Source organism: Pseudomonas sp. LB1P83 (assembly GCF_054897885.1).
In genome coordinates this window covers 802,535-860,057 of sequence record NZ_CM142709.1, presented here as the reverse complement: position 1 = coordinate 860,057, position 57,523 = coordinate 802,535, and the positions used below count along the sequence as shown (strand labels likewise).

Below are 57,523 nucleotides of genomic sequence, written 5' to 3'. Positions count from 1 at the left end.
CGGGATCTTCCTGTCCATGGCGCTGACCTCATTCCTGACCGGCGTCACCGAACCCATCGAATTTGCGTTCATGTTCCTCGCGCCGTTTCTGTTTTTGCTCCATGCGCTGTTGACGGGGTTGTCGATGGCAATCACCAATGCGCTGAACATCCACCTGGGTTTCACCTTCTCCGGCGGCTTCATCGACATGGTGCTCGGCTGGGGCGAATCCACCAACGGCTGGCGGGTGGTGCCGGTGGGGTTGGCGTATGCGGTGATCTACTACGTGGTGTTTGATTTCTGCATTCGCCGCTTCAACCTCAAAACACCGGGCCGTGAAGAAGTGCCGACCGGTGACAAGGTTGTGGTCGCCGAAAATGAGCGGGCCGGGGCTTACATCAAGGCGCTCGGTGGCGCGCAGAATTTGATCACCGTCGGGGCGTGTACCACACGGTTGCGCCTGGACATGGTGGATCGCAACAAGGCAAACGACGCAGAGTTGAAAGCGTTGGGCGCGATGGCGGTCGTGCGCCCGGGCAAGGGCGGGAGTTTGCAGGTGGTGGTCGGGCCGATGGCGGACAGCATTGCCGATGATATTCGGTTGGCAATGCCGGCGTTGGGTCGTGCGCTGGTCTCCTCCCCTCCTGCTGTTATCGATGCACCGAAACCTGCCGCTATGGCGAGTTCAGAAGCGCAGCAGTGGCTGAAGGCGTTGGGCGGCGGGGACAATGTATTGCAGATGGATTGCGTGGCCATGACCCGGATCCGCCTGCAACTGGCGGATGGCAAGGCGTTGTCGGAGTTTGATTTGAAGGCGCTGGGTTGCCAGGGGGTCAGCCAGCTTGAGGGGGGTGTTTGGCACTTGCTGATTGGTGACAAGGCCGCGAGTTTGAGTGGGGCGCTGGAGGCGTTGGTCAATCGCAGTGAGGTGAGTGCGAAGGTTTAGATCCTGGCTGCCTGACAGTTCGCCATCGCGAGCAAGCTCGCTCCCACAGTGGATTGATGTACACCTGCAAGAAACTGGTCGGCTGTCAGGCCGCCTTCGCGAGCAGGCTCACTCCTACAAATGGATCGGCGTACACGCTTCGCTTTTCACCACTCAACAGGCCGAGCGTTAGCTCGCCTGCAGCTCTTGATCTGCCCGCCCCTTTCGGGAGGCTGAGTGGAGGTGTTCATCCGGGGAGTGGCGCGCAGCGCCGTTCGACGCAGTCGAACACGCTGCATGTAGGTGCAGCGAAGCCAACCGGAGGGCAGTGTCCCCGGATGGATACCGGAGCGAAGGTACGCCGAGCCTAAGCGAGGGGCCGGACGCTTGGGGCGAGCCTTTTTTTTGCTTACTTTTTTTTGGCGTTTGAAAAAAAAGTGAGTCGCCGTAAGGGCCATCCCTTTCAAGGTCTTTTAATTTTGGCGGCCTTGAGCACCCGATCCGTCGACACATGGGCATGCACTGCTTTGCCTTCTAGCCATTCTTTGGATTTGGGTACCTTCGGGCCACGTTTGCTTTTGGCGATCTGTTTGGGAGGTATGTTTCTAGCCAGCGCCAGCAAGCGCTGAGCCAGTCCTTCGGCGGGGTGTGGGATGGGTAAATGCTCTGGCGCCAAGGCAATCTGCATGCCCTCATAACCACTGCGAACCTGTATCGCCAAATGGTAAATCGACGCTTCCCAGCCCTCGGGTTGGGTCTGGCGATGGGCCTGTTCAACGCTGCGCTTAAGCACTGATAAAACGTTGTAAGCCAGCACCGCCGAAGCAAACCCCAGCAAGGCTGCCTTGGGGTTGCCCAAGGTTTCGATCTCACTTTCCAGCACCGATTCCAAGCGCTGGAACATGCCTTCGATACTCCAGCGACGACGGTACAAATCGGCGATTTGCTCAGCGCTGATGGTGTCGGGCAGGTTGCTCCAGAACAACAGCAGGGTGTCGCCTGATTCGGTGGGGCTTTGCAGGTTCAGTTCGACGCGCCGCCACTGACGTCCACCTTTCACTCCGATGGTTTGCTCGCGCACGCTTCCCGTCGCGACTTTGACAGGCTCCTGCCAGTCGCCTTCCTGAAGCAGGCGCGGATGCTTACTCGGCTCACGAATAATGAATGACGCCCCGGCATCTTCGCAGGCCTCCATGACCGGCAGCGTGCAATAGAGTCGATCAGCCATCCACAACTGGCCCGCACTGGCGTTTTCCAACAACGGCAGCACGCTGACGCGCTCACTGGCATAAGCATCTTCGCAGGGCTGAAGGTCGACGACCTGGTCCAGATCAGGGTCGTAAACCACGACCGAAAAACCAGGTCGGGCGGCGCCCCGTTCCCGGCGCAAAGCGCCCAGTCGTTTTTCGCTGGAAGGCAGATGGTTACCGTCAACGATCCGCAGTTGCCAGCCAGGCAAAATGGCTGAGCAGCCCAACTCTTCAATCGTCGGAGAAAGGCGTTGCGCACTGCCGGTTACCAAAGCACGCAGCAGCGCAGGCTCCGTGCGGCTGACCTTGTCGTAAAGCGCCGCCAAGCTGACGGGAAGATCATCCATCTGCCGAGCGGCGGCGTGCAACGAAGGTCTCAAACCCAGTGAAACAAGGGACATAAGCTCAACGATGGTCGAAAACAAAAGCTCACGCGGGTACTGCCGTTGACGGTGTTCTTCGAACACCTGATCAACCCACTCAGCCGCAATGGTCTGTTCCAACACCAATTTGGCCATGACACTGGCTGGTGCTTTTTTTTCGAACCGCGCTAAAACCTCTGCCCACATCGTTTCGTCGTCCTGACTGGAGTTTGGGCAGATTCTAAACGAAGACCTTGAAAGGGATGGCCGTAAGGGCGAAACCGCCAGCCGCCGTTACCGCAGGAATGGATATGTACACTTGAAAGAGACTGGTCGGCTGTCAGGCTGCCTTCGCGAGCAGGCTCGCTCCTACAGTTTTGAACAACGTACATCCATAAAATCGCGGCCAACAAAAAACCCGCTGAACGCTAATTCAGCGGGTTTCTCATTTCAGCAGCCGGAAGATCAGAAATCCTCCAACCGCCACACTTCATATGCCGGCGTCTCATAGGGATGACTGAGTTTCAGCGCGGCCACGACGGCCACGATCAACTCATCCGCCACCACCAGCTCAACCTTCCATTCCTCAACCTGCTCGACCTGCCCCGCCTCACCAATAAACGGCTGACTGCCATCCAAAGGCCGAAACTGGCCCAGACCCAACACCTGCCACGCGCAGTGATCATAAGCCCCGATCCGCCCACCACCGGCAGCGAATACAGCACTCTTGACCACCTCGACATGGCTGGCCGGAACAAAAAAACTGAGCTTATACACCGCTATCAGTTAACCCAGACGCGCGCGTTACGGAACATACGCATCCAAGGTGCGTCTTCGTTCCAGTCTTCCGAACGCCACGAGTTCTGCACGGCGCGGAACACGCGTTCCGGGTGCGGCATCATGATCGTTACGCGCCCGTCGCGACTGGTCAAACCGGTGATCCCGCGCGGAGAGCCGTTCGGGTTGGCCGGGTAGTTTTCGGTGACCTTGCCGTGGTTGTCGACGAAACGCATCGCCACGCAACCCGACAGATCGGCTTCCAGCAATGCTTCTTCGCTGGCGAACTCGGCATGACCTTCACCGTGAGCGATCGCGATCGGCATGCGCGAACCGGCCATGCCTTGCAGGAAGATCGAGTTCGATTCCTGGACCTGGACCATCGCCACACGCGCTTCGAACTGCTCGGAACGGTTGCGCACGAAGTGCGGCCAGAACTCGCTGCCCGGGATCAGCTCGTGCAGGTTGGACATCATCTGGCAACCGTTGCACACGCCGAGGGTGAAGCTGTCGGTGCGTTCGAAGAAACCCTGGAACGCATCGCGAGCACGGCTGTTGAACAGCGCGGACTTGGCCCAGCCTTCGCCGGCACCCAGTACGTCGCCGTAGGAGAAACCGCCGCACGCCACCAGACCTTTGAACTCGTTCAGGTCGACACGGCCGGCCAGAATGTCGCTCATGTGCACGTCGATCGCGTTGAAGCCGGCGCGGTCGAACGCGGCCGCCATTTCCACCTGACCGTTGACGCCCTGCTCACGCAGCACGGCAACCTGTGGGCGGATGCCTTTCTTGATGTAAGGCGCGGCGACGTCCTGGTTGACGTCGTAGCTCAGCTTGACACTCAGGCCCGGGTTGTCTTCTTCCAGCAGCACGTCGAACTCTTGTTCGGCGCAGTCGGCGTTATCACGCAGACGCTGGATCTGGTAGCTGGTTTCAGCCCACTGACGTTGCAGCAGACGACGCTGACCTTCGAACACGGTTTCGCCGTTGAAGGTGATGTTGATCTGGCCGTTGTTCATCGGCTGACCAACCACCGAAACGCAATCGCCCAGACCGGCCGCGCTGAACTGCGCGAGAATGTCTGGCGTGGCGTCCTGGCGAACCTGGATTACAGCGCCAAGTTCTTCGTTGAACAGGATCGCGGCGATGTCGGCGGAGGTTTCTGCCAGACCGTCGAGGTTCAGGCTCAGGCCGCAGTGACCGGCGAAAGCCATTTCCACCACGCTGGTCAGCAGACCACCGTCGGAACGGTCGTGGTACGCCAGCAGGTGACCGTCGGCATTGAGGCCCTGGATCACGGCGAAGAAAGCTTTCAGGTCTTCGGCATCATCGACGTCCGGTGCTTGCGAACCGAGCTTGCCGTGAACCTGGGCCAGGATCGAGGCGCCCATGCGGTTCTGGCCACGACCCAGATCGATCAGGATCAGGTCGGTGGTGCCCTTGTTCATGCGCAGTTCCGGGGTCAGGGTCTGACGGATGTCAGCCACTGGCGCGAAACCTGTCACGATCAGGGACATCGGCGAGGTGACGGTCTTGTCGACGCCTTCGTCGTTCCAGCGAGTGGCCATGGACATGGAGTCCTTGCCCACCGGAATGGTGATGCCCAGCTCAGGGCAGAGCTCCATGCCGACCGCTTTCACGGTGTCGTACAGACGCGCGTCTTCACCCGGGTGACCGGCAGCGGACATCCAGTTCGCTGACAGTTTGATGTCGGAGATCTTGTTGATGCGCGAAGCGGCGATGTTGGTCAGGGTTTCGCCGATGGCCATGCGGCCCGACGCCGGAGCGTCCAGCAGTGCCAGCGGAGTACGCTCACCCATGGCCATGGCTTCACCGGTGTAGACGTCAAAACTGGTGGCGGTGACGGCAACGTCGGCTACCGGGACCTGCCACGGGCCGACCATCTGATCACGGGCAACCAGGCCGGTGATGGTGCGGTCGCCGATGGTGATCAGGAAGCTTTTGCTCGCCACGGCCGGGTGATGCAGAACGCGTTCGACGCAGTCTGCAATCTCGAGGGTCGACGGATCGAAGTCGTCGCCCAGTTCGTTTTCACGAACGGCCGAACGGTGCATGCGCGGAGCCTTGCCCAGCAACACTTCCAATGGCATGTCCACCGGGCTGTTGCCGAAGTGACTGTCGGTGACCGTCAGTTGCGGCTCGGCAGTGGCTTCGCCGACCACGGCAAACGGGCAACGCTCACGTTCGCAGATCGCCTGGAAGCGTTCAAAGTCCGCAGGGCCGACTGCCAGAACGTAGCGTTCCTGGGATTCGTTACTCCAGATTTCGTGCGGGGCCATGCCCGGCTCGTCGTTTGGAATGTTGCGCAGTTCGAAGCGGCCACCACGGTTGCCGTCGTTGACCAGTTCCGGGAAGGCGTTGGACAGACCGCCCGCACCCACGTCGTGGATGAAGCTGATCGGGTTTTTGTCGCCCAACTGCCAGCAACGGTCGATGACTTCCTGGCAGCGACGTTCCATCTCAGGGTTTTCGCGCTGTACCGAAGCGAAGTCCAGGTCAGCCGAGCTGGTGCCGGTGGCCATGGAGGAAGCGGCGCCGCCACCCAAGCCGATCAACATCGCCGGGCCGCCGAGCACGATCAGCTTGGAGCCGACGGTGATCTCGCCTTTCTGTACGTGTTCGGCACGGATGTTACCCATACCGCCGGCCAGCATGATCGGCTTGTGGTAACCGCGAACTTCGTCGCCACGCGGGGTGGTGATCGACTGTTCGAAGGTCCGGAAATAACCGGTCAGGGCCGGACGACCGAATTCGTTGTTGAACGCGGCGCCGCCCAGTGGGCCTTCAATCATGATATCCAGCGCGGTGACGATGCGCTCAGGCTTGCCGTACGGCACTTCCCATGGCTGTTCGAAGCCCGGGATTTGCAGGTTGGACACGGTAAAACCGGTCAGACCAGCCTTTGGCTTGGCGCCGCGACCGGTTGCGCCTTCGTCGCGAATCTCGCCGCCACTACCGGTGGACGCGCCCGGGAACGGGGCAATCGCAGTCGGGTGGTTGTGAGTCTCGACTTTCATCAGGATGTGCACCGGTTCCTGCACCGCGCCGTACTGGCGGGTTTCAGGGTCCGGGAAGAAACGGCCGGCAACGTTACCGACGATCACCGAAGCGTTGTCCTTATAAGCCGACAAAACGCCTTCGCTGTGCATCACGTAGGTGTTCTTGATCATGCCGAACAGGCTTTTTTCCTGGCTCTGACCGTCGATGTCCCAACTGGCGTTGAAGATCTTGTGACGGCAGTGCTCGGAGTTCGCCTGGGCGAACATCATCAGTTCGATGTCGTGCGGGTTGCGCTTCAAACCAACGAAGGCGTTGACCAGGTAGTCGATCTCGTCTTCGGCCAAGGCCAGGCCCAGCTCGGTGTTGGCTTTTTCCAGCGCGGCGCGGCCGCCACCCAGTACGTCGATCGCGGTCAGCGGTTTCGGCTCTGCGTGGCTGAACAGGCCGGCGGCTTGTTCGAGGTTGCCCAATACGATCTGGGTCATGCGGTCGTGCAGCGCATCGGAGATCAACTGAGCGTCGGCGTCGCTGAACTGGCCGGCCACGTAGAACGCGATGCCGCGCTCCAGGCGCTGGATCTTGCTCAGGCCGCAGTTGCGAGCGATGTCGCTGGCTTTGCTGGACCATGGCGAGATGGTGCCGAAACGCGGCAACACCAGGAACAGACGACCGGTCGGCTCTTGTACTGGAACACTTGGACCGTACTTCAGAAGGCGCGCGAGCACCTGCTGTTCGTCGCCGGTCAGGACGCCGGTAACCTCAGCGAAGTGAGCGAATTCAGCATACAAGCCGCTGACAGCCGGGACCTTCTGGCTCAGTTGCTCAAGGAGTTTGCTGTGGCGAAAGGCAGAAAGGGCAGGAGCGCCGCGCAGGATCAACATCTTCGGGACAGCCTCGGGAAGGGGTGTGCTTTGAGGCCGTGCATTCTAGCCTAAACCGCCCGCGACATCACCCGAAACGGTGTGCGCGGCCGTACCCGAACGTCGGGCCGGGTATTTGGGCCTTCATCAGCGGTTCACCGAGGGTTATTTTTTATGTCACAAATTACCGTTCGGGCCCATTCCTGCGGGCTCCAAGCGGGTTTTCCGCTCTCTACCAGACAAGCCCTTCGCTGTCGAGATATGGCGCTCGTGGTCCTTTGCGTATACTGCGCAGATGTTTTCCCCAACGGCTTTGCGTCCGCGGTTCGCCAAATGGCTGATCGCAACCGGACTCTTCCTGATGCTCAGTGGCTGTGTTGATAAACCCAACACACTGGAGCGCATAAAGGAGGATGGTGTGCTGCGGGTGGTTACCCGAAACAGCCCTGCCACCTACTTTCAGGATCGCAACGGTGAAACCGGCTTCGAATACGAGCTGGTGAAGCGCTTCGCCGACGATCTGGGGGTGGAACTCAAGATCGAGACCGCCGACAACCTTGACGACCTGTTCAGTCAGGTGGGCAAGCCTAACGGCCCGGTGCTGGCTGCTGCCGGTCTGGTCAGCAGCGAGCAACGCAAGCAGCAGGTACGGTTTTCCCACTCCTACCTGGAAGTCACCCCACAGATCATCTACCGCAACGGCCAGTCACGGCCGACCGACGCGGGTGACCTGGTTGGCAAGAAGATCATGGTGCTCAAGGGCAGCACCCACGCCGGGCAACTGGCGGAGCTGAAAAAGAAATATCCCGGCATTGAATACGAAGAGTCCGACGCGGTTGAAGTCGTCGACCTGCTGCGCATGGTCGATGAAGGTCAGATTGATCTGACCCTGGTCGACTCAAACGAAGTGGCGATGAACCAGGTCTACTTCCCCAAGGTGCGGGTAGCCTTCGACCTCGGTGACGCCAGCAACCAGAGTTGGGCCGTGGCCTCTGGCGACGACAACAGCTTGCTCAACGAGATCAACGCCTACCTCGACAAGGTGAAGAAGAACGGCACCCTGCAACGCCTGAAAGACCGCTATTACGGGCACGTCGATGTGCTCGGCTACGTCGGCGCCTATACCTTCGCCCAACACTTGCAGCAACGGCTGCCCAAATACGAACAGCACTTCAAGGCGTACGCCAAGAAAGAGAAAGTCGATTGGCGCCTGCTGGCCGCTGTCGGCTATCAGGAATCGTTATGGCAAGCGGCCGTCACGTCGAAGACCGGCGTGCGCGGCCTGATGATGCTGACCCAGAACACGGCGCAGGCCATGGGCGTGTCCAACCGGCTCGACCCCAAGCAAAGCATCATGGGCGGCGCCAAATACCTGGCCTACATGAAGGATCAGCTGGACGAGTCGATCCAGGAGCCGGATCGCACATGGTTTGCACTGGCGGCCTACAACGTCGGCAGCGGTCACCTGGATGACGCGCGCAAACTGGCGGCGAAAGAAGGGCTGAACCCGGACAAGTGGCTGGACGTGAAGAAGATCCTGCCGCGGCTGTCTGAGAAGAAGTGGTACAGCAAGACGCGTTATGGCTACGCCCGTGGCGGCGAGCCGGTGCATTTCGTGGCGAACATCCGTCGTTACTACGACATCCTGACGTGGGTCACGCAGCCACAGCTTGAAGGCAATCAGGTGGCCGAAGGCAACCTGCATGTGCCGGGGGTCGACAAGACCAAGCCGAATCAGGAAACCCCGCAGCTTTAAATCTGTGTTGCTGTTGAGGACGCCTTCGCGGGCAAGCCTCGCTCCAGGTCAGCGACGAACACACAATTATCGTTCAACCCGGACCTGTAGGAGCGAGGCTTGCCCGCGAAGGCAGCGCCTAGGTCTTAAGCCTTCAACGCCGCAGCCAGGATCAGCGCTTTCATTTCGGACACGGCCGACTTGAAGCCCACGAACAACGCATGGGCCACCAGCGCATGGCCGATGTTCAGTTCGTTGATGCCCTTGATCGCGGCCACCGCTTCAACGTTGTGATAATGCAGGCCGTGACCGGCATTGACGATCAATCCCTGAGCCAGGCCAAACGCTACGCCATCCGCCACACGTTTGAGCTCTTCAGCCACTTCGGTCGGCGTCTCGGCATCGGCATATCGACCGGTGTGCAGCTCGATAGCCGGCGCCCCCACACGACGGGATGCTTCGATCTGCCGCTCGTCCGCATCGATGAACAGCGACACTTCGCAACCAATCTTCGCCAGGCGATCCACCGCAGCCTTGATCCGCGCTTCCTGCCCCGCTACGTCCAGCCCGCCTTCGGTGGTCAGTTCCTGACGGGTTTCCGGGACCAGGCAAATGTGCGCCGGGCGGATGCGCTCGGCGAACAGCATCATTTCTTCGGTGACGCCCATTTCGAAGTTCATGCGGGTTTGCAGCACGTCCTTGAGCAACAGCACGTCGCGCTCCTGAATGTGCCGGCGGTCTTCGCGCAGGTGCACGGTGATGCCGTCAGCGCCCGCCTCTTCCGCGTCCAGTGCTGCCTTGACCGGATCCGGGTAGCGAGTGCCCCGGGCCTGACGCAGGGTGGCAACGTGGTCGATGTTCACGCCAAGAAGAATGCGATTGCTGGTGGTCACGGAAGCGCTCCTGAAGATAGGGAAGTTCGGTGCACAGCATACGGGGTGATCAGGGCTTGCGAAACAGTTCGCGACTGACCAGCGGACGACCGCCCAGGTGAACGGCCAACGCCTGGCGCATCAGACGTTTGGCAGCGGACAATGCGCCGGGCGCGGTCCAGTCGGCGTCGGCCATGGCCAGCAGTTCGGTGCCGTTGAACAGACCGGGTTGCAGCAAGTACACCTGCTCCAGGCCGGCGTCCACTTGCAATCGGTAAAGTCCGTCCGGGGCGATGGGCTCGCCGTGGATGTCGGTGGTCAGGGCGAAACCGTAACCGAGGTCGTCGAGTAACCGCCATTCGAAAGATCGCAGCAACGGCTCCAGTGGACGACCTTCGGCCAGCGCGAGCAGCGTCGCGGCGTAGTGATCGAAAACACCTGGGTGCGGGTCTTCGGCGGGCAACAGGCGGATCAGCAGTTCGTTGAGGTAGAGGCCACTGAACAGAGCCTCACCGATGAGCCATGTAGAAGTACCCGCACTTTCCATGCGCCCGACATTCTTCAGCTCGCCACGCCCGCGAAACTCCACTTCCAGCGGCACGAAAGGCCGGGCCAATGTCCCGGCCTTGCCTCGCGCGCTACGCAAGACCGCCCGCAGCCGACCTTGCGGCGTGAGGAAGTCCACCAGCGCGCTGCTCTCGCGGTAAGCGCGGCTGTGAAGCACGAAAGCGGGTTGGCCGATGGGCTGGGACATGGAGTTCTCAATGACGGAACGCAGTTTTACAAACAACCCAAAACCAATGTGGGAGCGAGCCTGCTCGCGATGAGGGCATGACATTCAACATTGATGTTGACTGGCAGACCGCTATCGCGAGCAGGCTCGCTCCCACAGGGTTTCTTTGGTGTATCAGAAACCGAGACTTACAGGTCGCCGTAACCCAGCGAGCGCAGAGCGCGCTCATCGTCGGACCAGCCGCCTTTCACTTTCACCCACAGGTTAAGCATGATCTTGGAGTCAAACAGCAACTCCATATCCTTGCGCGCCTCGGTGCCGATGCGTTTGATCCGCTCGCCCTTGTCGCCAATGATGATCTTCTTCTGGCCGTCACGCTCGACGAGAATCAAGGCATGGATGTGCAGGGTTTTGCCCTGCTGCTTGAACTCTTCGATTTCGACGGTGATCTGGTACGGCAGCTCGGCGCCCATCTGGCGCATGATTTTCTCGCGCACCAGTTCTGCGGCGAGGAAGCGGCTGCTGCGGTCGGTGATCTGGTCTTCCGGGAAGAAGTGATCGTTCTCCGGCAGGTAGCCCGCAATCACGCGCTCCAGCGCTTCGAGGTTGTGCCCGTGCTGGGCCGAGATCGGCATGATCTGCGCGTTCGGCAGCTGTTCCTGCAACCAGCTCAGGTGCGGCATCAGTTCGGCTTTGTCTTCGATGCGATCGGTCTTGTTCAGCGCCACGATCAGCGGGCCGGTCACGTACTGGACGCGTTCGAGAACCATCTGGTCTTCATCGGTCCACTTGGTGCGGTCCACCACGAAGATCACCACGTCGACGTCTTTCAACGCCGCCGATGCGGTCTTGTTCATGTAGCGGTTCAAGGCCTTTTCGCCGCCCTTGTGCATGCCCGGGGTGTCGACGTAGATCGCCTGCACGGCGCCTTCGGTCTTGATGCCCAGCATGTTGTGGCGGGTGGTTTGCGGCTTGCGCGAGGTGATCGCCAGTTTCTGACCCAGGATGTGGTTCAGCAGCGTGGACTTACCCACGTTGGGACGGCCGACGATGGCAACATAGCCACAGCGAGTTGCAGTTGAATCAGTCATTGCCATTCTCCACACCCAGGGCAATCAGTGCTGCGGCGGCCGCTACCTGTTCGGCAATACGACGACTCACACCCTGACCTCGGCTTTTTTCATTCAGTAAGGTGATTTCACATTCGACGAAGAACGTCCGGCAATGCGGCTCACCCTGGATATCCACCACTTCGTAACGCGGCAGCTCGCAACCACGCGATTGCAGAAATTCCTGCAGGCGGGTTTTTGGATCTTTGTTGGTATCGACCAGCGTCAGGCCTTCGAACTCACCGGCCAGCCAGGCCAGCACGCGCTCGCGCGCCATGTCCATGCCGGCGTCCAGGTAGATCGCACCGATCAGCGCTTCAAGGGCATCGGCCAGAATCGACTCGCGACGGAAGCCGCCGCTTTTCAACTCACCGGAGCCCAGGCGCAGGTATTCGCCCAGGTCGAAACCGCGAGCCAGTACGGCCAGCGTCTCACCTTTCACCAGCCGTGCGCGCAAACGCGACAACTGGCCTTCGCGAGCCAGCGGGAAGCGATCGAACAGCGCCTCGCCAGCGACGAAGTTGAGGATGGCATCACCGAGGAATTCCAGGCGTTCGTTGTTGCGCCCGGCAAAGCTGCGGTGAGTCAGGGCCAGGACCATCAGTTCCTGATCCTTGAAGGTGTAGCCGAGCTGACGCTCTAGACGGCTTAAGGAGACGCTCACGGTTTACCCACGCTGAGTTCGTGGCTGGATTCCACCGCCATGGCCGTGGTGCGGCGCAGGCTTGGGACAATTAACGCTGTGTTCAAAAATTACGTCCTGAATATCAGTGTTTTCATGCGTCTGGCGCCGATTGTGGCGGTTCCAGAAATGCATTCGGCGCTGTGTTCAACAGCGCCGTGTGTGATTACTTGATCAGGCCAACCCGCGAGAAATTCGGCAGGTGACTGAGTTTGGGTTCCGGCCAGCTCATCCAGACTGCGAAGGCCTTGCCGACGATATTCTTGTCGGGAACCATGCCCAGCAGATCCTTGGGAATGCTCGGGTCATCCCAATAGCGACTGTCGTTGGAGTTGTCGCGGTTGTCGCCCATCATGAAGTAGTGCCCGGCCGGCACGGTCCACGAATGGTCCGGCGTTGCGCGGTAACGGCTCATTTCCTTGCGGATCAAGTGCTCGGCCACGCCGAGTTTTTCCTTGTAGAGCTCTGCACTGCCCAACGTGCCCGGCTCGGAGCCGACCAGTTGTTCGGCAATCGATTCGCCGTTGACAAACAGACGCTTGTCGGCGGTGTAACGAATCTGGTCACCCGGCAGGCCCACCACACGCTTGATGTAGTTGACGTTCGGATCGCTCGGGTAGCGGAACACCATCACATCGCCGCGCTGCGGATCACCGACTTCGATGACTTTCTTGTCGAGCACCGGCAGGCGGATCCCGTAAGAAAACTTGTTCACCAGAATGAAGTCGCCAACGTCCAGGGTCGGTTTCATCGAGCCGGAAGGAATCTGGAACGGTTCCACCAGGAACGAACGCAGCACCAGCACGATGAACAACACCGGGAAGAACGACTTGCCGTATTCGACCAGCAGCGGCTCTTTGTTCAGTTTCTCGACGACCACCATGTCAGCCTGGCTGACGCTCCCCTGATAGGAGTTGATGGCAGCCCGGCGCCGAGGCGCCAGGAACAGTAGATCGAGCAACGCCAACAGGCCGCAGACGAACACGGCGATGACCAGCAACAGCGGGAAATTTAGTGACATAGGACCTAACTATCCAACCTGAGCACCGCAAGGAAGGCTTCTTGTGGAATTTCCACGTTGCCGACTTGCTTCATGCGTTTTTTACCGGCCTTCTGCTTTTCAAGCAGCTTTTTCTTACGGCTTACGTCACCGCCGTAGCATTTGGCCAATACGTTCTTTCTGAGAGCCTTGACGGAGGTCCGCGCAATGATCTGCCCGCCAATGGCGGCCTGGATCGCGACGTCGAACATCTGGCGCGGAATCAGTTCTTTCATCTTCTCGGTCAACTGGCGACCTTTGTAGTGCGCGTTATCCTTGTGCACGATCAGCGCCAGGGCGTCGACCTTGTCACCGTTGATCAGCACATCCAGTTTCACCAGATTAGCTGATTGATAACGGTCGAAATGGTAATCCAGCGAAGCATAGCCGCGGCTGGTGGACTTCAGACGGTCGAAGAAGTCGAGGACCACTTCGTTCATCGGAATATCGTAGGTCACCTGGACCTGGGACCCGAGGAACAGCATGTCGTGCTGCACGCCACGCTTCTCGATGCACAGGGTAATGACGTTGCCCAGGTGCTCTTGCGGCACAAGAATGTTGGCCCGCACGATCGGTTCGCGCATGTCTTCGATCGAGGACAGGTCTGGAAGCTTCGACGGGTTGTCGACGTAAATCGTTTCACCGGTTTTCAGCAACAGCTCGAAAATAACCGTCGGCGCTGTGGTGATCAGGTCCAGGTCGTACTCGCGCTCCAGGCGCTCCTGGATGATTTCCATGTGCAGCATGCCGAGGAAGCCGCAACGGAAGCCGAAGCCCAGGGCGTCGGAGCTTTCCGGGGTGTACTGCAGGGACGAGTCGTTGAGCGTGAGCTTTTGCAGGGCTTCACGGAAATCTTCGAAGTCGTCGGAGCTGACCGGAAACAGGCCGGCGTAAACCTGCGGCTGAATGCGTTTGAAGCCTGGCAGCACGTCAACGTCTGGCGTGGAGCTCAAGGTTAGGGTGTCACCGACCGGTGCACCGTGAATGTCCTTGATGCCGGCAATGATGAAGCCCACTTCGCCGGCCTTCAGGTCAACAGTGGCGGTGTGTTTCGGGTTGAAGACACCGACGCTGTCCACCAGATGGATCTTGCCGGTGGATTTGACCAGGATCTTGTCGCCCTTGCGCACGCGACCGTGGCGCACACGTACCAGGGAAACAACGCCCAGGTAGTTGTCGAACCAGGAGTCGATGATCAACGCTTGCAGTGGATCTTCATAGTTGCCGGTCGGCGCAGGAATGGTCTTGACCAGACGCTCCAGCACTTCGTCGACGCCCAGACCGGTCTTGGCACTGCACTCGACCGCGTCGGTGGCATCGATGCCGATGATTTTTTCGATTTCTTCTTTGACGCGGTCCGGATCAGCCTGCGGCAGGTCGATCTTGTTCAGGACCGGCATGACTTCCAGGCCCTGCTCGATCGCCGTGTAGCAGTTGGCAACCGACTGCGCTTCAACGCCCTGACCGGCATCGACCACCAGCAACGCACCTTCACAGGCCGCCAGCGACCGGCTGACTTCGTAGGTGAAGTCAACGTGGCCCGGGGTGTCAATGAAGTTCAGCTGGTACTTGATGCCATCGCGGGCGGTGTAATACAAGGTGACGCTGTGGGCCTTGATGGTGATCCCGCGTTCACGTTCCAGGTCCATGGAGTCCAGCACCTGGGCTTCCATTTCGCGCTCGGCAAGGCCGCCGCACATCTGGATGAAGCGATCGGCCAGCGTCGACTTGCCATGGTCAATGTGGGCGATGATGGAGAAATTGCGGATATGACTCAAATCACTCACGGATCAACACTCAAAAAGGCTGCAGGCATAGCCCGCCGAAAAATAGCCGGGAATTGTACCTGATCCACGGCGCAAGCGTCACGTTCGCAGGTCAGACGGCACCTACAAAAACGCCCCGGTCTTGCGACAGAGGCGTTTTTTGTGACCGGCGGGGTCGGGAAAAGCCCGCGATCAGCCAGCTCGGCGCAACAGCCAGACACCGGCCAGGGCACAGACGCCGGCCGGAACCAGCACCGCAAACAGCGGCGAGAATCCGAATACCAGGCTCGAAGGCCCCAGCAAATCCTGGACGATGCGGAAGGTGAAGCCGACCAGCACGCCAGTGAACACCCGCTGACCGAGGGTCACCGAGCGCAACGGACCAAAGATGAAGGAAATCGCCATCAGTACCAGCGCTGCGGTCACCAGCGGCTGCAACACCTTGACCCAAAACGCCAGCCAGTAACGGCCATTGCTCAGCCCCTGGTCTGCCAGGTAGTGGATGTAACCCCACAGGCCGCTGATCGACAGGGTGTCAGGCGACATCACTACCGTGCTCAGCAGTTGTGGACTCAAGGCCACATCCCAACGCTCGTCGGCGGCGGTGACCACTTCGGTGCTCTTTTCATGGAACACCGTGGTGGTGACGTCGCTCAATTGCCAGTGATCCTGATCGAACTTCGCCCGCTTGGCGAAGCTGGAGGACAGCATATGACGCTCATTGTCAAAACGATAACGGGTGACGCCGTACAGCAGGCCGTTCGGTTGCACAGAGTTGACGTGAATGAACTCGTCACCCTGGCGATGCCACAAACCATGCTTGGCGCTTTGCGCATCGCCGCCGCCCTGAGCCAGGGAACGGTTGGCCTGAGCAGTGACTTCGGTGGCCGGCGCGACGTATTCGCCGATCAGCACACCCACGACCATCAGGACCAGCATGGGCTTCATGACCGCCCAGACGATCCGGCCAACCGACACACCGGCAGCGCGCATGATGGTCAGCTCACTGTGGCTGGCCAGGCTGCCAAGGCCGATCAGGCAGCCAATCAGTGCCGCCATTGGCAACATGTCGTACAAACGACGTGGCGCGGTCAGCAAGACGTAGCTCAAAACGTCCGTCAAGGTGTAGGTATCGCTGACATCACTCATCTCATCGATGAAGGCAAACAGCGTCGCCAGGCCAAGAATAATCCCCAGTACCGCCAGGATTGCGACGAATACGCTGCTACCGATGTAGCGATCCAGCTTAACCACGGGCCACCTCCAGTGCAGCGCGGCGACTCGCCATCTTCAAGCGCAACGGCTCCCAGTAGAGCAAACCCAGGCCTATGGCCAGGAAAATCGCGTGCACCCACCACAACCCCAGCACCGGTGGAATCTTGCCTTTTTCGAGGGCGCCGCGCGCGGCAATCAGGATGCTCAGGTAAGCCATATAAAGAAGAATCGCCGGCAGCAGCTTGAGGAAACGGCCCTGGCGTGGATTGACCCGCGACAGCGGCACCGCCATCAGGGTCACGATGAACACCAGCAACGGCAGGGACAGGCGCCATTGCAGCTCAGTACGCGAGCGGATGTCATCGCTGCCGATCAAGGAACGGGTGGTCATCGCATCGCGGTCGGTGACTTCGTCGCTGACGTCCGGCTTGGGCAGCAATACGCCGTATTCCTCGTATTTAATCGCCCGGTAGTCGGCCTGCCCCGGGTTACCGTCGTAGCGATAGCCGTTGTCGAGAATCAGGTAGCGGTTGCCGTCAGGGCGGATTTCCTGACGGCCCTTCTCGGCCACCAGCACGGAAATCCCGCGATCCTTCTGATCGGAGTTGGTATTTTTTTGTGAAATGAACACACCGCCCAGATTGATGCGGTCATCCGACAGCTGCTCGGTGTAGGTCACCCGGGTCCCGTCGCGCAGCGCCTGGAAGCGACCCGGCTCCAGGGTATCGAACTCGGTCAGCGCATCCTGCTTGTTCAGCAGCAGCTGGAACTGATTGGCACCTTGTGGCGCCAGACTCAGGCTCAGCCAGGCCACAACCAGCGCAACCAGCGTGGCCGGAAACAGCGTCATGGCAAGCAGACGCTGCTGGCTCATGCCGGTGGCCGACAACACAGTCATTTCGCTTTCGAGGTACAGGCGACCGTAGGCCAGCAGTATCCCGAGAAACAGGCCCAGCGGCAGGATCAGCTGCAGAAAACCCGGCAGACGAAAGCCCATGATCAGGAACAGGGAGCCCGGATCCAGCAGGCCCGAGGCCGCCTGGGCGAGGTATTTGATGAAGCGCCCGCTCATGATGATGACCAGCAGCACGGCGCTGACGGCGCTCAAGGTCAACAGGACTTCGCGGGACAGATAACGGAAGACAATCAAACCAGACACTCCAGGGTTGTCAGGCTAAGGCGGCCAAACAAGCAAACGTATCAGGCAGCCCACAGGGCGGAGCCGCCGAAAAAGTTGGCGCATTATCCTGTGATTGGGTGCGCCTGTCACTGCGCATGCTCAAGCAGGCGGGTAATGCGTTGAAGATCGTACAACCGAGGGTTGTCAGGCGCAGTGAGCGAGGTTCAAACTGCGGCCTTTGTCGCGGGCCGTGACCTGCGTCTTTCTATCTATAAGCAAGCGTCTGTGCGCCGCCGTTTTGCCCGCGCACGTTGACCATTAATTCAGGGACCCGGACATGGAACTGGTTGTAAAAAGCGTTAGCCCAGAAACGTTGAAGACCGCCACTCTGGTGGTCGCCGTCGGCGAAGGCCGCAAGCTCGGCGCCGTGGCAAAACAACTCGACGAACTGAGCGGCGGCGTCATCAGCGCGGTACTCAAGCGCGGCGACCTGGCCGGCAAAGTCGGCCAGAGCCTGTTGCTGCACAGCCTGCCGAACCTCAAGGCCGAACGCGTTCTGCTGGTCGGCGTGGGCAAGGACGAAGAGCTGGGTGACCGCCCGTTCCGTAAAATCATCGCCGGCGTCCTCAACACCCTTAAAGGCCTGGGCGGCACCGACGCCGTGCTGGCGCTGGACGAAGTCGTGGTCAAAGGCCGCGACAGCTACGGCAAGACCCGCCTGCTGGCCGAAACCCTGGTGGACGGCGAATACACCTTCGACCAGTTCAAGAGCCAGAAGGCCGAACCGCGCTCCCTGAAGAAAATCACCCTGGTGACCATCAAGGCTGCACAGGCTGAAGTCGAGCGCGCCGTGGCCCACGCCACTGCGATTGCCAACGGCATGGCGTTCACCCGCAACCTGGGCAACCTGCCGCCGAACATCTGCCACCCGACATTCCTCGGCGAACAAGCCAAGGACCTCGGTAAAGAATTCAAAAGCCTGAAAGTCGAAGTCCTTGATGAGAAGAAGATCAAGGACCTGGGCATGGGCTCGTTCTACGCCGTCGGACAGGGCAGCGCCCAGCCACCTCGCCTGATCGTCATGCAATACAACGGCGGCAAGAAATCCGAGAAGCCTTACGCCCTGGTCGGCAAAGGCATCACCTTTGACACCGGCGGCATCAGCCTGAAACCGGGCGCCGGTATGGATGAAATGAAGTACGACATGGGCGGCGCTGCCAGCGTGTTCGGCACCCTGCGCGCCGTGCTCGAGCTGAAACTGCCGATCAACCTGGTGTGCATCCTGGCGTGCGCCGAGAACATGCCGAGCGGCAATGCTTCGCGCCCTGGCGACATCGTCACCACCATGAGCGGCCAGACTGTTGAAATCCTCAACACCGACGCCGAAGGCCGTCTGGTTTTGTGCGATGCACTGACCTACTCCGAGCGCTTCAAGCCGCAAGCCGTGATCGACATCGCGACCCTGACCGGCGCTTGCGTCGTTGCCCTGGGTTCCCACACTTCCGGCCTGCTGGGCAACAACGACGAGCTGATCGGTCAACTGCTGAGCGCCGGCAAGGCTGCCGACGACCGCGCCTGGCAACTGCCGCTGTTCGATGAATACCAGGAGCAGCTGGACAGCCCGTTCGCCGACATCGCCAACATTGGCGGCCCGAAAGCCGGCACCATCACCGCAGCCTGCTTCCTGTCGCGCTTCACCAAGAACCTAAACTGGGCGCACCTGGACATCGCCGGCACCGCATGGACCAGCGGCGGCAAGGACAAGGGCGCCACTGGCCGTCCGGTTCCGTTGCTGACCCAATACCTGCTGGACCGCGCCAAAGCCTGAAACCGATGACCTCGGGCGGCGTCACTCTCGGGTGACGCCGTCCTTGGCTCAGGAACCGCAATGACCAAAGTCGACTTCTATATCCTGCCCAGCGCCGATCCGTCGGCACGGCTGGATTTCGCCTGCAAACTCACTGAAAAAGCCTGGCGCATGGGCCACCGCATCTACCTGCATTGCAGCGATGCCGCCCAACGCGAGGATCTCGATGCACGTTTGTGGGCCTTCAAGGGTGAAAGCTTCGTGCCTCACGGGCCTGCCGAAAGCGAACCTGAGGGTTTGATTGTGCTGGGGCTGGGTGATGACTGCGGTCCGCATCAGGATCTGCTGGTCAATCTCGACCTGAAAGTGCCGGTATTCGCCAAACAGTTCGCCCGCGTGGCGGAAGTGGTGGTGGAAGACCCGACGATTCGTGCGGCCGCGCGGGAGAGTTTCCGTTTCTATCGCGAACAGGGCTATCCTCTGCAAGATCACCGATTACAGCGACTCTGAGCATTCCGATGGACACTCCAAAACCGCAACAGAAGTCCGCGCACCTGCTGGATGACCTCGAGTCGATCCGCCAACTGCTCGGCGATGACAACCTGCAACCGCCGCTGCTGACCGACACGGTCGATGACGGTGATCAGGAACAGATTCCGATGTTGTTCGACACTGTCGGCAATGCGCCGCAGCCGGTCGAAACGACACCGCCACCCGCCCCTGCCGCGCAACCGTCGCCTGCTGCCAGCAAAGGCCCCGACGCCCTGCTGCACCTGGACAGCGAACTGCGCGCCGCCGCGATGTTGATCATGCAAGACGTGATCGATGATTTTGCACCGCACATTGAAACCGAGATCAAGCGTCGGCTGGATGCGCGGATGGAGCGGTTGCTCAGTCAGTACGAGTAACCCCCTTTCCTGTGGCAGCGAGCTTCTGTGGCGAGGGAGCTTGCTCCCGCTCGACTGCGAAGCAGCCGCAAAGCCTGAATACGCGGCGCACCTGCCACACCTGACTTGCTGATGTCGGGGCCGCTTCGCGCCCCAGCGGGAGCAAGCTCCCTCGCCACAAAGTCCCACACATTTGACCTGCGCGCTGTCCGCCCCTGCTCGCCCTCGGCCCCATGCCCCGCTATACTTGCCGGCTTTTCCTGAATAAATGCCAATAGGGTCCCGCCGCGCATGGATAAGACCTACCAGCCGCACGCCATTGAAACTTCCTGGTACAACACCTGGGAGTCTGAGAATTACTTCGCCCCGCAAGGCGCGGGCGAGTCCTACACCATCATGATCCCGCCGCCGAACGTCACCGGCAGCCTGCACATGGGTCACGGCTTCAACAACGCGATCATGGACGCCCTGATCCGTTTCCGCCGCATGCAGGGTCGCAACACCCTGTGGCAGCCAGGTACCGACCACGCCGGTATCGCCACGCAAATGCTGGTGGAACGCCAACTCGAAGCTCAGGGCCAGAATCGTCACGACCTGGGCCGTGAGAAATTCCTCGAGAAAGTCTGGGAGTGGAAGGATCAGTCCGGCGGCAACATCAGCCGTCAGATCCGCCGCCTCGGCTCGTCCGTCGATTGGAGCCGTGAGCGCTTCACCATGGACGACGGCCTCTCGGAAGCGGTTAAAGAAGCGTTCGTGCGTCTGCACGAAGACGGCCTGATCTACCGCGGCAAGCGTCTGGTCAACTGGGACACCAAGTTGCACACGGCGATTTCCGACCTCGAAGTGGAAAACCACGATGAGAAGGGTTTCCTGTGGAACCTGAAATACCCGCTGGCCGACGGCGTCAAGACCGCTGAAGGCAATGATTACCTGATCGTCGCGACCACTCGCCCGGAAACCATGCTCGGCGACGCCGCCGTTGCCGTGAACCCGAACGATGAACGCTACCAAGCCCTGATCGGCAAATTTGTCGAGCTGCCGCTGGTCGGCCGCCGCATCCCGATCATCGCCGACGATTACTGTGACCCAGAATTCGGCACCGGTTGCGTGAAAATCACCCCGGCCCACGATTTCAACGACTACGAAGTCGGCAAGCGCCACAACCTGCCGCTGCTGAACATCTTCGACAAGAACGCTGCCGTACTGCCAGCCTGTCAGGTGTTCAACCTGGACGGCACGCTGAATGAAAGCATCGACGGCAAGATCCCGGCCGAATACGCCGGTCTGGACCGTTTTGAAGCGCGCAAGCAAATCGTGGCTGCGTTCGATGCTGCTGGCCTCTTGGTCAGCGTCAACGATCACGCGCTGAAAGTGCCGAAAGGCGACCGTTCCGGCACGATCATCGAGCCATGGCTGACCGACCAGTGGTATGTGTCGACCAAGCCGTTGGCCGAGCCTGCGATTGCTGCCGTTGAAGACGGTCGTATCCAGTTCGTGCCCAAGCAATACGAAAACATGTACTTCTCGTGGATGCGCGACATCCAGGATTGGTGCATCAGCCGTCAGCTATGGTGGGGGCACCGGATTCCGGCCTGGTACGACGAGTCGGGCAAAGTCTACGTCGGTCGCGACGAAGCCGAAGTGCGCGCCAAGCACAACCTTGGCCCGGACGTTGCTCTGCAACAGGACAACGACGTTCTCGACACCTGGTTCAGTTCGGGCCTGTGGACATTCTCCACCCTCGGCTGGCCTGAGCAGACCGAGTTCCTGAAGAAGTTCCACTCCACCGACGTGCTGGTGACTGGCTTCGACATCATTTTCTTCTGGGTTGCCCGGATGATCATGCTCACCATGCACTTGGTGAAAAACGAAGACGGCACGCCGCAGGTTCCGTTCAAGACCGTTTACGTTCATGGTCTGGTGCGTGATGGCCAGGGCCAGAAGATGTCCAAGTCCAAGGGCAACGTCCTGGACCCGCTGGATATCATCGACGGTATCGAGCTCGAAGAGCTGGTGCAGAAACGCACCTCCGGCATGATGCAGCCGAAACTGGCGAAAAAGATCGAGAAGCAGACCCGCGACGAGTTCGCCGACGGCATCGCCAGCTATGGCACCGACGCCCTGCGTTTCACCTTCTGCTCGCTGGCCTCCACCGGTCGCGACATCAAGTTCGACATGGGCCGCGTCGAAGGCTATCGCAACTTCTGCAACAAGATCTGGAACGCCGCGCGTTATGTTCTGGACAAGGGCGAAGACTGCGGCCAGAACGGCGAGGCTTACGAACTGTCGCTGGCGGATCGCTGGATCATCTCGCAGCTGCAACGCACCGAAGCCGAAGTGACCCGTCAACTCGATCAGTTCCGTTTCGACCTGGCCGCACAAGCCTTGTATGAGTTCATCTGGAACCAGTACTGCGACTGGTACCTGGAACTGTCCAAGCCTGTGCTGTGGGACGAAAACGCCCCGGTAGAGCGTCAGCGCGGCACACGTCGCACGCTGGTTCGGGTTCTGGAAGTCGCGTTGCGCCTGGCGCATCCATTCATGCCGTTCATCACCGAAGAAATCTGGCAGCGCATCGCGCCGTTGGCCGGTATCGAAGGCAAGACGATCATGCTGCAGCCTTGGCCAGTGGCCAATGAAGAGCGCATCGATCCGGCGGCCGAGAACGACATCGAATGGCTCAAGGAACTGATGCTCGGCACGCGTAACATCCGTGGCGAGATGAACATCGGTCCGGGCAAGCCGCTGCCGATCTATCTGAAAAACGTCAGCGCCGAAGACCAGCGTCGTCTCACCGAGAACGAAGCCCTGCTGAAGAAGCTGGCTCGCCTCGAATCGATCACTGTGCTGGCTGCCGGCGAAGAAGCACCGCTGTCCGCCACCGCACTGGTCGGCGAGATGGAAGTGCTGGTGCCAATGGCTGGCCTGATCGACAAGGACGCCGAACTGGCGCGTCTGGACAAGGAAATCCTGCGTCTGCAGGGCGAAGTCCAGCGCGTGGGTGGCAAGCTGTCCAACGCCGGTTTCGTCGACAAGGCCCCGGCTGAAGTCATTGAGAAGGAACGCGCCAAACTGGCTGAAGCTGAACAGGCTTTGGGCAAGCTGGCCGAGCAGCATGCGCGGATTGCCAGTTTGTAACGGCAAATCGCAATGGAAGAGGGAGGCCCATGCGGCCTCCCTTTTTTGTGCCTGCAGCAACCTCCCAAACTCCGCAAATCCGCTTTTCGTAGGAGCGAGGCTTGCCCGCGAAGAACGATGACGCGGAATGACTGATTGACCCCGTCATCGTTCTTCGCGGGCAAGCCTCGCTCCTACAGGATCCCCGCCGGACCATCGACTGTGGGACAATACCCGCCACTTTCAGCCATACCCGAATCGACAACGCCCATGAACGCCCCCCGCACACCAAGACCTGCGCGCAAGAAGCCTGACACCGCGACCCCGGCCAAAGCCGTTGAGCCGCGTGAAAAGGCCAGCCTGCACCCGCGCAATCGCCATCAAGGTCGCTACGACTTCCCGGCGCTGATCAAAACCACGCCGGAACTGGCGAAGTTCGTGATCATCAATCCGTACGGCAAGGAAAGTATCGACTTTGCCAGCCCCGATGCGGTGCGTGTGTTCAACCGGGCGCTGCTCAAGTCGTTTTACGGCATTGCCCATTGGGACATTCCGGTCGATTACCTCTGCCCGCCTGTTCCGGGCCGCGCCGACTACGTGCACTTTCTGGCCGACCTGCTGGCCAGCGTCAACGACGGTGAAATCCCGCGCGGCGCGCCAGTCAAGGTGCTCGATATCGGCATGGGCGCCAACTGCGTCTATCCGCTGATCGGCTACAGCGACTACCGCTGGCACTTCCTCGGCTCGGAAATTGACCCGACGGCTGTGGCTGCGGCCAAAGCCATCGTGCAGTCCAACGGGCTGAACAAGGCCATTCAACTGCGCCAGCAAAGCAATCCCAAGCACATTTTGCTGGGCCTGCTTGAACCCGGCGAACGCTTTGACCTGACCATGTGCAACCCGCCGTTCCATGCTTCGATGGACGAGGCGACCAAGGGCAGCGAACGGAAATGGCGCGCTCTGGGTCGCGCCGACCCGAAACGCAAACTGCCGGTGTTGAACTTCGGCGGTCAATCGGCCGAATTGTGGTGTGAAGGTGGCGAAGCACGGTTTGTGACGCAGTTGATCGCCGAAAGTGCGCATTTCCAGCACAAAGTATTGTGGTTCAGCACGCTGGTTTCGAAGGCGTCGAACCTGCCTTCGATCCAGACGGCGCTGAAAAAGGCCGGCGTACTGGAAAGCCAGGTGGTGGAAATGTCCCAGGGCCAGAAGCAAAGTCGCTTCGTTGCGTGGACCTTCCAGACCAAATCCGAGCAGCAAGTGTGGCGCGAGCGTTGGGTTAAAAAAAGCTGAGTAACTGACCGACACAGATCAACTGTAGGAGTGAGCCTGCTCGCGATGGCGGCGTGTCAGTTAACGATGATGTCGACTGATGCACCGCCATCGCGAGCAGGCTCACTCCTACATTGACTTAAGGTGTTGCAGGTCAATCGCTGAATTTCAGACACAAAAAAGCCGTGCCCGGATTGCTCCGGAGCACGGCTTTTTTTACTGCGTCTTACTTGTTAACAGCGTCGGTCAGGCCTTTGGCCACAACCAGCTTGATAACTTTCTTGGCAGCGATTTCGATGGCAGCGCCAGTCGAAGGGTTGCGGCCGGTACGGGCTGGACGCTCGGTCACTTTCAGTTTGCCGATACCTGGCAGAGTGATTTCGCCGCCGTTTTCCAGCTGATCGGCAACGATTTGGCCCAGTTGGTCCAGAGCGTTACGCGCGGTGGTTTTTGGCGCGTCGATAGCTTCAGCGATGTCGGCGATCAGTTGGTCTTTAGTAAGAGCCATGTAGTGTTCCTTCCCTATCAAATTCATATGGATTGCAGAGTGCAGTGTCAGCCATCGAGCCCGATCTTCTGGATCTGGCACCCTCGGCCAATAACCACGGGATCGGGGTTATAGATACCGAAATCAGGGTTTGGTTCGACCTGACAAATGCTGAATGCACGCTTAACGCAGTGACTTCGCGTAAGACGGGGCAAAACTAGCACAGAGACGGGGAAATATCCGCCTCTAGCTACCCATTTGGTCAGCTTTATTGCTCTAAAACGGCAAAAAACTGCATAAGGGCCGCCGGACGGCTGCGAATTGCCCTTCGAGCCGCGCCAAAACCAGTGGTTGCGGTACACTTGGCACTTTTTTGGGGGAGCACGCCCTCCTCTCTTCAATCAGCCGAGAAGCCCATGCCGATCCGTCATTGCATCGTCCACCTGATCGACAAAAAACCCGACGGCACGCCTGCAGTTCTCCACGCCCGCGACTCGGAACTGGCCGAGTCGAGCGCCATCGAGTACATGCTTGCCGACCTCAACGAGAGCTACAACGCCAAACAAGGCAAGGCCTGGGGTTTCTTCCATGCCGAGTCCGGGGCGCATCCGTTCAGCGGCTGGCTGAAGGAATACCTCGAGGGCGGCAAGGATTTCACGGCGTTCAGCCGCGTGGCGGTGGAACACCTGCAAAAACTGATGGAAGAGTCGAACCTCTCTGTGGGCGGCCACGTGCTGTTCGCGCATTACCAGCAGGGCATGACCGATTATTTGGCGATCGCGCTGCTGCACCACAGTGAAGGCGTTGCAGTGACCGATCAGCTGGACGTGACCCCGTCCCGGCACCTGGACTTGGGCCAGTTGCACCTGGCGGCACGGATCAACGTGTCCGAGTGGCAGAACAACAAACAGTCCAAGCAGTACATTTCGTTCATCAAAGGCAAGAACGGGAAAAAGGTTTCGGAGTATTTCCGCGACTTCATCGGTTGCCAGGAAGGCGTCGACGGCCCGGGCGAAACCCGCACTCTGCTCAAGGCCTTCAGTGATTTCGTTGAAAGCGAAGATTTGCCGGAGGAGTCCGCCCGCGAGAAAACCAAAACATTGGTGGATTACGCCAGCAGCCAGGCCAAGCTCGGCGAGCCGATGGGTCTGGAAGAACTCTCGGAACTGATCGACGAAGAACGCCCGAAAGCCTTCTACGATCACATCCGCAACAAGGATTACGGCCTGTCGCCGGAGATCCCGGCGGATAAACGCACCTTGAACCAGTTCCGTCGCTTCACCGGCCGCGCCGAAGGCCTGTCCATCAGCTTCGAAGCGCACCTGCTGGGCTCGAAGATCGAATACGACGAAGAAGCCGGCACGCTGATTATCAAGGGCTTGCCCACGCAGCTGACCGATCAGCTCAAGCGACGCAACTGATGCTGAACGGCCTGCTGAAAAAATGCCTGCTGATCCTGCTGGTGGTCGTGGTTTACCAGAACTGGGGCAAGATCGAGCGGGTATTCAATCCGAGCCAGGTAGTGTCCGAGCAGACCCAGGCCAAGGCCAACGTCGTGCTCTACGCGACCGACTGGTGCGGCTACTGCAAACTGACGCGACGCTTTCTCGATCAGAAAGGCATTCCGTACAAGGAATTCGATATCGAGAAAGACGCGCAGGCCCGCAAGGCTTACGAAACGTTGGGTGGCGGCGGGATTCCAATCATCGATGTGAACGGGACGTTGATTCGCGGGTATGACCCGGATGCGATCCTCGCTGCCTTGAAATAAGTCATTGGCTCACTCAACCCCTGTGGCGAGGGAGCTTGCTCCCGCTGGGCTGCGAAGCGGCCCCCCTTATCAGCAAAAAGAAGGGGACTGCTACGCAGTCCAGCGGGAGCAAGCTCCCTCGCCACAGGTGTGTGTTGATCAGTGTTTTTCGATGCGAAATCCGAACCGCGGAAAGTGCACATGCACCACACCGCCACGCTCGTCCTCCCGACGCAGAATCAACTCTTCGCGCCCCGCAAACAGCAGCTCACCCGCCACCGGGTCAACGCCGTAATCCGTTGCCGCGATCACCACCTGCTGGCCTGCCTCAAAACCGTTCGGCTCATCAAACTGCTCATCCGGCAATGCGGCTGGTGTGGCATTGCGCGCAACCTCCAGCGCTTCCTCGGACGACATCTCGCTGAACGCGCCATGCCCGAACCCCATCACTCGCCCAAACCACGCCGACACCGCCGGATAAGCATCAACCAACGGAGCGGTCACGGGCGTGGCCTTGAGGAACCACAACGGATGGGCCATGGCAAAATCGGCAATCGACGGCTCGCCAAACAGGAAGTCGCCCTGCTCACGCTGAAGCTGCTGCTCCAGGCGAGCCATGATCGTTGGCCATTGATGCCTGGCTTGCTCGGCGGACAACTTGGTTGCGCTGCCACCACTGAACAGTTCGGCGCGATCAGCCAGAAACGCCTTGATCGCCTCTGGCGGTAAATTGCCGAATCGCACCGCTATCGATTCCGGCTGAAACACCAGGCTCACGGCATGCTGGAAGACCACCGAATCGGCCCAGGCGGCGAAGGTCGCAGCGATCATTTCCTGACCTTCCGGGAAGAACGCCGGCAAGGCTTTTTCCTGCTCCAGACGACGGGCGATCAGCGCGGTGTCGCAATAAATATCAGCGCCAATCTGCAACACCGGGGTCTTGCGATAACCGCCAGTCAAGGCCGTCAGATCAGGCTTTGGCATCACCGGCGAGATCTTCGCCGAGCGCCAGGACAGCCCCTTGAAGCCCAGCAACAGGCGGGCCTTTTCGGCGAAAAGGGACGTCGGGTAATGATGAAGAATCAACTCTGACATGCTCGGCTCCGCCGCACGGATAATGAATCCGCAGCTTAACGCGCAATCCGGGGGCAGCCTACAGATCTGCCTGATGGGCACTTATCAGTCAGGTTGATAAGCCCAAGGCAGCGCTGGCGACCAGACATTCCTTGGCGCTTTTCCTGAGTTTTTTGATCAAGCGCTCTTGTCGCAGCGCTTCGCTTTTGTCGCGGCAGACTTCTGTATAGACCAAGGCCACAGCAGGACTGGAGAGGAAGAAGCGTGCGCCCTTGCCACTCTGGTGAGTGGCGAAGCGGCGGACGGGATCGTCGCTGATCCCGCAGTACAGCGAACCATTGGCCGCGCGAACGAGGTAGACGAACCAGGGTTTGCTCACCGGCGTGTCGGCGTCGGCAGGGATTTCGCTGAGGGTAGTCACGTAACGATCAAGGCTTGTAGGAAACAAGCCGCAATCTTATCAGCGACTGGCCTGGAATGCCTTCAGCCCCTTCAACGCTTGGGCGCGAACGGCATTTCTCACCGCTGGCGACCAGCCGAGCAACAGCCCCTTGAAACCCAGCGCCTGTCGCGACCAGGACCACATATCGAAGCTGTCATGGTGCTCGCAAATCTTGCCGTCACGAAAGACGAACTGCGCCTGAATATCGTTGACCACCGTGTTGCCGGTCTGGCTGAACAGGTAGGTCGCGACCCAATGCGCGCCGCCCGTGCGTTCTTCGGCTCGAACGTTGTCGAACGTCAGGGAAAAATTCTTCGCCCGAGTCGTGAGCATGCGCCACATGTCGCCGGCATCGCGGCCGCGCAGTTCGCCGAAGGCCGGATCGCTGAACAGCACATCGTCGGTATAGCAGGCGCTCATGGCCTCGGCATCCAGCCGCTGGAAGGCTTGGTAGAACTGGGTGATCAATGCGCGGTTGGCGTCACTCATGGACAGGCTCCGAAGTTTTTACAGGATTGCCTGCACGATAGTCTGCAAATGCACGGAACACTATTGGCATTCGTGGCGGGAATACCCCGAGGTGCGCCGAAACCTAATGCACCATGCCGCTGTCACGGGCATACGCGAAGAGATCCACATCCGTGGAAATGCCCAGCCTTTGCATGGCCATACTTTTCTGTTTACTGATCGTTGAAACGCTGCGTTTGAAGTAGCTGGCGATTTCACTGACCGTCATGCCGCTGGCGAGCATTCTTACCACTTCATGTTCTTTGGCTGACAGCGAAGGGGAACACGACTGAGCCGCGGTGTCTGCCTGAGCCAGCGCCGTGCGCAAGGACTCGCTGATGAAACGCCGCCCTTCCCCCACCGATTTGATCGCCAGGGGAAGCTCCGTCGCCGAGGCATCTTTGGCGACAATCGCCATCACCCCTTGAGCGAATGCCACTCTCAGCGTCGCAACGTTGGCAAACATCGTGACCAGAATAATCGGCGTCGAAGCGTAATGACGTCGAACCGTGCTCAGCATCTTCATTCCGTCGGCCTGTTGGTTGCCCGGCATGGAGAAGTCCGTGATCAACAGATCGCAAGGCACGGTCGAGAGAAGGCTCAGCAGGCTGTCCGGACCATCGGCCTCACCCACGACCACACACGTGCGGCTGAGATCGATGAGCATCCGTAACCCGATGCGGACGACAGGATGGTCGTCAGCAATAATTACGCGCATTGTCGGATTTATCCTGTTTGGTGACTGGAATACGCGAAAAATAACGCCGTCCTATTCTGACCACAACGACCAATCTCGACCGCATAACCACTTCCCCCAACGTATCCGGGACTCTGTCCTTTCTCTGATAAAACAAAAGGAACCGCCCTACGTTTTAAAGCTACGCAGCTCACACCAAAAGACTACAGACAACTCGTCGAAAATTGAGATCTGTAGCCCGCCATGGACTTTCATGCCCCCGGCGCTCCTTTTTCGTATTAGTTGCATTCCGCCCGGCTACCCCGACCGATAGATTGCGCCCTGCCTGCACAGGGCAAACCCCCAACAATCTTTCATCAAGGAAGAGCCGAAATATGAACAAATCTTTATCCCTCCTGACGGCTGCTTTGCTGCTGACCGGCGCCTCGTCGGCGTCCGCCGCTTCCAGTACTGACCTGACCGTAACGGGCATCATTACTCCGGCGGCCTGTACCCCTGTTCTGTCCAATAACGGAGCCGTTGATTTTGGAAAAACATCGGCCAAGGATCTCAACCAGACCAGCGTCACCCATTTGGGCACGGAAAAATTACAAGTGAATGTGGGTTGCGACGCCGCAACTACCTTTGCCCTGACACTGCTGGACAATCGCTCCAGCTCCACGCACAAGCCCTATCAATATGGCCTGGGCAAGACCAGCGCCAATGAAAATCTCGGCGGGTTCACTGTGACCTACCTCGACGCCATTACCGACAGCGGCCCGAAAAAAGTCATCGTTTCATTCGATGAGGGCAAAACCTGGCGGAACAATCATCACATCCCGGTCGACCCTGACAGTTGGGCCGCAGCGGGTGACATCTCCACTGGAGGCTGGTATCCGGTTGTGACCGGTAATCTGGCCATGAACGTGGAAGTAGATGCCTACATCGTTCGTGCTGACAGCCTGACCCTGACCGACGAAGTCACACTCGACGGCTCCGCAACCCTCCAGATCAAGTACCTGTAACCCTCCGTCATCAACGAGCAATGCCCGACACACGGCGTTGCCCGCTTACTCAAAGGACGACCCATCATGGACAGATACTCCCTTGCTCTATTGACTCCTCTGCTGCTCATCTGCGCCCCCGCAGCCTTTGCCGCCAGCAGCACCGACCTGAGCGTCACCGGCCTGATCACACCCAGCGCCTGCACACCCAGCTTGTCCGGCGGCGGCATCGTCGACCACGGCAAAGTGACGGTGAAAGACCTGAGACCGGACCAGCCCACGGCCCTGGAAAACGGCACGCTGTATCTGGAGGTGAATTGCGATGCCGCCACGCCGTTTACCCTGACGACAATCGACAACCGCGAAGGCTCTTCCGCCTTCCACCCCAATAGTCACGGGCTGGGCGTCATCAACGACGACCAGAACCTGGGCAGTGTTGCGTTCGGCCTGTTCGATACGGTGGCCGATGGGGTTGCGGTGAAAACCATCATTTCCCTCAACGACGGTGCCTCCTGGCGAGTGTCCTCCTACCTGGGACACGCCGGCCGGACCGCGTTCGCGGCGTTGAACGACCTGAGTACACCGATCGCCATCAAGGATTTGCGCGCGCGGCTCACGGCGTTTACCACCATCGTTCGCGCGAACGACCTGACGCTGACCGACGAAATCCCCATCGACGGGCATGTCACCGTGCAGCTGAACTATTGATAGGCCAGTGATCCCGGCTCCATTTTTTATCGAACAATCAACGAGACACGTCATGACGATGTTTTTCAGAGTCACCCGTCATCTGTTCCATTCCGGCATCGGCGCATTCGCCCTGCTGCTGACCGCACCCGCTCAGGCCGACGGCATGGTGCCGAACACTTCTGTGGTCATCGTCAACGAGGCCGACGGCGAAGCGTCCGTGTCGGTGACCAACACCGATGCCAACCTGGCGTTGATGCACGTCACCCTCGAAGACATTGCCGAGGACAGCGAATCGCTGCTGTTCGTGACGCCACCGCTGGCGCGCGTCGAAGCGGGCAAAACCCAATTGGTGCGGTTCATTCTGCAATCGGAAAAACCCCTGCTCACTCAGCGCTTGAAGCGGGTGATCTTCGAAGGCATCCCGCAGGGCAAAGCCTCCGCCGAGGCGGGGCAGGCACGGGTCGGTGTGACGGTGCGCCAGAACTTGCCGGTGATCCTGCACCCCAAAGGACTGGCGCCCAATCGCACGCCGTGGACCGGCCTGCAATGGTCGCTGAAGGACGGTCAACTGACCGTGCGCAACGACACGCCTTATGTGGTCCGTCTGGGCCAGGAAGTGCAATTGTTGCCAGCGGCAGGCAATGCGATGCTGCCGAAAACCTACGTGCTACCCGGTGAGCACATCAGCATCAAGGTGCCCGAAGGCGCCGCCACGCAGGTGCGTTTTCAACCAGCGACGGTCTACGGCTTTGCGGTGCCGCATTACGAGGCGCCCATCCAGTCCTGAACCGTCCTGATGGCGTCATCAAGGAACGATGAGCCCCCATGTTTCAAGGCGACGGCCGCTTGGCCGTTGCCAAAGGCATGCCTGTAACCGCACATCGCAATAACCCAAGTGAACCTGATGACCACAGTATCTATTTACCGTGATGGCGAAGCCGTGCCCGTTATTCGGGCCGGCGCTCGCCCTCATCCATGGCGGCGAACCACGATGGCATTGCTGCTGAGCAACGCGCTGATGATGCTCGACGCCCACGCAGAGGTGTCGTTACCGGCGTCGTTCGACAGGGACACGTTGCTGCAGCGAGGCATTGATCCGGCGCTGGCGACGTTGCTGATGCAGGCACCGCGGTTCACGGCCGGCCGGCATCCGGTCACGCTCAGCGTCAACGGCCAGCGCCAGGGCCGGGTCAACGTCACGTTCAATCGCGAAGGGGCGTTGTGCTTTGATGGTGCGCTGCTCGATGCGGCGAACCTGCAGGTGCCTGCTCGTCTGTTGGACGAGAGCCAGTGCCACGATTTCCTCGACACCGCGCCTCAGACCATCATCGAACCGGACCCCGCGAACCTCGCCCTGTCGTTGATCGTGCCCACCGATGCGATACGCCCTGTTGCCCGGGATTTTTCCGGCTATCAAACCGGCGGCATTGCCGGTTTGCTCAACTACGACGTCACCGGTTTGCACAGTCGTTCAGGGGACAGTTCGAACCGCTACGCCTCGGCCAACACCGAACTCGGCTTCAATGCCGGCGACTGGATCGTGCGCAGCCGTCAGGTACAGACCTGGCAGGACGACATTACCCGCACCACGCACATTGCAGCCTACGCCCAGCGCACCTTCGCCAGTCAGGAAGCGGTGCTGCAGGCGGGACAGATCAACCTCTACAACCCGGTGCTTGCTGGTGCTCAGATCACCGGCGTGCAAGTGCTGAATGAGCAAGCGCTGCAGGTCGAAGGGCAAAGCGCGGTCATTGAAGGGATCGCCAACAGTCAGGCCCAGGTCGAGGTCCGCCAGAACGGTTCGCTGATCCATTCCACGGTGGTGCCCGCCGGTCCGTTCGCGCTCACCAACGTGCGGCGGCTCAACACGCGCTCCGACGTTGAGGTCACGATCAAGGAGGCCGATGGCAGCGAGCGCAGTTTTACCGTGCCCGCCGCGATGCTGGGGGTCAGTTTGCCTGCGCCCGGTTATTCGCTGGGCGCCGGCCAGGTGCGCAGTGTCGGTGACGCACAGGGTGGCGATCCCTGGGTCATCAGCGGCGGCTGGAGCGGTGCGCTCACCCCGCAAGTGTTGCTCAGCGCCGGCCTGACCGGCGCCGCCGACTACCGCGCGGCGGGCGCCAGCGTCGGCCTGTTACCCTCGCTCGCCACCCAGGTGCAAGCCACGCTGACCGGCGCGGATGCCAGCGGCAGACAAGCCAGTCAGGGACTTCAGGCTGACCTGAGCGTCTCGCATCGGTTGAGCGAACAGTGGGCAATCAATGCCGGCAGCTCCTACCGAACCCTGGGATACCGGGAACTGGAGGAGGCGGTGTTCGACACCACTTCCGACAACAGCAAGTCCCGTTACCGCGATCAGCAAAGCGTGGTCCTGTCGTGGTCGCATCCATGGCTCGGCGCCTTCAGCAGCGGCTTCAGCCGATCCAGCTCGTTCGATGGCCAAAGCAGCAGCCGCGCCCTCGCCTCCTGGGGCACCAGCCTCGTTGGTGTGTCGGTCTCGGCGACCGCCGAATGGCAGGTCAGTGGCGCGAGCCGCAATGATGACAGCGTCTACCTGAACCTCAGCATCCCGCTGGGCGAGAACCGCCGGGCGCGCACCTGGGTGCGCAGTTCTGCCGGCGAATACCGCAGCGGCGTGGGCCTGAGTGAACAAATAAACGATCAACTGGCATACAGGGTCGGCGTCGAACACGACACGCGCGACAAACAGGTGCAGTCCACGACCGGCGTTTCGCTGCTGCCGCGCTACACCCAACTTGACCTCAACTACACCCGCGCCGACGCCGAGCGCTCCAGCTATCAGGCCAGCGCCCGTGGCGGCGCCGTGCTCCACGGCGGTGGCGTGACGCTGTCACCCTACCCGGTGAGCGACACCTTCGCGCTGCTGTCGGTGGGCGACATGGGTTCGATCAAAGTGTCGACGCCCAGCGGTCCGGTGTGGACCGACTGGCAAGGTCAGGCGGTGATCCCGCAAGTGGCGGCTTACGGCAACAGCCCGGTGGAAGTCGACACAAAAACCCTGCCGCGCAACGCCGACATTCACAACGGGTTGGCGGTGATTTCGGCCGGTCGCGGTGCCGTCGACAACGTTGAATTCGGCATCACGATAACCCGTCGAGCCTTGCTCAAGGCCACTACCGCCAACGGCGCGCCGCTGCCGCGCGGTGCCGCCGTGAACACTGAGGATGGCGAGTTCGTGACCCTGGTGCAGGACGGCGGCCTGGTGTTTTTGCCCAACGTCCTCGACCGCCGCGCGCTGTGGATCAGCGCGCCCGGCCTGGAGCGCTGCGAACTGCACTTCGAACTGCCCGCGGACGCGGACACCCATGCGTACTACGAAACCGCCCCCGCCAAGTGTCGAGCCCTCTGAGGATGACTTCATGAACCTGTCACGCTATCTGCTGATGACCCTCGCTCCCTTGTCTCTGGGTGGATTGACGCCACTGGCCTCGGCGTCCGTTGACGAATGTCAGTTCAACCTGAGCCCGCCGGTGCTCGATTTCGGGCTGATGAACCGGGCGATTCGCCCCGACTCGGCACTGGAACGAAACCTCGGTGAGCGCCCGCTCAGCCTGACCTTGAGCTGTCCGCAGCCCATCGACATGAGCCTGTTCTACAGGGCCATGGCCGCGACCGCCGAACGCTTTCACTTTGCCGAGCGAGGCAGCTATCAGGTGCGTATTCGCGACGCCGTTCTCGACGGCCAGTCGGTGGAGATCGGATTGATTGCCGGGATCGGACAGCCGCCGACAGAAACGGCGTCAAACATGATCTGGCGACCGGAGCACGGGGTCGTACCAGTGCGGGCCGGCGTGCCGGTACAGGGTCGCAGTTTCTTGGCGCAACTTGAATTGACCGCCTGGGTTCAAGAGCAAGGGATGCACATGCATGACGCGGTGACCTGGGAAGCTTACGGGGTGTTCGACGCCGTCGCCGCCGGACGCTCCCGCGAGGCAACCTTGCGCGCCCGTTTCGCTCCGGCAGCCTGCGAGCCGGTGCTGTCCAACGGTGGCGTGGTCGACTTCGGCACCCTGTCGAAAAAAGACCTGCACGCAGACAAGGTCACACGCCTGCCGCCCAAATCGTTGACGCTGATGGTCGGCTGTGACGCGCCGGCTGCTTTCGCCTTGATCATGCATGACAACCGGTCAGGCTCGGCGACGCTCAACGACGAAAATTTCTACGGCCTGGGCAAGGACAGTCGCGGAAACAAGATTGGCCAGTACTCACTGAACGTGGACCCGGCCGGCGCCAATGCCGACGGCTTCGCCCGCCTCTATCGAACCGACTCCTCCACCGCCGGCACAGCCTGGAGCATCGGCAGCGCCAACCCGATCGCCATCGGCCAGACCCGTTACCTGGCGTTCACCGACAGCGCCGGCAGCAGCGCCGGCCCGGTGCTGATCCAGAACCTCAGCACCACGGTGACCGTCGACGCCGTTATCGCCCCCACCAACAGCCTCGACCTGAGCATCGCCATCGAGCTCGATGGCGCGGGGACGATCGAGATTATTTACCTGTAACACCCCACCCGATCCTGCTGGATCCGAGGCGCACTTGAGCGGCTCGGGGTAGTCAGGACACAACCCTAGAAGTGAGTAAACAATGATTAAAAAGTACTGTGCAGCACTTTCCGCCACCGCGTTGATAGGCGTGGCGCCTTATACGCTGGCGGCTTCGAGCACTGATTTAACGGTGACTGGCCTTATCACGCCAGCGGCGTGCACGCCAACTCTTTCCGGTGGAGGGATCATCGATCATGGCAAGCTTTCAGCCAAAGATCTGCATCAGGACAAACCCACGTTCCTGCCTCGCGAGACCTTGCAGCTCGCCGTGAACTGTGACGCCGCCACCGCGTTCAGGCTGTTACCGACCGATAACAAATACGGCATGGGGGATAGTACAAATTCGTTCGGCCTAAGCTCTATCAATGATAATCAGCGGATAGGCAGTTTCGACGTACGAATCATTTCACCAATAGCGGATGGTGTTGCCGTACAGCCGTTGTGGTCCCCCAACAATGGAGATTCCTGGAACACAGTCGCCTTCATGAGCCATAAAAAACTCTCGGCGTTCGGTGCTGTAGGGGGCCCGAATACGCCGATTGCCGTGAAGGATCTGCTGACAGACCTTAGGGTCGAGACCGCAATTGCCCGCGCCGACTCACTGGACCTGACCAACGACGTGGTGCTCGACGGCTCGGTCACTATCACCATCGCCTATCCATAACCCCATAGCCAACCTTGCCCGAGGTCACGCTTTGGGCAAGGACTGATTCCGCTAACTACACAAGCGAAACCTGTCCCATGAAAAAGATTCCACACGCTCTGACGATGGCGTTCATCGTCCTGACTTCGCCGCTCACCTTCGCCGCCTCATCGACGGACCTGACGGTCAAAGGCCTTATCACCCCACTCGCCTGCACGCCGATGCTGTCCAACAACGGCCTCGTCGACTACGGAAAAATATCCCGGCAGGACCTCAGCGTCGACAAACGCACACGACTGCGCGACCAGACGCTCGACCTCAACATTCAGTGCAACGCACCCGCGCGTTTTGCCCTGCTGATGCGCGACAATCGCGACGGCTCGGCCATCGTCAACAGCGAGATTTACTATGGCCTGAACCACGACCGCAGCCACAATAAAATCGGCTTGTATTCGCTCAACTTCGACCCGGCCAGCACCGTGGTGGACGACCTGACGCAGGTCTTTCGAACCGACTCCACCACGGGCGGCAAAGCGTGGAGTTCGTCGAGCAGCCAGGTCATTCCAATTGGCGCCAAAAGCTATCTCGGCTTTACCGACAGTGCGGGCAGCAACGCCGGCCCGATTGCCATCCGTACTCTGACCAGCCGGGTCACGGTCGAAACGGTCATCGCGCCCACCTCCGAGCTGGACCTGAGCGCCGAAGTGCAACTCGACGGTTCGGCGACGCTGGAGGTTGTTTATCTGTAGTCATACCTTCTCGCTGACCACCTGCACGTACAGCGAGCGCCCGGCGCCGAGGCCGGCGATGATTGCACCTAGGCCGATCACGCCGAAGATCCAGCCCAGCGCCGTCCAGCCGCCGGTCCAGTCATGCACGATTCCCACTGCGAAAGGCCCCATCGACGCCAAGGTGTAACCGAAGCCTTGGGCCATGCTCGACAGGTTGGCCGCGACATGGGAATCGCGCGAGCGCAGCACGATCAGGGTCAGCGCCAGACTGAACGTACCGCCCTGCCCCAGGCCGAGCAGAATCGCCCAACCCCACAGGCCTTCGATCGGCGCATAGAGACAGCCGAAAAGACCGCCGAGTGTCAGCAGCATGACCACCACAATCGCCAGCCGCTGATCCTTGCCGCGCGTCGCCAGCCAAGGTGCCGCCAGCGAACTGGCCAGTTGGACGATCACCGAACCCGAGAGCACAAGGCCGGCCTGAGTCGGTGTCAGCCCACGACCGATCAGGATCGACGGCAACCAGCCAAAGACGATGTACGCCAGCGATGATTGCAGGCCCATGTACAACGTGACTTGCCAGGCCAGTGGATCACGCAACAGTCCGCGAACCCGATAGGCCACGTTATGTGCGCCGTGTTTCTGGCCGACTTGCGGCAACCAGAAAATCGCCGCGACCAGCGCCGGCACCACCCAAAAACCGAGGCCCAGGGCCCAGCTCTTGTCGAAATGTTCGCTCAACGGCACCGTCGCACCCGCCGCCATCGCCGCGCCCAGGCATAGCGCCATGGTGTAGACACCCGTCATGGTCCCGGCCTGCTTCGGGAAGTCGCGCTTGACGATACCGGGTAACAAAACGCCGATCACACCGATGCTCGCGCCGGCCAGCACACTGCCGGCAAACAGGCCGATCTCACCGAACGAACTGCGCAGGATGATCCCACCGGCCAGCATCAGCAAAATCCCCAACACCACGCGCTCGGCGCCAAAACGTCGCGCCAGCAAGGGCGCCAGCGGAGCGAATAAGCCCAGGCAAAGCACTGGCAACGTCGTCAGCAACCCGGCCTGGGCCGCCGACAAACCGAGGGTCTTCGAGATTTCGCTGAGCATTGGCGCCATGCTCGACAGCGCCGGACGCAGGTTCAGCGCCACCAGAATCAAACCCAGCAGCAACAGCCACGGACGACGCAGGATCGGGTGACTTTGCTGGACCTCTTCGTCATCGGCCTCGGCGTCAATCAGCAGCTCTTCGAGTTCTGCTGTGCGCTTGGGTTGAGTGATGTTGTGGCTGGACATGGTTTTCTCGGTTTCAAGGTTCATTGATCAACTGCCTCGACAGGGCTTTGGCCCGTTCCGGGTCACGTTGCTCGACGGCATCAAGCAGTTCGATATGAAGATCGAACACTTCTTGGCGTCGGGGGGTGATGTTCAAGGTCTGGCGCAATTGCGCGCCGACGATGCTGGAGAAATAGCGATACAGCTCGCTGAGGGTCGGGTTGTGCGCGGCGTCCACCAAACGGCGGTGGAACACCAGATCGCAGGCGATGTAGCTGTCGAGATCACCGTGGTAGTGACTGCCGCTGACGCCCAATGCTTCACGCAATGCCACCAGGTCCTCGTCCGTTCTGCGCAGGGCAGCAAGGCCGATGGCTTCGACTTCAAGGATGTGCCGGGTCTCCCGGGCCTGCTCATGGGAGCAGCGCGACAAGGCTTTCATGGTGTCCAGCGGATCGATCACCGCCCGCAAGTAACTGCCGTCGCCCTGACGGATTTCGATCAGCCCGGAAAACGCTAGTACGCGCATGGCTTCACGCACGGTGTTGCGGCTGATGCCCAACTCGGCGGACAGCTCGGGTTCGGTGGGCAAGCGTTGGCCGACCTGCCATGCGCCGTTGTTGATGCGCTGGCGCAGTTGATCCAGCGCCTGATCGACCAAGGAACGTTTAACGAGTGGAGAAATGTCTGACATAGGATTCGCCCTTTCATCCAATCATAGGATGAATTTTCTGACATATTAGTCAGCTTCATGTAGGACGGCAACCGCCTATTGTCAGGTAGAGGGGAATGGAGCGGGATTTTCGATTGGTCAAAATTACCCTTTAAGGGTAATTTCAGGGACAGGGTTTTGGTTTCTTATGGAAAAGAGCACACCCCATTACGACTTGGCGGTGATCAAAGCGGATGTCAGGCGACTTGGGGGCAAAGCATTCACCAGCACGGCTAAAAACGACGGCAGGGTACTTGGCTTAACCCTGGTGGAGATGCGGGAGATCATTTTCGAGCTCCAGGGAAAGATGCTGTTCAAGTCGATGACCACCTATGACGATCATCGCGTCTGGCAAGACGTTTACCACATCAACTCATACGGTCTGGAGATTTATATCAAGGTGACGTATCGCCCCAGCGGTGGCCCACCCGTAATCTCCTTCAAGGAGAAATCCCAATGAAAACCCAGCAGTGTTTTAGCTGTGGAGCCCGGGAAGGAATGCGACATTTCGAGGGTCGCGGCGAAACCATGAGCGTCAATGGTATGGAGCGCCGCGTAGATGATTTATCTGGCTGGGAATGCCAGATGTGTGGCGAGGTCGAGTTAGACGACAGTTGTTCAGGCCGTCATTCAGATGCGGGCGACGAACTGGTTATCGCAGCAAGGCGGATGATCGGCGACGAGATGAAGCGAATCCGTCGCAAACTGCATCTGACGCAAAAAGAAACCGTGCAAATTCTGTCCGGTGGCGGGCACAACGCGTTTTCCCGTTACGAGCGTGGCGAAGTACTTCCTCCGAAAACATTGGTACTGCTGATGCGCCTGCTTGACCGCTATCCGCATTTGCTCGCAGATGTGAAGTCACTGGGTGAAGGGGCGGATTTGAGGGGGTTCAAGCATACAGACCACAAAGAGCACGAAACCCTAACTGTTTCCTGAGCGTAAAAAACAAACCCGGCGTGAGGCCGGGTTTGTTTTACCAGTCATCCTGGTATCAATGCAGGATCTGGCTCAAGAACAGCTTCGTCCGCTCATTCTGCGGGTTATCGAAGAAGTCGTTCGGCGCAGCCTGCTCGACGATTTCGCCCTTGTCCATGAAGATCACGCGATTGGCCACGGTGCGGGCGAAGCCCATTTCGTGGGTCACGCAGAGCATGGTCATGCCGTCTTCGGCGAGGCCGATCATCGTGTCCAAAACCTCTTTCACCATCTCTGGGTCGAGTGCCGAAGTCGGTTCATCGAACAGCATGATTTTCGGTTTCATGCACAGGGCGCGGGCAATCGCCACACGCTGTTGCTGACCACCGGACAGTTGCCCCGGGAATTTATGCGCCTGCTCCGGAATGCGTACGCGCTCCAGATAATGCATGGCGATTTCTTCGGCCTGGCGCTTGGGCATCTTGCGCACCCACATCGGCGCCAGGGTGCAGTTCTGCAGGATGGTCAGGTGCGGGAACAGGTTGAAGTGCTGGAATACCATGCCGACTTCACGGCGGACCGATTCGATCTGCTTTAGGTCGTTTGTCAGCTCCACGCCATCGACCACAATGCGACCCTGCTGGTGTTCTTCCAGACGGTTGAGGCAACGAATGGTCGTCGACTTGCCGGAACCCGACGGGCCGCACAGGACGATTCGCTCGCCCTGCTTGACGTTCAGGTTGATGTCTTTCAGCACGTGGAACTGGCCGTACCACTTGTTCACGCCCTGCATCTGAATAATGCCTTCAGGGCTCACAGGCTTTTTGATTGCTTCGCTCATTACAGAACTCCTAACGCTTGTGGCCAGTGTCGAGCTTGCGTTCCAGATGCATGGAATAGCGCGACATACCAAAACAGAAAATCCAGAACACCAGGGCCGCGAACACATAGCCTTCAGTGGCCATGCCCAACCATTTCGGGTCGGCGGCGGCTTGTTTGACGCTGTTGAGCAGGTCGAACAGGCCGATGATGATCACCAGGCTTGTGTCCTTGAACAGCGCAATGAAGGTGTTGACGATGCCGGGGATTACCAGCTTCAGGGCTTGCGGCAGAATCACCAGGCCCATGCTGCGCCAGTAACCGAGGCCCATCGCTGCAGCCGCTTCGTACTGACCCTTGGGAATCGCTTGCAGACCGCCACGCACCACTTCGGCCACGTAAGCCGACTGGAACAGGATCACGCCGATCAGCGCCCGCAGCAGTTTGTCGAAGTTCATGCCTTCAGGCAGGAACAACGGCAGCATCACCGAGGACATGAACAGCACCGTGATCAACGGCACGCCGCGCCAGAATTCGATGAAGGTCACGCAGACCACTCGAATCGCCGGCATGTTCGAGCGACGGCCCAGCGCCAGCACGATACCCAGCGGCAACGCACCGGCAATACCGACGGTGGCGATTACCAGGGTCAGCATCAAGCCACCCCATTGGCTGGTCGCCACCTGGGTCAGGCCGAAAACGCCGCCATGCAACAGGCACCAGGCAATGATCGGGTACAGCACCAGGAAGCTCAGGCCATACACCGCTTTACGGTGAAAGCGCGAGATGAACAACGGTGCCACTCCGATGACCGCCAGCCACACGGTCAGGTCCACGCGCCAGCGCAGATCCACCGGGTAGTAGCCGTACATGAACTGGCCGAAGCGCTGCTGGATGAACACCCAGCAGGCGCCCTCCTTGGTGCAGTCGGCCTGGCTGGTGCCGACCCAGTTGGCATCGAGGATCGCCCAGCTCAGGATCGGCGGCACCACCAGGTAGATCAGATAGAACGCGAACAGGGTCAGCAGGGTGTTGAGCCAGCTGGAGAACATGTTGGCGCGCATCCACGCCACGACACCGATGCTGCTGCTCGGTGGAGGCATGTCAGGTTTGAATGTATGAGTACTCATGCGCTTTTCCTTACCGCTCGATCAGCGCAATGCGCTTGTTGTACCAGTTCATCAGCAGGGAAATGCTGATACTGATCGCCAGGTACACGCTCATGGTGATGGCAATCACCTCGATCGCCTGCCCGGTCTGGTTCAGCACCGTACCGGCAAACAACGACACCATCTCCGGATAACCAATACCGGCCGCCAGCGAGGAGTTTTTCGCCAGGTTCAGGTATTGGCTGGTCAGCGGAGGAATGATCACGCGCAGGGCTTGCGGGATGATCACCTTGCGCAGGGTCGGTCCGTTGCGCAGGCCCAACGAGTGCGCCGCTTCGGTCTGACCGTGGCTGACCGACTTGATGCCCGAACGCACGATCTCGGCGATGAACGCCGCGGTATACACGGTCAGGGCCAGGGTCAGCGCCAGCAGTTCCGGGATCAGCACCCAGCCGCCGACGAAGTTGAAGCCTTGCAGCTTCGGCATTTCCCAGTGCACCGGCGCGCCGAAGATCAGTGCGCACAGCGCCGGGATCACCAGGATCAGCGCCAGGCCGGTCCAGAACTTGTGGAACGGTACGCCGGTCGCTTCGAATCGTTTATTAGCCCAGCGGCACATCAGCACGATGGCGACGATGGCCACGACGACGCCGACCACAAACGGCCAGAAACCGTCCGCCGTCAACGCTGCCGGCATGTTCAGGCCGCGGCTGCTGACGAAGAAGGTGTCGCCGAAGTTATGGCTGTTGCGTGGACCTGGCATGGTCAGGAACACCGCGAAGTACCAGAACAGGATTTGCAGCAGCGGCGGAATGTTGCGGAAGACTTCCACATAAACAGTCGCCAGCTTGGCAATGATCCAGTTCTTCGACAGTCGTGACACACCGACGATGAACCCGAGGATCGTCGCCAGGATCACGCCGATGAAGGTCACCAGCAGCGTGTTGAGCAAGCCGATGACAAACACCCGGGCATAGCTGTCCGATTCGGTGTAGTCGATCAGGTGTTGAGCGATGCCGAAACCGGCACTGCGCTCCAGAAAACTGAAACCGGAGGTAATGCCCCGGTGTTGAAGGTTGGTCTGCGTGTTATCGAACAGGTACCAGCCCATCGAGACCACCGCCACAATGGTGATGATCTGAAATAGCCACGCACGCACTTTCGGATCGCTGAGGCTGAGCCTCTGCTTTGGTGCGCCGATTGAATTTTGCATGAAGTGCCCCGGAAATAATGGAACAGAACATCACCCGGTGGTTGGCCCACCGGGTGATAGAACCATCAGCGCACTGGTGGTGCGTATTGAATGCCGCCGTTGTTCCACAGAGCGTTCAGCCCGCGGTCGATGGCCAGTGGAGTGCCCTTGCCGAGGTTTTTCTCGAACACTTCACCGTAGTTACCTACTTGCTTGACGATCTGCACGACCCAGTCTTTCTTCACTTTCAGGTCTTTGCCGTATTCACCGTCAGCGCCCAGCAGACGAGCAACGTCCGGGTTCTTGGTGGCTTTGGCTTCAGCTTCAACGTTTTTCTGGGTGATGCCCATTTCTTCAGCGTTGACCATCGCGAACAGGGTCCACTTGACGATGCTGAACCACTCTTCGTCGCCTTTACGCACGACCGGGCCCAGAGGCTCCTTGGAGATGGTTTCCGGCAGAACGACGTAGTCGGTCGGCGTCGCCAGCTTGCTGCGTTGTGCGTAGAGCTGGGATTTGTCGGAGGTCAGCACGTCGCAACGACCGGATTCCAGCGACTTGGCGCTTTCATCGGAGGTGTCGAAAGTGATCGGGGTGTATTTCAGACCGTTACCGCGGAAGTAGTCGGAAACGTTCAGCTCAGTGGTGGTACCGGCTTGAATGCAGATGGTCGCGCCGTCGAGCTCTTTAGCGCTTTTCACGCCCAGCTTGTTGTTCACCAGGAAGCCGATGCCGTCGTAGTAAGTCACGCCGGCAAACACCAGGCCCATGCCCGAATCGCGGGAACTGGTCCAGGTAGTGTTACGCGACAGCACGTCGATTTCGCCGGACTGCAGCGCGGTGAAGCGCTCTTTGGCGTTCAGCTGGCTGAATTTGACCTTGGTCGCGTCGCCGAATACAGCAGCGGCCACAGCGCGGCAGACGTCAGCATCGATACCGATGATCTTGCCAGTGGAGTCTGGAACCGAGAAGCCCGGCAGACCGTCACTCACACCGCACTGTACGAAACCTTTCTTCTGCACTGCATCCAGGGTTGCACCCGCCTGAGCGAACCCGCTGACACCGAGTACTGCGGCTGCAGTCACGATGGCCAGGGTGGATTTCAACATCTTCATTCAAACCTCCAGTTTTGCTTTTGTTGTGTCGGAGCTTGAGTCCTGTCGCACCCTTATGAGGCGTAGTCGACCCGTGTTGGCTTTTTTTGGGGTCAACCGACGTAGGACCTGCGCTATGAGTCTAGTAGGAGAAAATCCAAATCATGGACCACTCACTTCTCACCAATCGGCCGAACGGGCTGTAGCCCTTTCACGTTCGCGAAGCCCGTAGCGGCCACTGGCGAACATCCATCACCGGATTCTTTGCTATCCCACCAACCACAATGGCCTGATAGTGTTACCGACAGGCGTGGGATTTTCAGTACAGGCTTTCCTATAGCAAAGCCCGTACCAGACCGCTCGCCGAAGCTGTTCGGCGACAGGTCAATAGCAAAACTTGTACCCTTGCGACATCTTCTTAACGGATCAACATGACGCGCACTCACCTCTCGCACTGAATGAGAGCGCACGCACAAAATTGGAGCAGCCATGACCGAGCCCTTGATTCTTCAACCCGTCAAGCCCGCAGACGCCTGCGTTATATGGCTGCACGGCCTGGGCGCTGATCGCTACGACTTCCTGCCCGTGGCCGAAGCCTTGCAGGAGAGCCTGCTGACCACCCGCTTCGTTCTTCCCCAGGCACCGACCCGCGCCGTCACCATCAACGGCGGCTACGAAATGCCGAGCTGGTACGACATATTGGCCATGAGCCCCGCGCGCGCAATCAGTCGTGAGCAGCTGGAGACGTCGGCGCAAAGAGTTTTTGATTTGATCGAAGAACAGAAGGCCAGCGGAATAGACCCCTCGCGAATCTTTCTGGCAGGTTTTTCCCAGGGTGGCGCCGTCGTGTTGCACACCGCGTTTTTGAAATGGCAGGGGCCGCTGGGTGGCGTACTTGCCCTCTCTACATATGCACCGACCTTCAGCGATGAACTGGAGCTTTCCGCCAGTCAGCAGCGCATTCCCGTGTTGTCTTTGCACGGCCAGTACGATGACGTCGTTCAAAACGCCATGGGCCGGTCCGCCTACGAGTATTTAAAGCAGCATGGTGTCACCGTGACATGGCAGGAATACCCAATGGGCCACGAAGTGTTACCCGAGGAAATTCGTGACATCGGCGTCTGGCTGGCCGAGCGTTTACGCTAAAAGCTACCCATTGATCCATCCCCCTACGCCGCGCCCGATTCTTGCATTACACTGGCCGGCGTATATTCCTTAACCAATCGATGAGATGACCGTGCTCAAAGCACTCAAAAAAATGTTCGGTAAAAGCGAGACTGAGCAGCTCGCGCCAGTTCCCAGCGCTCCGTCTCACATCCCCAGCCACCGCACCGACGGTAATCAGTCTGGCCGGACCGCAACCGTAGCGGCACCGAAACACACGCCCGCGACCACACCGGCCGCCCAACCTGTCGAGATTGTTGTCGCCGAGCCGCCGCGCAGCGAAACGCCGAAACCGGCAAAACCGCGCCGCGAACCGAAACCGAAAGCGCCGGTCATTCCCTGGAAACTCGAAGACTTTGCCGTCGAACCTCAGGAAGGCAAAACCCGTTTCCACGATTTCAAACTCGCCCCGGAACTGATGCACGCCATCCAGGACCTGGGCTTCCCGTACTGCACGCCGATCCAGGCGCAAGTGCTGGGCTTCACGCTGGCGGGCAAAGACGCCATCGGTCGCGCCCAGACCGGCACCGGCAAAACCGCTGCATTCCTGATTTCGATCATCACGCAACTGCTGGAAACCCCGCCACCCAAGGAACGCTACATGGGTGAACCGCGTGCACTGATCATCGCGCCGACCCGCGAACTGGTGGTGCAGATCGCCAAGGACGCCGCCGACCTGACCAAGTACACCGGCCTCAACGTCATGACGTTTGTCGGCGGCATGGACTTCGACAAGCAGCTCAAGCACCTCGAAGCCCGTCACTGCGACATTCTCGTGGCTACCCCGGGCCGCCTGCTCGACTTCAACCAGCGCGGCGACGTGCATCTGGACATGGTCGAAGTCATGGTGCTGGACGAAGCCGACCGGATGCTCGACATGGGTTTCATCCCGCAAGTGCGTCAGATCATTCGCCAGACGCCGCCGAAGAACGAACGTCAGACGCTGCTGTTCTCCGCGACTTTCACCGAAGACGTGATGAACCTCGCCAAGCAATGGACCACCGACCCGTCGATCGTCGAGATCGAATCGCAGAACGTGGCCAGCGAAAACGTCGAGCAACACATCTACGCCGTTGCCGGTGCCGACAAATACAAACTGCTCTACAACCTGGTCAACGATAACGGTTGGGAGCGGGTGATGGTCTTCGCCAACCGCAAGGATGAAGTGCGGCGCATCGAAGAACGCCTGGTGCGTGACGGCGTCAACGCCGCGCAGCTGTCCGGCGATGTGCCGCAGCACAAACGCATCAAGACCCTGGAAGGTTTCCGCGAAGGCAAGATCCGCGTGCTGGTCGCCACCGATGTGGCCGGTCGCGGCATCCACATTGACGGCATCAGCCACGTGATCAACTTCACCTTGCCGGAAATCCCGGACGATTACGTGCACCGCATCGGTCGTACCGGTCGTGCCGGCGCAGATGGCGTGTCCATCAGCTTCGCCGGTGAAGATGACTCCTACCAGCTACCGTCTATCGAGGCGTTGCTGGGTCGGAAAATCAGCTGTGAAACGCCGCCGACGCATCTACTGCGGGCGGTTGAGCGTAAGCGCCCGTAACTCGGACCTTACTGAAAAAGGCGCAGCCGGCAACGGACTGCGCTTTTTTTTCGTTTCGATGTTGCCCGAGACAACTAAATGTCCATAATGGACAAATTAGTTTACTTTCAGCGCCCGGAGCCGACCATGTCCAGTACGCCTTACGTGATCACCCAACCCCAGGCCCGCGAACTGCTGGCGCAGGTCGACGTGCCGCAGATCCTGCGCAAGCTGTTCATCGACCTGGCCGCCGGGCAAGCGCTACAACCGGCGCAGCAGCTGGTGGAATTCCCTCAGGGCGCCGGTGACTTCATCAACTACCTGGGTGTGCTGGCCGAAGACGGCGTCTACGGCGTCAAGACTTCGCCTTACATTGTGCGTGAGCAAGGCCCGTTGGTGACCGCCTGGACGTTGTTGATGTCGATGCAGACCGGCCAACCGTTGCTGCTGTGCGATGCCAGCGAACTGACCACCGCACGCACGGCCGCGACCACCGCCGTCGCCGTCGATGCCCTCGCCCCGTTGAAAGCGCAGCGCCTGGCGATCATCGGCAGCGGCAAGGTGGCTCAGGCACACCTGCATTACGTTAAAGGTCTGCGTGACTGGCAGAGCATCAGCCTCTACTCGCCGAGCCTGAGCGATAAAAATCCTGAAACCCTGGCCCAGCTCAAAAGCCTCGATCCACGCCTGACCATCGCCGACAGCCGCGAAGTGGCGATTCACGACGCCGACGTGATCATGCTCTGCACTTCGTCCGCAGGCCCGGTGATTGATCCATCAATCTTGAGCAAACCGGCGCTGATCACCTCCATCAGCACCAACGCCCCGCGCGCCCATGAAGTACCACCACAGAGCCTCACTGACATGCAGGTGTTCTGTGACTATCGTCTGACCACTCCGGGGTCGGCGGGCGAAATGCTGATTGCCGGTGAGCAACATGGCTGGGACAAGAACGCCATCGTTGGCGACCTGCCGGATCTGCTCAGCGGCAAGGTGCAGCGCCCTGACTACAACCGTCACGTGTTCTTCCGTTCGATCGGCCTGGGCCTGGAAGACATCGCACTGGCCAATGCCATCTACCGCCTACAGCACTAACACCACAAACCCTGTAGGAGCGAGGCTTGCCCGCGAAGAACGATGACGCGGTGTATCTGACCGACCGCGGCGATCCTTTCGCGGGCAAGCCTCGCTCCTACCAGAGCACTCGATTTGCGCACTACAGGAGACGTTCATGAGCCAGGCAGATTTCATCATCATCGGCGGCGGGATTGCCGGCGCTTCCACCGGTTTCTGGCTGTCGCAGCACGCCCGGGTGATCGTGCTCGAACGCGAATCCCATCCGGCCTATCACTCCACCGGGCGCTCCGCCGCCCTGTATACCGCGGCCTATGGCACACCGCAGGTTCGTGCGCTGACCCAAGCCAGCCGCGACTTCTTCGACGCGCCACCAACCGGTTTTTGCGAACACCCGTTGCTGACCCCGCGCGGCGAGATGACCGTGGACTTCACCGGCGACCCGACCGAGCTGAACAATCAATACCTCAGCGCCAAGGCCACGGTGTCGGAGATGCAACTGCTCAGCGCCGACGAAGCCTGTGCACGCCTGCCGATCCTGCGCCGGGAAAAAGTCCATGGCGCGATCTACGACCCGACCGCCAGCGACATTGACACCGATGCCCTGCACCAGGGTTACCTGCGCGGCATCCGTCGTAATAAAAGCGAAGTCCATACCGACAGCGAAGTGTTGAGCCTGACCCGCACTGCCGAAGGCTTGTGGCAGGTGCAAACCAACGGTCAGACCTTCAGCGCACCGATCATCATCAATGCGGCAGGCGCCTGGGCCGACAAGATCGGCGAGCTGGCCGGCGCCAAGCCGCTGGGCCTGCAACCGAAGCGTCGTGCGGCGTTCATTTTTGCCGGCCCCGAGGGCGTGGACATCCACCATTGGCCGATGCTGGTCAGCCTCGACGAATCCTTCTACATGAAGCCCGACGCGGGGATGTTCCTCGGCTCGCCGGCCAACGCCGATCCGGTCGAACCCCACGACGTGCAGCCCGAAGAGCTGGACATTGCGATGGGCATCTACCAGATCGAAGAAGCCACCACCCTGACCATCCGCCGTCCGACCCGCACCTGGGCCGGTTTGCGTAGCTTCGTCGCCGACGGAGACCTGATCTGCGGCTTCGATCAACAGGTGCCAGGGCTGTTCTGGGTCGCGGCGCAAGGCGGCTACGGCATCCAGACATCACCCGCCATGGGCCAAGCCGGCGCGGCGCTGGTACGCGGTGAAGCCTTGCCCGAACAGCTCAGCCGCTTCGGCCTGGACGCCGAGATGCTCTCCCCTGCCCGCCTGGGCTGATTTTCGTCCTCAGGTGACGTGTCGACACGATTGCGGCAAACTTCCAGCGCCCTTTTTGCAGGGCGCTGACGCTGCCTGGAGCTCCACTGAATGAACGCACCTGAAAAAGACCCGGCTGTGGATAACGCCTCTCTGGACAACTACCGCGCGATCGCCGATGCGATCGCAACGCTGTTCTTCCCCCATGCCGAAGTGGTGCTGCATGACCTGCGCACGCAAAAAGTCGATTACATCGCCAACAACCTGTCCAAGCGGGAAATAGGTGACGACTCGGCGCTGGAGGACATGCTCAGCGACGATGTCAGCGAACGGAACATCGGGCCGTACGAAAAGCTCAATTGGGATGGCCAGAAGATTCGCAGTCTGAGCAGTGTCTTGCGCGACAGCGACGGCCACCCGCTGGCCGTGCTGTGCATCAACCTGAACATTTCGCTGTTCGAAAATGCCAAGGCTGCGCTGGATCTGTTCCTGTCGCCGAGCAAGTTGATTCCGCAGCCGGACTCACTGTTTCGCGATGACTGGCAGGAACGGATCAATACCTTTCTGCACGCCTGGCTGCGCGAACGTCAGCTGAGCCTGAACCTGCTGACGCGCGATCACAAACGCGAACTGGTGCTGGCGCTGCACGCCGAAGGGGCTTTCAAAGGCAAAAGCGCATCAAACTATGTGGCCAATGTGCTGAACATGGGGCGGGCGACGGTTTACAAGCATTTGAAGGAATTGAAGGGCTGAACCTTCAGAGATGTACGGACTATTCAGACCCCTTCGCGGGCAAGCCTCGCTCCTACAGTTTCAGTGTTGTTCATAAGATGGATGAACGACGTGAAAACCTGTAGGAGCGAGGCTTGCCCGCGAAGGCGATTGATCAATCGCCGTAGATGTCGGACTTGAAATACTTATCCGAAATCTTCTGATACTCGCCACTCGCACGAATACCGTCGATGGCCGTGTTCAGTTCAGCGACCAACTCGCTGTTGCCCTTGCGCACCGCAATCCCGGCGCCCTCGCCCACGTACTTCGGATCCTTGAGCTCCGGCCCGGTAAAGGCATAGCCCTTGCCACGCGGCATCGCCAGGAAGTCACTCAGCGGAATGGTGTCGGCAAAAATGGCGTCGAGGCGACCGGCTGCCAGGTCCATGTAGATCTCTTCGTTGTTGCCGTAGCGCTTGACGTTGATGCCCTTCGGTTCAAAAACCTCGGTGGCGTAACGGTCGGTGGTGGTTGCGCGCTGCACACCGACTGTCTTGCCTTTAAGGCTGGCGTACTGGTCATCCACGGCCGCGCCTTCCTTCATCACCAGACGCGATGAGGTGAAGTAGTACTTGTGGGTGAAGTCGACCGACTTCTTGCGGTCTTCGTTGATGGTCATGGACGACAGCGCCATGTCGATTTTCTTCACTTTCAGGGAAGGAATCAGACCGTCGAATTCGCCTTCGACCCACACACACTTGACCTTCATCTGCGCGCACAGGGCATTACCGATGTCGTAGTCGAAACCGACGATCTCGCCTTTGTCGGTCTTGGACGCGAAGGGCGGATAAGCGGCTTCGATACCGATGCGCAGGGTTTTGTCGGCGGCGAACAACGTGCTACACGCCAACAAGCTCAGCGCCAGACCGGTGATGAGGGGGAATTTCTTCATGTTCGTTCTCTCGCGGGTTGTTGTTGGTTTGGCAAGACAGATGAAGAGCAGAAACGGGAGAAGCCTTTTTTGTACTTATAATTCCATACTGGACTTTTATGTACAAACCGTCAATTGGGGGAAATGGAGAAGTGCCGGCCGGTGGTCGGGAGGTGGGTCATTGGGATTTTTGTTGTTACTGATGGCCTCTTCGCGGGCAAGCCTCGCTCCTACAGGTTTTGTGTTGTTCACATAATCTGTGTACGACACAAAACCTGTGGGAGCGGCGGTGCGACGATTCGACTTGCCCGCGAAGGCGTACTTCCAGACACCGCAGGAATTACTGCTTCCAGCGATTCGCCGCCGCATGATCACTGTCACGTCCTTCGACCCAGCGCGCACCGTCACGGGTGTTTTCCTTCTTCCAGAACGGCGCACGGGTTTTCAGGTAGTCCATGACAAAGGCGCAGGCGTCGAACGCCGCTTGGCGGTGGGCGCTGGCGGCGCCGACGAAGACGATCGGTTCGCCCGGTTCCAGGGCGCCGATCCGGTGCAGCACTTCAAGCTTGAGCAGCGGCCAGCGCTGTTCAGCCTCAAGGGCAATTTTGCCGAGGGCTTTTTCGGTCATGCCCGGATAGTGCTCGAGAAACATCCCGGCCACATCAAGCCCGTCATTAAAGTCGCGCACGTAGCCGACGAAACTCACCACCGCGCCGACGCCGACATTGGCGGCGTGCATGGCATTGACTTCAGCGCCCGGATCGAACGCCGTGGACTGCACGCGAATCGCCATGATCAGCCTCCGGTCACGGTCGGAAAGAACGCCACTTCGTCACCGTCAGTCACCGGTTCGTCGAGCTGGCAGAGGTCCTCGTTGCGAGCGCACATCAGGTTCTGCTCGCGCAGCACATCGGCACCGTCCCGTTGAGCCAGCAGCGCACGCACATCGTCGACCGTGGCGAAATCGCCTTCAACCCTGACCGAATCCACGCCAAGCGCTTCGCGGTAACGAGCAAAAAACTTCACGGTGACGTTCATGGCTGATCTGCCTGGAAATGGCCGCTCTTGCCGCCGAGTTTTTCCAGCAACCGTACGCTTTCGATGGTCATTCCACGGTCCACGGCCTTGCACATGTCATAGATGGTCAGCGCGGCAACACTGGCGGCCGTCAGGGCTTCCATCTCGACGCCGGTCTGTCCGGACAGCTTGCAGCGCGCGACGATGCGCACGGTGTCGTCGCCTTCGGCACTGAGTTCAACCTTGACGCCGGTGAGCATCAGCGGATGGCACAAAGGAATCAGATCGCTGGTTTTCTTCGCCGCCTGAATGCCGGCGATGCGCGCCACGGCGAACACATCACCTTTGGGGTGACCGCCGCTGACGATCATCTGCAGGGTTTCGGGCAGCATGCGCACCAGCGCTTGGGCCGTCGCTTCACGGAACGTCACGGCTTTTTCGGTGACGTCGACCATGTTGGCGCGACCTTGGGAATCGAGATGAGTCAGCACAGGGTTACTCCTGATCAGGAACGTCGATTGTAAACCTGCGAGTCAATTTTCCGCACGTTTGATTGCAATGTCCTTGTAGGAGCGAGGCTTGCCCGCGAAGGCGGTGTGTCAGGCATGTTGATGTTGGCTGTGCTGCCGTCTTCGCGGGCAAGCCTCGCTCCCACAAGGGTTTTGTGTTGGGCACAAAAAAACCGGGCGGCTTTTGGGGCCGCCCGGTTCTGGTGACGTGGTTACAAATGCGATTCGGCGTATTCGGCCAGAATCGAACGTGGCACCCCTTGCAGGGTGATGTGTACACCGTTCGGGAAGTCTTTGAAGCGTTCGGTCAGGTACGTCAGTCCGGAGCTGGTCGCGGACAGGTAAGGGGTGTCGATCTGCGCCAGGTTACCCAGGCACACCACTTTGGAACCGGCGCCGGCACGGGTGATGATGGTTTTCATCTGGTGCGGAGTCAGGTTCTGGCATTCATCGATCAAAATCAGACTCTGCTGGAAGCTGCGTCCTCGAATGTAATTGAGGGATTTGAACTGCAACGGCACTTTGCTGAGGATGTAATCGACGCTGCCATGGGTGTTTTCGTCATCCATGTGCAAGGCTTCGAGGTTGTCGGTGATAGCGCCCAGCCAGGGCTCCATTTTTTCCGCTTCGGTGCCGGGCAGGAAGCCGATTTCCTGGTCCAGGCCCTGCACGCTGCGCGTCGCGATGATCCTGCGGTAGCGCTTGCTGACCATGGTCTGCTCGATCGCCGCTGCCAGGGCCAGGATGGTTTTGCCGGAGCCGGCAGCACCCGTCAGGTTGACCAGGTGGATATCCGGGTCAAGCAACGCGTACAGCGCCAGGCTCTGATAGATGTCACGCGGTTTCAGACCCCAGGCTTCCTGGTGCAGCAGCGGCTCCTGGTGCAGGTCGAGTATCAGCAAACGGTCTTCTTCAATCTCCTTGATCCAGCCGACAAAGCCCTGTTCGTCGATGATGAACTCGTTGATATGCACGGCCGGCAGGTTGTCGATCAACTGCACCTGGTGCCAGGTGCGACCGTGGTCCTGACGGGTTTCGACATTCTTCACGCGATCCCAGAAGGAGCCGTCCATGTTGTGATAACCGTTGGGCAGCAGCGATACGTCATCGACCAATTGGTCGGTGCTGTAGTCCTCGGCCGCAATCCCGCACGCCCGGGCCTTGAGGCGCATGTTGATGTCTTTGGTGACCAGCACGACGGGCAGCTTTGGTTCGCGCGCGTGCAAGTCGATCAACTGGTTGATGATGATGTTGTCGTTCAGGTGTTCGGGAAGAATGATGTTCGGTTCAGCACGTTTGCTCATCAGAATTGACAGCAAACCCTTGGGCCCACTTTTGCCACGCTGGATCGGCACACCAAGCTCGACGTCTTCGGGGCTGGCATCGCCCAGCGTCTTGTCGATCAGGCGAATCGCCTGACGGCATTCCGCAGCCACGCTGTGATGCCCGCTCTTGAGCTTGTCCAGCTCCTCAAGCACGGTCATCGGGATGGCAACGTGGTGTTCTTCGAAGTTAAGCAGGGCGTTTGGATCGTGAATCAATACGTTGGTATCGAGTACATAAAGGATTGGCTGGTTGGAGGAAGAACTACGTCCGTGATCATCCATACTCGGTCACCTTTGTGGGAGCCATTCGACGCAATACCTTGGCGGTGCTGCGCCTCGAAGTGACTACCGAATTCACCTGTGATGATTCAAGTGAACTGCTCACAAAATGGGTCTTGGGAGACGCCACCTGTCTGCAGGTTTCGGCGGTCTGTCTTCGTAATACTCCAAAACCCATGACAGAAAAAAGTACTTTGACGTTTTTTTGAAGTTTATTTTTCAGAGTGACCAATAGCACTAGGCGGATGGCCATCACCCCGTTAAAGTCGGAAGTCCGCCTGCATCGAAATCTTCGCGAAATTCACCCCGCCGCGCCCTCCTCCCCAATGATTCCGGGCTTTTTACGGTTTCAGCGAAACGCGTCCTGACAGTCCTCCCAACCGATCCCGCTTTGCGCCGTTTGCGTAATGAGCCAAGGCATCGCCGTTTTCACTGCATCCTGCTTCACATTGAAGTTAATCACCCCGTGTCGCCATAGAAGCATCAGCGTCAACACGCGTTGCGCGCTCGGGTTGCCCTTGAGTTTGCCGGCGCCGTCCTGGGCATCGATGTCCCACAACGCCACCTGCAAACCTTGAGCCTTGAAGAAGCCTTCGGCATCCGAGCGACGCTGGCCATCGGGCGGACGGAACAGCGGCACGTAATTCTCCGGCAGCTTGCTTTTCACCAGCTCGACGCTACGTCGCACCGAATCCTGCCAGTCCTGCCAGTGGCTGTGAGAACGAAACTCCCAACCTTGCACGCCGATGCACTGCGCTGAATAGGTCGCTTGCAGACTGGCCACCGATCGCTCGGCCAGACGCGCCTGGATGTCTTTGCCAAGCACGAAGAACGTGCCGCTCATGCTCGACTTGCGCAGGTACTCCGTCACCCACCCTGTGTTGTCCGGCGTGACATTGGCGGCGCTGTCGAAGGTCAGCAAAAACAGCCGGTCATGCATCTCGTCGCCGTTGCGTTCATAGTCGCCAAAACGATCGACTTCGCTGCTGGTCTGCGGAAACAGTGCCGCCTTGCGCAGTTGCTCGTCGAGATACTGGGCGTGGAACAACCGGCTCGGCTCCGACCACTTTATGTAGTAGCTGTCGTCGCTGACCTGAAACTTGGCCGCTTGCTGGCGCAGGGTGCCCAGGTCCTCGACGAGGAAACAGAAGGACGCATCCTGATCACAGCTCTGCTGGGCGAAGTTGTAGTTGGCGAGCAGACGCTGCCACATGCGCTGGCGCAGGCTGTTGACGGCCTCCAGATTGATGGTTCGCAGGCCCAGGCGTTGCGCCAGGCTCGCTTCATCCAGCGACTCGCTGGCCAGCAGCACGCGCCCGAACATGAGGATTTCGGCACGTGATGCGACGTCGAACAGCGTCGGGCTGCTGAGCTGTTCCGGCCAGGTGCTGCGATCAAGCGTCGCCACATCGCCCGGTGCCGCCATGGCACCGAAGCTCAAGAGCCAGGCCGATAATAGAAAAACGATACGCAATGGGATGTCTCCATAACAAAACCCGCGCGGCACTATAGCTGATCCAGCCCACATTCCCGCAGCAACACTGAACCCTGTAGGAGCGAGGCTTGCCCGCGAAGGCGGTATGTCAGATGGCATCAACGGTAACTGACACACCGCTTTCGCGGGCAAGCCTCGCTCCTACAGGGTTTGTGCAAAACCACCGATCACCTATGGACTTGATAGCTGGAGTCAACCGGCCCAACCCCCTAGAATCGCCCCCACGATTAAAGGAGACGACTTCATGCTGATGGTGATTTCCCCCGCCAAGACCCTCGACTACGAAACACCGCCGGCGACCCAGCGCTTCACCCAGCCGCAATACCTCGACCATTCCCAGGAGCTGATCATGCAACTGCGCGACCTGACGCCAGCGCAGATCAGTGAGTTGATGCACGTCTCCGACAAGATCGGCGGCCTCAATGCCGCGCGTTTCGGCAGCTGGACGCCCGCGTTCACACCGGAAAACGCCAAGCAGGCGTTGCTCGCGTTCAAGGGCGACGTATACACCGGCCTCAACGCACAAACCTTCAGCGAAGCCGATTTCGATTACGCCCAACAGCACTTGCGCATGCTCTCAGGCCTGTACGGCTTGCTGCGACCTCTGGACCTGATGCAGCCGTATCGACTGGAAATGGGCACCAAACTGGCGAATGCCCGCGGCAAGGATCTGTATGCGTTCTGGGGTACGCGCATCAGCGAATGGCTGAACGAAGCCCTGGCCGACCAGGGCGACGACGTACTGCTGAACCTGGCCTCCAACGAGTACTTCTCGGCGGTCAAACGCAGTGCCCTGAATGCGCGCATCATTAACATCGACTTCAAGGACTTGAAAAACGGCCAATACAAGATCATCAGTTTCTATGCCAAAAAAGCGCGCGGAATGATGAGTCGTTTTGTCATTGAAGAGCGCGTCAACGACCCGGCAGACCTCAAAAAATTTGACGTTCAAGGCTATCGCTACAGCGTCGAGCAGTCTAAACCGGACCATTTGGTATTTCTGCGCGATCACGCGCCAGAGTAAGCACCCGGTCGGTGCACGACAGCAAAAAACCGTCGTGCGCTGCCGTCTGATCGTCCAACAATTTCCCGCCTCATTCGCCGACTTATTGGCGCCAATAACCCATCGCTCGATTTTCTAACTTTAGTTTCACTCGACTTTGATGATTTTTTTCAGTAGTGGCACTGAAAATTTTTAGCGGTAGTGGCACAAAAGTATCTATCCCGATAATCGGCCTATATATAAAGGCCCAAACGGCAAGTGCTATCAATATGAAAGCAGTGCCATCTTTCTCAATATTTCAAGAAATTTCAGAATTCGCGATGGGCGGACCGGAACTATGTCCAAATGCGTAGCTCATACCATCGGTAACGATTCTCCCAGCGTTTGTGCGAGATAACTTACGCAGAGAAGAGATTCACCTAGCGAAGTTGTCACATTAACTTCTGCACACTGGACCTCTGATTTGGGCAACACATAAAGGACAGGAGATACGCTTATCAATATCCCCTTCAAGGCCAAGGCAGCGCCCCTATAAACGTGCTCAGCTGAGCACCCAAACGCTTGATTTACGGGCTTGCGCCCGGCATTGAGCGCGCAAGACCATTGCACGAATGTCTTCTGATTAGAAGATTGGCTGCATAACAGGGCATATCAGAATAATAAGGCCTAGTTGCGCACATTTTGAGTGCACTTATTTAGACACTCGGAACTTTGTATGCCTGCACGCGGCACTGTGGCGCCTGTAAGCCGCACTTTCGAGTGCACTATACCGCTGAACACCATTAACTCCGGCCATGTAATGGCTTGATAAAACACAGAGGTAATTGCGATGCGCATCAGCATATTTGGTTTGGGTTACGTCGGCGCAGTATGTGCCGGTTGCCTGTCTGCACGGGGCCATGACGTCGTTGGCGTCGATGTTGCCAAAGACAAAATCGATATGATCAACGCCGGTAAATCGCCGATCGTTGAACCGGGTCTGGGCGAACTTCTGAAGAAGG

Annotated in this window: 53 protein-coding genes (2 of these 53 cut by a window edge); 25 read left to right on the top strand and 28 right to left on the bottom strand. The window is 59.5% G+C overall.

All coding sequences use genetic code 11. From position 1 onward, the window contains the following. On the top strand, window positions 1-925 hold the 3' portion of the coding sequence (nagE, locus tag ACYZTY_RS03755; RefSeq protein WP_461957361.1) for an N-acetylglucosamine-specific PTS transporter subunit IIBC. Its footprint begins 791 nt before the window's first position; the window shows 925 of its 1,716 coding nt (coding positions 792-1,716); its start codon lies off the left edge, out of view; its stop codon occupies window positions 923-925. A 442-nt stretch (window positions 926-1,367) separates the two neighbouring features. Here nagE and ACYZTY_RS03750 read toward each other — a convergent pair whose 3' ends face one another. The 3 genes from ACYZTY_RS03750 to purL form a co-directional block, all read right to left on the bottom strand. Then, window positions 1,368-2,672 carry an IS4 family transposase gene (locus ACYZTY_RS03750; protein WP_461957360.1) on the bottom strand — a complete coding sequence of 435 codons (1,305 nt, stop codon included), beginning with the start codon at window positions 2,670-2,672 and terminating at the stop codon, window positions 1,368-1,370. A 309-nt stretch (window positions 2,673-2,981) separates the two neighbouring features. Then, window positions 2,982-3,293: an NGG1p interacting factor NIF3 gene (locus ACYZTY_RS03745; protein ID WP_461957359.1), complete on the bottom strand. Its 312-nt coding sequence runs from the start codon at window positions 3,291-3,293 to the stop codon at window positions 2,982-2,984. Between the two features lie 5 nt (window positions 3,294-3,298). Continuing rightward, window positions 3,299-7,195, bottom strand: coding sequence for a phosphoribosylformylglycinamidine synthase (gene purL, locus ACYZTY_RS03740; protein ID WP_461957358.1), 3,897 nt, complete (start codon window positions 7,193-7,195; stop codon window positions 3,299-3,301). 274 nt (window positions 7,196-7,469) lie between these two features. On the opposite strand from purL, the gene mltF reads away from it, so the two are divergent. Next, window positions 7,470-8,930, top strand: a complete 1,461-nt coding sequence (gene mltF / locus ACYZTY_RS03735) for a membrane-bound lytic murein transglycosylase MltF (protein ID WP_461957357.1) — start codon at window positions 7,470-7,472, stop codon at window positions 8,928-8,930. Window positions 8,931-9,055: 125 nt separating this feature from the next. Here mltF and pdxJ read toward each other — a convergent pair whose 3' ends face one another. From pdxJ to lptF, 8 genes are all read right to left on the bottom strand, one after another. Next, on the bottom strand, window positions 9,056-9,802 hold the full coding sequence (gene pdxJ, locus ACYZTY_RS03730) for a pyridoxine 5'-phosphate synthase (RefSeq protein WP_461957356.1): 747 nt from the start codon (window positions 9,800-9,802) through the stop codon (window positions 9,056-9,058). Between the two features lie 49 nt (window positions 9,803-9,851). Then, the gene (recO, locus tag ACYZTY_RS03725; protein ID WP_461957355.1) at window positions 9,852-10,535 is read right to left on the bottom strand and encodes a DNA repair protein RecO; all 684 of its coding nucleotides are present in this window, start codon (window positions 10,533-10,535) and stop codon (window positions 9,852-9,854) included. Window positions 10,536-10,702: 167 nt separating this feature from the next. Next, complete coding sequence (gene era, locus ACYZTY_RS03720) at window positions 10,703-11,605, bottom strand: GTPase Era (protein WP_059403406.1); 903 nt, start codon at window positions 11,603-11,605, stop codon at window positions 10,703-10,705. Next, complete coding sequence (rnc, locus tag ACYZTY_RS03715; RefSeq protein WP_010463056.1) at window positions 11,598-12,287, bottom strand: ribonuclease III; 690 nt, start codon at window positions 12,285-12,287, stop codon at window positions 11,598-11,600. Before rnc ends, era begins: the two co-directional genes overlap by 8 nt. A gap of 184 nt (window positions 12,288-12,471) precedes the next feature. Continuing rightward, on the bottom strand, window positions 12,472-13,326 hold the full coding sequence (gene lepB / locus ACYZTY_RS03710; RefSeq protein WP_367372863.1) for a signal peptidase I: 855 nt from the start codon (window positions 13,324-13,326) through the stop codon (window positions 12,472-12,474). 5 nt (window positions 13,327-13,331) lie between these two features. Continuing rightward, complete coding sequence (gene lepA, locus ACYZTY_RS03705; RefSeq protein ID WP_461957354.1) at window positions 13,332-15,131, bottom strand: translation elongation factor 4; 1,800 nt, start codon at window positions 15,129-15,131, stop codon at window positions 13,332-13,334. Between the two features lie 171 nt (window positions 15,132-15,302). Then, on the bottom strand, window positions 15,303-16,364 hold the full coding sequence (gene lptG, locus ACYZTY_RS03700; RefSeq protein WP_461957353.1) for an LPS export ABC transporter permease LptG: 1,062 nt from the start codon (window positions 16,362-16,364) through the stop codon (window positions 15,303-15,305). Beyond that, window positions 16,357-17,475 (bottom strand): LPS export ABC transporter permease LptF, encoded by a 1,119-nt coding sequence (gene lptF / locus ACYZTY_RS03695; RefSeq protein WP_461959247.1) that lies wholly within the window; start codon window positions 17,473-17,475, stop codon window positions 16,357-16,359. The genes lptG and lptF overlap by 8 nt, the downstream gene beginning before the upstream one ends. 307 nt (window positions 17,476-17,782) lie before the next feature. On the opposite strand from lptF, the gene ACYZTY_RS03690 reads away from it, so the two are divergent. The 5 genes from ACYZTY_RS03690 (at window position 17,783) to rlmF (ending at window position 24,549) form a co-directional block, all read left to right on the top strand. Continuing rightward, window positions 17,783-19,273 (top strand): leucyl aminopeptidase, encoded by a 1,491-nt coding sequence (locus tag ACYZTY_RS03690; protein WP_461957352.1) that lies wholly within the window; start codon window positions 17,783-17,785, stop codon window positions 19,271-19,273. 60 nt (window positions 19,274-19,333) lie between these two features. Next, the gene (locus tag ACYZTY_RS03685; protein ID WP_131062823.1) at window positions 19,334-19,762 is read left to right on the top strand and encodes a DNA polymerase III subunit chi; all 429 of its coding nucleotides are present in this window, start codon (window positions 19,334-19,336) and stop codon (window positions 19,760-19,762) included. Window positions 19,763-19,770: 8 nt separating this feature from the next. Continuing rightward, window positions 19,771-20,160, top strand: a complete 390-nt coding sequence (locus tag ACYZTY_RS03680) for a DNA polymerase III subunit chi (protein ID WP_461957351.1) — start codon at window positions 19,771-19,773, stop codon at window positions 20,158-20,160. Window positions 20,161-20,430: 270 nt separating this feature from the next. Then, a complete protein-coding gene (locus ACYZTY_RS03675) occupies window positions 20,431-23,277 on the top strand; it encodes a valine--tRNA ligase (RefSeq protein ID WP_461957350.1) in 2,847 nt (948 codons plus the stop codon). Window positions 23,278-23,526: 249 nt separating this feature from the next. Then, the gene (rlmF, locus tag ACYZTY_RS03670; protein ID WP_461957349.1) at window positions 23,527-24,549 is read left to right on the top strand and encodes a 23S rRNA (adenine(1618)-N(6))-methyltransferase RlmF; all 1,023 of its coding nucleotides are present in this window, start codon (window positions 23,527-23,529) and stop codon (window positions 24,547-24,549) included. A 205-nt stretch (window positions 24,550-24,754) separates the two neighbouring features. Here rlmF and ACYZTY_RS03665 read toward each other — a convergent pair whose 3' ends face one another. Next, the gene (locus ACYZTY_RS03665; protein ID WP_007905514.1) at window positions 24,755-25,036 is read right to left on the bottom strand and encodes an HU family DNA-binding protein; all 282 of its coding nucleotides are present in this window, start codon (window positions 25,034-25,036) and stop codon (window positions 24,755-24,757) included. Window positions 25,037-25,431: 395 nt separating this feature from the next. Here ACYZTY_RS03665 and yejK point away from each other — a divergent pair, with 395 nt between their 5' ends. Together yejK and ACYZTY_RS03655 are read left to right on the top strand one after the other, a co-directional pair. Further along, complete coding sequence (gene yejK, locus ACYZTY_RS03660) at window positions 25,432-26,436, top strand: nucleoid-associated protein YejK (protein ID WP_149419038.1); 1,005 nt, start codon at window positions 25,432-25,434, stop codon at window positions 26,434-26,436. After that, the gene (locus ACYZTY_RS03655; protein ID WP_461957348.1) at window positions 26,436-26,786 is read left to right on the top strand and encodes a glutaredoxin family protein; all 351 of its coding nucleotides are present in this window, start codon (window positions 26,436-26,438) and stop codon (window positions 26,784-26,786) included. The genes yejK and ACYZTY_RS03655 overlap by 1 nt, the downstream gene beginning before the upstream one ends. A 138-nt stretch (window positions 26,787-26,924) precedes the next feature. Here ACYZTY_RS03655 and ACYZTY_RS03650 read toward each other — a convergent pair whose 3' ends face one another. The 4 genes from ACYZTY_RS03650 to ACYZTY_RS03635 form a co-directional block, all read right to left on the bottom strand. Further along, the gene (locus tag ACYZTY_RS03650; RefSeq protein WP_461957347.1) at window positions 26,925-27,860 is read right to left on the bottom strand and encodes a glutathione S-transferase family protein; all 936 of its coding nucleotides are present in this window, start codon (window positions 27,858-27,860) and stop codon (window positions 26,925-26,927) included. An 88-nt stretch (window positions 27,861-27,948) separates the two neighbouring features. Next, window positions 27,949-28,260, bottom strand: coding sequence for a GIY-YIG nuclease family protein (locus ACYZTY_RS03645; RefSeq protein ID WP_461957346.1), 312 nt, complete (start codon window positions 28,258-28,260; stop codon window positions 27,949-27,951). A gap of 39 nt (window positions 28,261-28,299) precedes the next feature. Continuing rightward, window positions 28,300-28,770: a nuclear transport factor 2 family protein gene (locus ACYZTY_RS03640; protein ID WP_461957345.1), complete on the bottom strand. Its 471-nt coding sequence runs from the start codon at window positions 28,768-28,770 to the stop codon at window positions 28,300-28,302. A gap of 103 nt (window positions 28,771-28,873) precedes the next feature. After that, window positions 28,874-29,506, bottom strand: coding sequence for a response regulator (locus ACYZTY_RS03635; protein ID WP_461957344.1), 633 nt, complete (start codon window positions 29,504-29,506; stop codon window positions 28,874-28,876). 353 nt (window positions 29,507-29,859) lie between these two features. On the opposite strand from ACYZTY_RS03635, the gene ACYZTY_RS03630 reads away from it, so the two are divergent. From ACYZTY_RS03630 to ACYZTY_RS03600, 7 genes are all read left to right on the top strand, one after another. Continuing rightward, entirely contained in the window at window positions 29,860-30,489 is a 630-nt protein-coding gene (locus tag ACYZTY_RS03630; protein WP_461957343.1) for a DUF1120 domain-containing protein, read from the top strand. Between the two features lie 66 nt (window positions 30,490-30,555). Next, on the top strand, window positions 30,556-31,176 hold the full coding sequence (locus ACYZTY_RS03625) for a DUF1120 domain-containing protein (protein WP_461957342.1): 621 nt from the start codon (window positions 30,556-30,558) through the stop codon (window positions 31,174-31,176). A gap of 52 nt (window positions 31,177-31,228) precedes the next feature. Continuing rightward, window positions 31,229-31,945, top strand: a complete 717-nt coding sequence (locus ACYZTY_RS03620) for a fimbria/pilus chaperone family protein (RefSeq protein ID WP_461957341.1) — start codon at window positions 31,229-31,231, stop codon at window positions 31,943-31,945. A 117-nt stretch (window positions 31,946-32,062) separates the two neighbouring features. Next, window positions 32,063-34,528 (top strand): fimbria/pilus outer membrane usher protein, encoded by a 2,466-nt coding sequence (locus tag ACYZTY_RS03615; protein ID WP_461957340.1) that lies wholly within the window; start codon window positions 32,063-32,065, stop codon window positions 34,526-34,528. 10 nt (window positions 34,529-34,538) lie between these two features. Then, window positions 34,539-35,681 carry a DUF1120 domain-containing protein gene (locus tag ACYZTY_RS03610; RefSeq protein ID WP_461957339.1) on the top strand — a complete coding sequence of 381 codons (1,143 nt, stop codon included), beginning with the start codon at window positions 34,539-34,541 and terminating at the stop codon, window positions 35,679-35,681. A gap of 82 nt (window positions 35,682-35,763) precedes the next feature. Continuing rightward, window positions 35,764-36,387, top strand: coding sequence for a DUF1120 domain-containing protein (locus ACYZTY_RS03605; RefSeq protein ID WP_461957338.1), 624 nt, complete (start codon window positions 35,764-35,766; stop codon window positions 36,385-36,387). A gap of 77 nt (window positions 36,388-36,464) precedes the next feature. Next, on the top strand, window positions 36,465-37,115 hold the full coding sequence (locus ACYZTY_RS03600) for a DUF1120 domain-containing protein (RefSeq protein ID WP_461957337.1): 651 nt from the start codon (window positions 36,465-36,467) through the stop codon (window positions 37,113-37,115). Here the strand turns inward: ACYZTY_RS03600 and ACYZTY_RS03595 are convergent, their stop codons facing one another. After that, window positions 37,116-38,417, bottom strand: coding sequence for a CynX/NimT family MFS transporter (locus ACYZTY_RS03595; protein ID WP_461957336.1), 1,302 nt, complete (start codon window positions 38,415-38,417; stop codon window positions 37,116-37,118). It abuts the gene before it with no gap. Continuing rightward, on the bottom strand, window positions 38,407-39,066 hold the full coding sequence (locus tag ACYZTY_RS03590) for a FadR/GntR family transcriptional regulator (RefSeq protein WP_461957335.1): 660 nt from the start codon (window positions 39,064-39,066) through the stop codon (window positions 38,407-38,409). Before ACYZTY_RS03590 ends, ACYZTY_RS03595 begins: the two co-directional genes overlap by 11 nt. Window positions 39,067-39,232: 166 nt before the next feature. Here ACYZTY_RS03590 and ACYZTY_RS03585 point away from each other — a divergent pair, with 166 nt between their 5' ends. Further along, on the top strand, window positions 39,233-39,544 hold the full coding sequence (locus ACYZTY_RS03585; RefSeq protein ID WP_461957334.1) for a type II toxin-antitoxin system MqsR family toxin: 312 nt from the start codon (window positions 39,233-39,235) through the stop codon (window positions 39,542-39,544). Further along, window positions 39,541-40,023 carry a type II toxin-antitoxin system MqsA family antitoxin gene (locus tag ACYZTY_RS03580; protein WP_461957333.1) on the top strand — a complete coding sequence of 161 codons (483 nt, stop codon included), beginning with the start codon at window positions 39,541-39,543 and terminating at the stop codon, window positions 40,021-40,023. The genes ACYZTY_RS03585 and ACYZTY_RS03580 overlap by 4 nt, the downstream gene beginning before the upstream one ends. Window positions 40,024-40,078: 55 nt before the next feature. Here the strand turns inward: ACYZTY_RS03580 and ACYZTY_RS03575 are convergent, their stop codons facing one another. The 4 genes from ACYZTY_RS03575 to ACYZTY_RS03560 all read right to left on the bottom strand — a co-directional run bounded on the left by ACYZTY_RS03575 (window position 40,079) and on the right by ACYZTY_RS03560 (window position 44,237). Further along, the gene (locus ACYZTY_RS03575) at window positions 40,079-40,843 is read right to left on the bottom strand and encodes an amino acid ABC transporter ATP-binding protein (RefSeq protein ID WP_149628833.1); all 765 of its coding nucleotides are present in this window, start codon (window positions 40,841-40,843) and stop codon (window positions 40,079-40,081) included. Between the two features lie 10 nt (window positions 40,844-40,853). Then, window positions 40,854-41,951 carry an amino acid ABC transporter permease gene (locus ACYZTY_RS03570; RefSeq protein ID WP_461957332.1) on the bottom strand — a complete coding sequence of 366 codons (1,098 nt, stop codon included), beginning with the start codon at window positions 41,949-41,951 and terminating at the stop codon, window positions 40,854-40,856. Between the two features lie 10 nt (window positions 41,952-41,961). Further along, window positions 41,962-43,143, bottom strand: coding sequence for an amino acid ABC transporter permease (locus ACYZTY_RS03565; RefSeq protein WP_461957331.1), 1,182 nt, complete (start codon window positions 43,141-43,143; stop codon window positions 41,962-41,964). 65 nt (window positions 43,144-43,208) lie between these two features. Continuing rightward, a complete protein-coding gene (locus ACYZTY_RS03560) occupies window positions 43,209-44,237 on the bottom strand; it encodes an amino acid ABC transporter substrate-binding protein (protein WP_461957330.1) in 1,029 nt (342 codons plus the stop codon). Between the two features lie 468 nt (window positions 44,238-44,705). Here ACYZTY_RS03560 and ACYZTY_RS03555 point away from each other — a divergent pair, with 468 nt between their 5' ends. From ACYZTY_RS03555 to ACYZTY_RS03535, 5 genes are all read left to right on the top strand, one after another. Further along, window positions 44,706-45,362, top strand: coding sequence for an alpha/beta hydrolase (locus ACYZTY_RS03555; protein WP_461957329.1), 657 nt, complete (start codon window positions 44,706-44,708; stop codon window positions 45,360-45,362). A gap of 85 nt (window positions 45,363-45,447) precedes the next feature. Further along, a complete protein-coding gene (gene rhlB / locus ACYZTY_RS03550; protein WP_461957328.1) occupies window positions 45,448-46,935 on the top strand; it encodes an ATP-dependent RNA helicase RhlB in 1,488 nt (495 codons plus the stop codon). 126 nt (window positions 46,936-47,061) lie between these two features. Continuing rightward, entirely contained in the window at window positions 47,062-48,009 is a 948-nt protein-coding gene (locus tag ACYZTY_RS03545) for an ornithine cyclodeaminase family protein (RefSeq protein ID WP_461959246.1), read from the top strand. A 136-nt stretch (window positions 48,010-48,145) separates the two neighbouring features. Next, entirely contained in the window at window positions 48,146-49,273 is a 1,128-nt protein-coding gene (locus ACYZTY_RS03540; RefSeq protein ID WP_461957327.1) for an NAD(P)/FAD-dependent oxidoreductase, read from the top strand. A gap of 90 nt (window positions 49,274-49,363) precedes the next feature. Continuing rightward, entirely contained in the window at window positions 49,364-50,005 is a 642-nt protein-coding gene (locus ACYZTY_RS03535) for a helix-turn-helix transcriptional regulator (RefSeq protein WP_131062850.1), read from the top strand. A 133-nt stretch (window positions 50,006-50,138) separates the two neighbouring features. Here the strand turns inward: ACYZTY_RS03535 and ACYZTY_RS03530 are convergent, their stop codons facing one another. The 6 genes from ACYZTY_RS03530 to ACYZTY_RS03505 form a co-directional block, all read right to left on the bottom strand. After that, window positions 50,139-50,915, bottom strand: a complete 777-nt coding sequence (locus ACYZTY_RS03530; RefSeq protein WP_461957326.1) for an ABC transporter substrate-binding protein — start codon at window positions 50,913-50,915, stop codon at window positions 50,139-50,141. Window positions 50,916-51,234: 319 nt separating this feature from the next. Continuing rightward, a complete protein-coding gene (gene moaE, locus ACYZTY_RS03525) occupies window positions 51,235-51,687 on the bottom strand; it encodes a molybdopterin synthase catalytic subunit MoaE (protein ID WP_461957325.1) in 453 nt (150 codons plus the stop codon). 2 nt (window positions 51,688-51,689) lie between these two features. Beyond that, window positions 51,690-51,932, bottom strand: coding sequence for a MoaD/ThiS family protein (locus ACYZTY_RS03520; RefSeq protein WP_461957324.1), 243 nt, complete (start codon window positions 51,930-51,932; stop codon window positions 51,690-51,692). Next, window positions 51,929-52,402 (bottom strand): cyclic pyranopterin monophosphate synthase MoaC, encoded by a 474-nt coding sequence (moaC, locus tag ACYZTY_RS03515; RefSeq protein ID WP_059406245.1) that lies wholly within the window; start codon window positions 52,400-52,402, stop codon window positions 51,929-51,931. Before moaC ends, ACYZTY_RS03520 begins: the two co-directional genes overlap by 4 nt. Window positions 52,403-52,632: 230 nt before the next feature. Continuing rightward, window positions 52,633-54,027 carry a PhoH family protein gene (locus ACYZTY_RS03510; RefSeq protein WP_109628080.1) on the bottom strand — a complete coding sequence of 465 codons (1,395 nt, stop codon included), beginning with the start codon at window positions 54,025-54,027 and terminating at the stop codon, window positions 52,633-52,635. 346 nt (window positions 54,028-54,373) lie between these two features. After that, a complete protein-coding gene (locus tag ACYZTY_RS03505) occupies window positions 54,374-55,498 on the bottom strand; it encodes a polysaccharide deacetylase family protein (protein ID WP_461957323.1) in 1,125 nt (374 codons plus the stop codon). A 265-nt stretch (window positions 55,499-55,763) separates the two neighbouring features. On the opposite strand from ACYZTY_RS03505, the gene yaaA reads away from it, so the two are divergent. Together yaaA and ACYZTY_RS03495 are read left to right on the top strand one after the other, a co-directional pair. After that, window positions 55,764-56,543: a peroxide stress protein YaaA gene (yaaA, locus tag ACYZTY_RS03500; protein ID WP_461957322.1), complete on the top strand. Its 780-nt coding sequence runs from the start codon at window positions 55,764-55,766 to the stop codon at window positions 56,541-56,543. A gap of 808 nt (window positions 56,544-57,351) precedes the next feature. Next, on the top strand, window positions 57,352-57,523 hold the 5' end (the start) of the coding sequence (locus tag ACYZTY_RS03495; protein WP_461957321.1) for a nucleotide sugar dehydrogenase. The gene runs 1,145 nt beyond the window's last position; 172 of the gene's 1,317 nt are visible here — the first part of the coding sequence; the start codon lies at window positions 57,352-57,354; its stop codon lies beyond the right edge, outside the window.

Coding starts and splice junctions, on each gene's coding strand:
- rhlB (WP_461957328.1), top strand. CDS start 45,448: ATGACCGTGCTCAAAGCACTCAAAAAAATGTTCGGTAAAAGCGAGACT.
- ACYZTY_RS03640 (WP_461957345.1), bottom strand. CDS start 28,770: ATGAGTGACGCCAACCGCGCATTGATCACCCAGTTCTACCAAGCCTTC.
- ACYZTY_RS03555 (WP_461957329.1), top strand. CDS start 44,706: ATGACCGAGCCCTTGATTCTTCAACCCGTCAAGCCCGCAGACGCCTGC.
- ACYZTY_RS03665 (WP_007905514.1), bottom strand. CDS start 25,036: ATGGCTCTTACTAAAGACCAACTGATCGCCGACATCGCTGAAGCTATC.
- ACYZTY_RS03620 (WP_461957341.1), top strand. CDS start 31,229: ATGACGATGTTTTTCAGAGTCACCCGTCATCTGTTCCATTCCGGCATC.
- ACYZTY_RS03605 (WP_461957338.1), top strand. CDS start 35,764: ATGATTAAAAAGTACTGTGCAGCACTTTCCGCCACCGCGTTGATAGGC.
- ACYZTY_RS03690 (WP_461957352.1), top strand. CDS start 17,783: ATGGAACTGGTTGTAAAAAGCGTTAGCCCAGAAACGTTGAAGACCGCC.
- ACYZTY_RS03530 (WP_461957326.1), bottom strand. CDS start 50,915: ATGAAGAAATTCCCCCTCATCACCGGTCTGGCGCTGAGCTTGTTGGCG.
- ACYZTY_RS03510 (WP_109628080.1), bottom strand. CDS start 54,027: ATGGATGATCACGGACGTAGTTCTTCCTCCAACCAGCCAATCCTTTAT.
- lepB (WP_367372863.1), bottom strand. CDS start 13,326: ATGTCACTAAATTTCCCGCTGTTGCTGGTCATCGCCGTGTTCGTCTGC.
- mltF (WP_461957357.1), top strand. CDS start 7,470: ATGTTTTCCCCAACGGCTTTGCGTCCGCGGTTCGCCAAATGGCTGATC.
- ACYZTY_RS03565 (WP_461957331.1), bottom strand. CDS start 43,143: ATGCAAAATTCAATCGGCGCACCAAAGCAGAGGCTCAGCCTCAGCGAT.
- ACYZTY_RS03655 (WP_461957348.1), top strand. CDS start 26,436: ATGCTGAACGGCCTGCTGAAAAAATGCCTGCTGATCCTGCTGGTGGTC.
- ACYZTY_RS03650 (WP_461957347.1), bottom strand. CDS start 27,860: ATGTCAGAGTTGATTCTTCATCATTACCCGACGTCCCTTTTCGCCGAA.
- recO (WP_461957355.1), bottom strand. CDS start 10,535: ATGTCCCAGCCCATCGGCCAACCCGCTTTCGTGCTTCACAGCCGCGCT.
- ACYZTY_RS03535 (WP_131062850.1), top strand. CDS start 49,364: ATGAACGCACCTGAAAAAGACCCGGCTGTGGATAACGCCTCTCTGGAC.
- ACYZTY_RS03540 (WP_461957327.1), top strand. CDS start 48,146: ATGAGCCAGGCAGATTTCATCATCATCGGCGGCGGGATTGCCGGCGCT.
- ACYZTY_RS03685 (WP_131062823.1), top strand. CDS start 19,334: ATGACCAAAGTCGACTTCTATATCCTGCCCAGCGCCGATCCGTCGGCA.
- ACYZTY_RS03750 (WP_461957360.1), bottom strand. CDS start 2,672: ATGGCCAAATTGGTGTTGGAACAGACCATTGCGGCTGAGTGGGTTGAT.
- ACYZTY_RS03635 (WP_461957344.1), bottom strand. CDS start 29,506: ATGCGCGTAATTATTGCTGACGACCATCCTGTCGTCCGCATCGGGTTA.
- ACYZTY_RS03625 (WP_461957342.1), top strand. CDS start 30,556: ATGGACAGATACTCCCTTGCTCTATTGACTCCTCTGCTGCTCATCTGC.
- ACYZTY_RS03600 (WP_461957337.1), top strand. CDS start 36,465: ATGAAAAAGATTCCACACGCTCTGACGATGGCGTTCATCGTCCTGACT.
- ACYZTY_RS03675 (WP_461957350.1), top strand. CDS start 20,431: ATGGATAAGACCTACCAGCCGCACGCCATTGAAACTTCCTGGTACAAC.
- yaaA (WP_461957322.1), top strand. CDS start 55,764: ATGCTGATGGTGATTTCCCCCGCCAAGACCCTCGACTACGAAACACCG.
- ACYZTY_RS03560 (WP_461957330.1), bottom strand. CDS start 44,237: ATGAAGATGTTGAAATCCACCCTGGCCATCGTGACTGCAGCCGCAGTA.
- yejK (WP_149419038.1), top strand. CDS start 25,432: ATGCCGATCCGTCATTGCATCGTCCACCTGATCGACAAAAAACCCGAC.
- ACYZTY_RS03580 (WP_461957333.1), top strand. CDS start 39,541: ATGAAAACCCAGCAGTGTTTTAGCTGTGGAGCCCGGGAAGGAATGCGA.
- ACYZTY_RS03520 (WP_461957324.1), bottom strand. CDS start 51,932: ATGAACGTCACCGTGAAGTTTTTTGCTCGTTACCGCGAAGCGCTTGGC.
- ACYZTY_RS03590 (WP_461957335.1), bottom strand. CDS start 39,066: ATGTCAGACATTTCTCCACTCGTTAAACGTTCCTTGGTCGATCAGGCG.
- era (WP_059403406.1), bottom strand. CDS start 11,605: ATGACTGATTCAACTGCAACTCGCTGTGGCTATGTTGCCATCGTCGGC.
- ACYZTY_RS03615 (WP_461957340.1), top strand. CDS start 32,063: ATGACCACAGTATCTATTTACCGTGATGGCGAAGCCGTGCCCGTTATT.
- ACYZTY_RS03610 (WP_461957339.1), top strand. CDS start 34,539: ATGAACCTGTCACGCTATCTGCTGATGACCCTCGCTCCCTTGTCTCTG.
- ACYZTY_RS03630 (WP_461957343.1), top strand. CDS start 29,860: ATGAACAAATCTTTATCCCTCCTGACGGCTGCTTTGCTGCTGACCGGC.
- ACYZTY_RS03570 (WP_461957332.1), bottom strand. CDS start 41,951: ATGAGTACTCATACATTCAAACCTGACATGCCTCCACCGAGCAGCAGC.
- ACYZTY_RS03575 (WP_149628833.1), bottom strand. CDS start 40,843: ATGAGCGAAGCAATCAAAAAGCCTGTGAGCCCTGAAGGCATTATTCAG.
- purL (WP_461957358.1), bottom strand. CDS start 7,195: ATGTTGATCCTGCGCGGCGCTCCTGCCCTTTCTGCCTTTCGCCACAGC.
- ACYZTY_RS03595 (WP_461957336.1), bottom strand. CDS start 38,417: ATGAACCTTGAAACCGAGAAAACCATGTCCAGCCACAACATCACTCAA.
- ACYZTY_RS03585 (WP_461957334.1), top strand. CDS start 39,233: ATGGAAAAGAGCACACCCCATTACGACTTGGCGGTGATCAAAGCGGAT.
- ACYZTY_RS03680 (WP_461957351.1), top strand. CDS start 19,771: ATGGACACTCCAAAACCGCAACAGAAGTCCGCGCACCTGCTGGATGAC.
- ACYZTY_RS03545 (WP_461959246.1), top strand. CDS start 47,062: ATGTCCAGTACGCCTTACGTGATCACCCAACCCCAGGCCCGCGAACTG.
- rlmF (WP_461957349.1), top strand. CDS start 23,527: ATGAACGCCCCCCGCACACCAAGACCTGCGCGCAAGAAGCCTGACACC.
- moaE (WP_461957325.1), bottom strand. CDS start 51,687: ATGGCGATTCGCGTGCAGTCCACGGCGTTCGATCCGGGCGCTGAAGTC.